Origin of the sequence: Dyella sp. GSA-30, assembly GCF_027924605.1 — a bacterium.
Lineage (GTDB): Bacteria > Pseudomonadota > Gammaproteobacteria > Xanthomonadales > Rhodanobacteraceae > GSA-30.
Map to the genome: position 1 here is coordinate 3,611,975 of NZ_AP027042.1, position 56,660 is coordinate 3,668,634.

At 57.6% G+C, this 56,660-nt stretch carries 53 protein-coding genes and 1 tRNA gene (2 of these 54 running past the window's edge); 34 read left to right on the forward strand and 20 right to left on the reverse strand.

The annotated features are described in order from the left end of the window. Positions 1-675 carry the beginning of a hypothetical protein gene (locus QMG46_RS15485; protein ID WP_281848729.1) on the reverse strand. 1,446 nt of this gene lie to the left of the window's left edge, so 675 of the gene's 2,121 nt are visible here — the first part of the coding sequence; it begins with the start codon at positions 673-675; its stop codon lies beyond the left edge, outside the window. Between the two features lie 860 nt (positions 676-1,535). Between QMG46_RS15485 and QMG46_RS15490 the strand changes: the two genes are divergently transcribed. The 3 genes from QMG46_RS15490 (at position 1,536) to QMG46_RS15500 (ending at position 3,420) form a co-directional block, all read left to right on the forward strand. Continuing rightward, positions 1,536-1,700, forward strand: coding sequence for a hypothetical protein (locus QMG46_RS15490; RefSeq protein ID WP_281848730.1), 165 nt, complete (start codon positions 1,536-1,538; stop codon positions 1,698-1,700). A gap of 25 nt (positions 1,701-1,725) precedes the next feature. Beyond that, positions 1,726-2,163: a hypothetical protein gene (locus QMG46_RS15495; protein WP_281848731.1), complete on the forward strand. Its 438-nt coding sequence runs from the start codon at positions 1,726-1,728 to the stop codon at positions 2,161-2,163. Between the two features lie 282 nt (positions 2,164-2,445). Further along, on the forward strand, positions 2,446-3,420 hold the full coding sequence (locus tag QMG46_RS15500) for a hypothetical protein (RefSeq protein ID WP_281848732.1): 975 nt from the start codon (positions 2,446-2,448) through the stop codon (positions 3,418-3,420). A gap of 408 nt (positions 3,421-3,828) precedes the next feature. Here QMG46_RS15500 and QMG46_RS15505 read toward each other — a convergent pair whose 3' ends face one another. The 3 genes from QMG46_RS15505 to QMG46_RS15515 form a co-directional block, all read right to left on the reverse strand. After that, positions 3,829-4,089, reverse strand: coding sequence for a hypothetical protein (locus QMG46_RS15505; RefSeq protein WP_281848733.1), 261 nt, complete (start codon positions 4,087-4,089; stop codon positions 3,829-3,831). Positions 4,090-4,237: 148 nt separating this feature from the next. After that, positions 4,238-4,336 (reverse strand) — tRNA-Ile (locus QMG46_RS15510). Positions 4,337-4,593: 257 nt separating this feature from the next. Continuing rightward, on the reverse strand, positions 4,594-4,875 hold the full coding sequence (locus tag QMG46_RS15515; RefSeq protein WP_281848734.1) for a type II toxin-antitoxin system RelB family anti-toxin: 282 nt from the start codon (positions 4,873-4,875) through the stop codon (positions 4,594-4,596). 93 nt (positions 4,876-4,968) lie between these two features. Between QMG46_RS15515 and QMG46_RS15520 the strand changes: the two genes are divergently transcribed. The 5 genes from QMG46_RS15520 (at position 4,969) to QMG46_RS15540 (ending at position 11,217) form a co-directional block, all read left to right on the forward strand. Further along, positions 4,969-5,289: a hypothetical protein gene (locus tag QMG46_RS15520; protein WP_281848735.1), complete on the forward strand. Its 321-nt coding sequence runs from the start codon at positions 4,969-4,971 to the stop codon at positions 5,287-5,289. A 1,011-nt stretch (positions 5,290-6,300) separates the two neighbouring features. Next, entirely contained in the window at positions 6,301-6,978 is a 678-nt protein-coding gene (locus tag QMG46_RS15525; RefSeq protein WP_281848736.1) for a hypothetical protein, read from the forward strand. Continuing rightward, positions 6,975-8,870 (forward strand): hypothetical protein, encoded by a 1,896-nt coding sequence (locus QMG46_RS15530; RefSeq protein WP_281848737.1) that lies wholly within the window; start codon positions 6,975-6,977, stop codon positions 8,868-8,870. Before QMG46_RS15525 ends, QMG46_RS15530 begins: the two co-directional genes overlap by 4 nt. Beyond that, the gene (locus QMG46_RS15535; protein WP_281848738.1) at positions 8,867-9,823 is read left to right on the forward strand and encodes an AAA family ATPase; all 957 of its coding nucleotides are present in this window, start codon (positions 8,867-8,869) and stop codon (positions 9,821-9,823) included. Before QMG46_RS15530 ends, QMG46_RS15535 begins: the two co-directional genes overlap by 4 nt. Continuing rightward, positions 9,820-11,217: a hypothetical protein gene (locus QMG46_RS15540; protein WP_281848739.1), complete on the forward strand. Its 1,398-nt coding sequence runs from the start codon at positions 9,820-9,822 to the stop codon at positions 11,215-11,217. The genes QMG46_RS15535 and QMG46_RS15540 overlap by 4 nt, the downstream gene beginning before the upstream one ends. Positions 11,218-11,664: 447 nt before the next feature. Here QMG46_RS15540 and QMG46_RS15545 read toward each other — a convergent pair whose 3' ends face one another. Then, complete coding sequence (locus QMG46_RS15545; RefSeq protein WP_281848741.1) at positions 11,665-12,351, reverse strand: hypothetical protein; 687 nt, start codon at positions 12,349-12,351, stop codon at positions 11,665-11,667. A 374-nt stretch (positions 12,352-12,725) separates the two neighbouring features. Here QMG46_RS15545 and QMG46_RS15550 point away from each other — a divergent pair, with 374 nt between their 5' ends. The 3 genes from QMG46_RS15550 (at position 12,726) to QMG46_RS15560 (ending at position 16,748) form a co-directional block, all read left to right on the forward strand. Next, on the forward strand, positions 12,726-13,757 hold the full coding sequence (locus QMG46_RS15550) for a hypothetical protein (RefSeq protein ID WP_281848742.1): 1,032 nt from the start codon (positions 12,726-12,728) through the stop codon (positions 13,755-13,757). 70 nt (positions 13,758-13,827) lie between these two features. After that, positions 13,828-14,970 (forward strand): SIR2 family protein, encoded by a 1,143-nt coding sequence (locus QMG46_RS15555; protein ID WP_281848743.1) that lies wholly within the window; start codon positions 13,828-13,830, stop codon positions 14,968-14,970. After that, positions 14,967-16,748, forward strand: a complete 1,782-nt coding sequence (locus QMG46_RS15560; RefSeq protein WP_281848744.1) for an ATP-binding protein — start codon at positions 14,967-14,969, stop codon at positions 16,746-16,748. Before QMG46_RS15555 ends, QMG46_RS15560 begins: the two co-directional genes overlap by 4 nt. Positions 16,749-17,077: 329 nt before the next feature. Here QMG46_RS15560 and QMG46_RS15565 read toward each other — a convergent pair whose 3' ends face one another. The 4 genes from QMG46_RS15565 to QMG46_RS15580 all read right to left on the reverse strand — a co-directional run bounded on the left by QMG46_RS15565 (position 17,078) and on the right by QMG46_RS15580 (position 24,427). Beyond that, positions 17,078-18,298, reverse strand: coding sequence for a phosphorylase family protein (locus QMG46_RS15565; RefSeq protein ID WP_281848745.1), 1,221 nt, complete (start codon positions 18,296-18,298; stop codon positions 17,078-17,080). Beyond that, positions 18,295-18,756 carry a hypothetical protein gene (locus QMG46_RS15570; RefSeq protein WP_281848746.1) on the reverse strand — a complete coding sequence of 154 codons (462 nt, stop codon included), beginning with the start codon at positions 18,754-18,756 and terminating at the stop codon, positions 18,295-18,297. The genes QMG46_RS15565 and QMG46_RS15570 overlap by 4 nt, the downstream gene beginning before the upstream one ends. Beyond that, positions 18,737-22,222 carry a hypothetical protein gene (locus QMG46_RS15575; RefSeq protein WP_281848747.1) on the reverse strand — a complete coding sequence of 1,162 codons (3,486 nt, stop codon included), beginning with the start codon at positions 22,220-22,222 and terminating at the stop codon, positions 18,737-18,739. Before QMG46_RS15575 ends, QMG46_RS15570 begins: the two co-directional genes overlap by 20 nt. Positions 22,223-23,005: 783 nt before the next feature. Next, positions 23,006-24,427 carry an alpha/beta hydrolase family protein gene (locus QMG46_RS15580; protein WP_281848748.1) on the reverse strand — a complete coding sequence of 474 codons (1,422 nt, stop codon included), beginning with the start codon at positions 24,425-24,427 and terminating at the stop codon, positions 23,006-23,008. Positions 24,428-24,582: 155 nt separating this feature from the next. Between QMG46_RS15580 and QMG46_RS15585 the strand changes: the two genes are divergently transcribed. From QMG46_RS15585 to QMG46_RS15600, 4 genes are all read left to right on the forward strand, one after another. After that, positions 24,583-25,068 carry an RNA polymerase sigma factor gene (locus tag QMG46_RS15585; protein WP_281848749.1) on the forward strand — a complete coding sequence of 162 codons (486 nt, stop codon included), beginning with the start codon at positions 24,583-24,585 and terminating at the stop codon, positions 25,066-25,068. Continuing rightward, on the forward strand, positions 25,065-25,655 hold the full coding sequence (locus QMG46_RS15590) for a hypothetical protein (RefSeq protein WP_281848750.1): 591 nt from the start codon (positions 25,065-25,067) through the stop codon (positions 25,653-25,655). The genes QMG46_RS15585 and QMG46_RS15590 overlap by 4 nt, the downstream gene beginning before the upstream one ends. Before the next feature lie 82 nt (positions 25,656-25,737). Beyond that, positions 25,738-25,962, forward strand: coding sequence for a hypothetical protein (locus QMG46_RS15595; protein ID WP_281848751.1), 225 nt, complete (start codon positions 25,738-25,740; stop codon positions 25,960-25,962). Between the two features lie 386 nt (positions 25,963-26,348). After that, the gene (locus QMG46_RS15600) at positions 26,349-28,145 is read left to right on the forward strand and encodes a DUF4832 domain-containing protein (RefSeq protein WP_281848752.1); all 1,797 of its coding nucleotides are present in this window, start codon (positions 26,349-26,351) and stop codon (positions 28,143-28,145) included. A 220-nt stretch (positions 28,146-28,365) separates the two neighbouring features. On the opposite strand, the gene QMG46_RS15605 is transcribed toward QMG46_RS15600, so the two are convergent. The 3 genes from QMG46_RS15605 to QMG46_RS15615 all read right to left on the reverse strand — a co-directional run bounded on the left by QMG46_RS15605 (position 28,366) and on the right by QMG46_RS15615 (position 31,439). Beyond that, positions 28,366-29,214, reverse strand: coding sequence for a CPBP family intramembrane glutamic endopeptidase (locus QMG46_RS15605; protein WP_281848753.1), 849 nt, complete (start codon positions 29,212-29,214; stop codon positions 28,366-28,368). Between the two features lie 354 nt (positions 29,215-29,568). Further along, entirely contained in the window at positions 29,569-30,288 is a 720-nt protein-coding gene (locus QMG46_RS15610) for a hypothetical protein (RefSeq protein ID WP_281848754.1), read from the reverse strand. Between the two features lie 263 nt (positions 30,289-30,551). After that, entirely contained in the window at positions 30,552-31,439 is an 888-nt protein-coding gene (locus QMG46_RS15615) for an AraC family transcriptional regulator (RefSeq protein ID WP_281848755.1), read from the reverse strand. Positions 31,440-31,576: 137 nt separating this feature from the next. On the opposite strand from QMG46_RS15615, the gene QMG46_RS15620 reads away from it, so the two are divergent. Genes QMG46_RS15620 through QMG46_RS15635 form a run of 4 tightly spaced genes read left to right on the forward strand, consistent with a single transcriptional unit; the run spans position 31,577 to position 34,064 of the window. After that, positions 31,577-32,320: an SDR family NAD(P)-dependent oxidoreductase gene (locus tag QMG46_RS15620; RefSeq protein WP_281848757.1), complete on the forward strand. Its 744-nt coding sequence runs from the start codon at positions 31,577-31,579 to the stop codon at positions 32,318-32,320. Between the two features lie 20 nt (positions 32,321-32,340). Then, positions 32,341-32,736 carry a VOC family protein gene (locus QMG46_RS15625; RefSeq protein ID WP_281848758.1) on the forward strand — a complete coding sequence of 132 codons (396 nt, stop codon included), beginning with the start codon at positions 32,341-32,343 and terminating at the stop codon, positions 32,734-32,736. A 1-nt stretch (position 32,737) separates the two neighbouring features. After that, complete coding sequence (locus QMG46_RS15630) at positions 32,738-33,727, forward strand: saccharopine dehydrogenase family protein (protein WP_281848759.1); 990 nt, start codon at positions 32,738-32,740, stop codon at positions 33,725-33,727. A 10-nt stretch (positions 33,728-33,737) separates the two neighbouring features. Next, on the forward strand, positions 33,738-34,064 hold the full coding sequence (locus QMG46_RS15635; protein ID WP_281848760.1) for a nuclear transport factor 2 family protein: 327 nt from the start codon (positions 33,738-33,740) through the stop codon (positions 34,062-34,064). A 104-nt stretch (positions 34,065-34,168) separates the two neighbouring features. On the opposite strand, the gene QMG46_RS15640 is transcribed toward QMG46_RS15635, so the two are convergent. Together QMG46_RS15640 and QMG46_RS15645 are read right to left on the reverse strand one after the other, a co-directional pair. Then, complete coding sequence (locus QMG46_RS15640; protein ID WP_281848761.1) at positions 34,169-35,035, reverse strand: NAD(P)H-binding protein; 867 nt, start codon at positions 35,033-35,035, stop codon at positions 34,169-34,171. 59 nt (positions 35,036-35,094) lie between these two features. Continuing rightward, entirely contained in the window at positions 35,095-35,466 is a 372-nt protein-coding gene (locus QMG46_RS15645) for an antibiotic biosynthesis monooxygenase family protein (protein WP_281848762.1), read from the reverse strand. Positions 35,467-35,629: 163 nt separating this feature from the next. Between QMG46_RS15645 and QMG46_RS15650 the strand changes: the two genes are divergently transcribed. After that, positions 35,630-36,160: a TetR/AcrR family transcriptional regulator gene (locus QMG46_RS15650; protein ID WP_281848763.1), complete on the forward strand. Its 531-nt coding sequence runs from the start codon at positions 35,630-35,632 to the stop codon at positions 36,158-36,160. 123 nt (positions 36,161-36,283) lie between these two features. On the opposite strand, the gene QMG46_RS15655 is transcribed toward QMG46_RS15650, so the two are convergent. Beyond that, positions 36,284-37,174, reverse strand: a complete 891-nt coding sequence (locus tag QMG46_RS15655; protein ID WP_281848764.1) for a LysR family transcriptional regulator — start codon at positions 37,172-37,174, stop codon at positions 36,284-36,286. A gap of 103 nt (positions 37,175-37,277) precedes the next feature. On the opposite strand from QMG46_RS15655, the gene QMG46_RS15660 reads away from it, so the two are divergent. The 11 genes from QMG46_RS15660 (at position 37,278) to QMG46_RS15710 (ending at position 47,024) form a co-directional block, all read left to right on the forward strand. Next, complete coding sequence (locus tag QMG46_RS15660; protein ID WP_281848766.1) at positions 37,278-38,072, forward strand: SDR family NAD(P)-dependent oxidoreductase; 795 nt, start codon at positions 37,278-37,280, stop codon at positions 38,070-38,072. A gap of 170 nt (positions 38,073-38,242) precedes the next feature. Continuing rightward, positions 38,243-38,803 carry a sigma-70 family RNA polymerase sigma factor gene (locus QMG46_RS15665; RefSeq protein WP_281848767.1) on the forward strand — a complete coding sequence of 187 codons (561 nt, stop codon included), beginning with the start codon at positions 38,243-38,245 and terminating at the stop codon, positions 38,801-38,803. Beyond that, positions 38,800-39,579 carry an anti-sigma factor gene (locus QMG46_RS15670; protein ID WP_281848768.1) on the forward strand — a complete coding sequence of 260 codons (780 nt, stop codon included), beginning with the start codon at positions 38,800-38,802 and terminating at the stop codon, positions 39,577-39,579. Before QMG46_RS15665 ends, QMG46_RS15670 begins: the two co-directional genes overlap by 4 nt. Positions 39,580-39,657: 78 nt before the next feature. Then, on the forward strand, positions 39,658-40,641 hold the full coding sequence (locus QMG46_RS15675) for an acyl-CoA desaturase (protein ID WP_281848769.1): 984 nt from the start codon (positions 39,658-39,660) through the stop codon (positions 40,639-40,641). Between the two features lie 3 nt (positions 40,642-40,644). Further along, on the forward strand, positions 40,645-41,943 hold the full coding sequence (locus QMG46_RS15680) for an NAD(P)/FAD-dependent oxidoreductase (RefSeq protein ID WP_281848770.1): 1,299 nt from the start codon (positions 40,645-40,647) through the stop codon (positions 41,941-41,943). Then, the gene (locus QMG46_RS15685; protein WP_281848771.1) at positions 41,940-42,716 is read left to right on the forward strand and encodes a DUF1365 domain-containing protein; all 777 of its coding nucleotides are present in this window, start codon (positions 41,940-41,942) and stop codon (positions 42,714-42,716) included. Before QMG46_RS15680 ends, QMG46_RS15685 begins: the two co-directional genes overlap by 4 nt. 16 nt (positions 42,717-42,732) lie before the next feature. Next, complete coding sequence (locus QMG46_RS15690; protein WP_281848772.1) at positions 42,733-44,019, forward strand: SAM-dependent methyltransferase; 1,287 nt, start codon at positions 42,733-42,735, stop codon at positions 44,017-44,019. Further along, on the forward strand, positions 44,016-44,570 hold the full coding sequence (locus QMG46_RS15695) for a DUF2878 domain-containing protein (RefSeq protein ID WP_281848773.1): 555 nt from the start codon (positions 44,016-44,018) through the stop codon (positions 44,568-44,570). The genes QMG46_RS15690 and QMG46_RS15695 overlap by 4 nt, the downstream gene beginning before the upstream one ends. Beyond that, entirely contained in the window at positions 44,567-45,349 is a 783-nt protein-coding gene (locus tag QMG46_RS15700) for a DUF1295 domain-containing protein (RefSeq protein ID WP_281848774.1), read from the forward strand. Before QMG46_RS15695 ends, QMG46_RS15700 begins: the two co-directional genes overlap by 4 nt. Then, positions 45,346-46,428: an SAM-dependent methyltransferase gene (locus QMG46_RS15705; protein ID WP_281848775.1), complete on the forward strand. Its 1,083-nt coding sequence runs from the start codon at positions 45,346-45,348 to the stop codon at positions 46,426-46,428. Before QMG46_RS15700 ends, QMG46_RS15705 begins: the two co-directional genes overlap by 4 nt. Positions 46,429-46,466: 38 nt before the next feature. Then, positions 46,467-47,024 carry a lipocalin family protein gene (locus tag QMG46_RS15710; RefSeq protein ID WP_281848776.1) on the forward strand — a complete coding sequence of 186 codons (558 nt, stop codon included), beginning with the start codon at positions 46,467-46,469 and terminating at the stop codon, positions 47,022-47,024. 158 nt (positions 47,025-47,182) lie between these two features. On the opposite strand, the gene QMG46_RS15715 is transcribed toward QMG46_RS15710, so the two are convergent. Continuing rightward, on the reverse strand, positions 47,183-48,133 hold the full coding sequence (locus QMG46_RS15715) for a GlxA family transcriptional regulator (RefSeq protein ID WP_281848777.1): 951 nt from the start codon (positions 48,131-48,133) through the stop codon (positions 47,183-47,185). A 111-nt stretch (positions 48,134-48,244) separates the two neighbouring features. Here QMG46_RS15715 and QMG46_RS15720 point away from each other — a divergent pair, with 111 nt between their 5' ends. Together QMG46_RS15720 and QMG46_RS15725 are read left to right on the forward strand one after the other, a co-directional pair. Further along, positions 48,245-49,045: an SDR family NAD(P)-dependent oxidoreductase gene (locus tag QMG46_RS15720; RefSeq protein ID WP_281848778.1), complete on the forward strand. Its 801-nt coding sequence runs from the start codon at positions 48,245-48,247 to the stop codon at positions 49,043-49,045. Positions 49,046-49,228: 183 nt separating this feature from the next. Then, entirely contained in the window at positions 49,229-50,191 is a 963-nt protein-coding gene (locus QMG46_RS15725; RefSeq protein WP_281848779.1) for an alpha/beta fold hydrolase, read from the forward strand. A 201-nt stretch (positions 50,192-50,392) separates the two neighbouring features. Here QMG46_RS15725 and QMG46_RS15730 read toward each other — a convergent pair whose 3' ends face one another. The 3 genes from QMG46_RS15730 to QMG46_RS15740 form a co-directional block, all read right to left on the reverse strand. After that, a complete protein-coding gene (locus tag QMG46_RS15730; RefSeq protein WP_281848780.1) occupies positions 50,393-51,061 on the reverse strand; it encodes a hypothetical protein in 669 nt (222 codons plus the stop codon). Between the two features lie 143 nt (positions 51,062-51,204). Then, entirely contained in the window at positions 51,205-52,710 is a 1,506-nt protein-coding gene (locus QMG46_RS15735; RefSeq protein ID WP_281848781.1) for a ricin-type beta-trefoil lectin domain protein, read from the reverse strand. Positions 52,711-53,319: 609 nt separating this feature from the next. Next, positions 53,320-54,171: a pentapeptide repeat-containing protein gene (locus QMG46_RS15740; RefSeq protein ID WP_281848782.1), complete on the reverse strand. Its 852-nt coding sequence runs from the start codon at positions 54,169-54,171 to the stop codon at positions 53,320-53,322. Positions 54,172-54,450: 279 nt separating this feature from the next. Between QMG46_RS15740 and QMG46_RS15745 the strand changes: the two genes are divergently transcribed. Next, positions 54,451-55,671: a PQQ-dependent sugar dehydrogenase gene (locus QMG46_RS15745; RefSeq protein ID WP_281848783.1), complete on the forward strand. Its 1,221-nt coding sequence runs from the start codon at positions 54,451-54,453 to the stop codon at positions 55,669-55,671. Between the two features lie 144 nt (positions 55,672-55,815). Here QMG46_RS15745 and QMG46_RS15750 read toward each other — a convergent pair whose 3' ends face one another. Next, positions 55,816-56,660, reverse strand: partial view of an alpha/beta fold hydrolase gene (locus QMG46_RS15750; RefSeq protein WP_281848784.1) — the 3' portion only. It continues 40 nt past the right edge of the window; the window shows 845 of its 885 coding nt (coding positions 41-885); its start codon lies beyond the right edge, outside the window; it ends in the stop codon at positions 55,816-55,818.

Consider the following 56,660-nt stretch of genomic DNA (forward strand, 5'->3'; position numbering starts at 1 on the left):
GATGCAATACCGAATATTGGGCTCGCGATCCAACAGATAGTGACCCTCAATTTTTTTCAACAATTCATCGAAGTTGTTCTTAGTTAAAATGACTGGGATGACCAAAAGCGTCATCGCGCGCGCGGGAATTCCCTCCGAGAAATCGATGCGAAACGGGGCGGCGTAGGAAAATGCGTTCTGGACGATCGTGTCCACGAAAGAGACCGAGGTTTCAAAGAATGCCACCGCGCATAAGCTAAGGAGCAGTCCGTCATTCCAGAGGGTAAGCGGGAATAAGCGCCATCGATCGCACATATAAATGAATGATGCTGCGAACAACGTGCAGACAACGGTCAGCAACAGAAAATAAAATGAGCTCGGAGAATGGCGCACAGTAAGCGCAAGCCACTCCCGAAATGGCATGCGCACGCCCAAGGTTTTGAAGAGGTTCTTCAGTCCGCTGCGGAAAAGATAAAACCCGACGTGGCACTGTGCGTTGCAGTCTACATGTTGCTCAGCATGTGCGGCCTTGGACAGTTCGACAGCGGCATTGGCTACATCGATCGCCGAAACACCGGTGACGTCGGAAATTGCCAGAACACGTCGCGCGTAGCAGGCCTTGCTGTCGTGATCCATCGTCGAATACACGCCCGATTGGTCCCGCGACAGTCGCTCGTGCAACAAGTCCAATGCCATATGTTTTTGCCGCTTGTGGTGGCTATTAAGAGACGCCTACGTCGGTTTCTTGCATCGTCGCAAATCGCTTTGGAATATGCAACGCGCGCAAGGAGCCTGTGCGGCTATCGCGATTTTCCGCGTGTTGTATCAGTGCCGACGTTGTGCGACGTCTTCAGTTGCCATGTCAATTTGGCACTCTGAGCGCCCGCACTAAGATCAGGTTCTCGTTTCGCGATGTCGCTATGGTGTAAGGCTGGCGCGTCTGCCTTGAATGTAGACAGGCGAACGCGGCGCCAGTCCGCTAGCCTTTCTCATGCCTGCGCACCTTGCCCGACGGCGATCCGCCGCGAAGTTTCTTACGAGCCGTGGTACGTCCAGTTCGGCACATGCTACTGGAAGCGGCCAAGGCCACGGTGCACGTAGGTACGCAACCGGAGCCATTCGTGCTGCAGACGGCGTTATTGGATTACCTAGGCGCTCTCTTGGACGGTTGGCGTTGGCGTGACTCGCGCACTCGTCGTCGCCTGCCGCCCTTATCGATACGGCCGCTCGGGACTGGCGTGGAGACGCGGCGCTTGGCGCCTAGAGATTGTGACCGCATTGCGCCTGATATGAATCCCTCTGGATGGAATAGCTACCCAGACGTGTCGCCTTGGACGACTACTTTCTCGTGGTTGTTCTAGAACCCTCCCATTCCAATGGGTAACCCGCTGCAAACAAAAGCGCTTGTAAGGTCACTCTGAGGGTGGCTAGTCTCTTCCAATCGATCAGTGGGAAGAACCAACATGGCTCGCCGAGGAATGATCACTTACAGCGCGACAACGGGCTCCAATCGCCCTCCTACTGCCATTTACTATTTGGCAAAGCCCTCAGATGTCATGGCGTTCTACCTCTTCGACGAGCCTGAAGAAGGTCAGGACAACCCTTGGACGCTTATCGACCAGTTGGATCGGACCAAGCTTCTGAGCGCCGGAAATAAAGGCACCGCGAAGCTCTTGGCTAAGCGGCTTGCCTTCACCCACTTCGTCTACGTACGCGTCTAAGTCGAGCGAAAGGGCCGCATTCTGCATGAGCCGACGCAACCAGCGCAATTCCCCAATCGTGCCTGACCAAGCCAAAAAGAATCAAGAAGAACATGCTGAGCAGCGCTGGATAGGCTTCCTCAATTCCAACTTCGGCTTGCTTGGGTTTCCGCTCGGCCTTGCTTGCCTAACGACCAAGACGCCCTGGATCAATGCATTGCTGGCCCTGCTCTTTATCGTAGTGCTTCGGTTTAATGGGCGACGCCTCCTTCCGGAGCACTTCCGGTCTGGGCACCATCGAAAGACTCATTCGACGTGGAAACACAGCCTGAAGTTTTGGGCGGGCACATTGCCTGCAGTCTTCGGCTATGTCTATCTCTGCTTCATTGGTTTTGGGCAACTGTTGGTCACCTCCTTCAAGGCGAATCATGTCGCGCCGTGGTTCGTCTGGCTCGTGGAGCACTATATCGGCGCGCCGCCGTAAGAAGCCACTTTCATTTTAGAGGCCCATCGAACGCCTCTGGCGTTACCTTTAGTTTGAACTTGGACGGCGATAGAATGGCTGAAGACAGAGTCCATCGATCCCTGCCCGATGTGAAGGCTCGTCTGGGAGAAAGCGAGCCATAAATGCTGTTGTCGGCGCGCTGGCTTGCGCCGCTATTTCCATGAGTATTGAGGCCAACGGTGGATCCGCAGATTCCTCGATCCCCAACACGGCTTGGGGTGGCTGGGATATCCTTTTCAATCATGTCTAATATTTCTCTTAATGCAGCACGACCTTTCCATCACCCGGCAGTCCGTCCACTTCCCTGCCGGATATCGATCCGGCGAGAGCACCGAGGATTATCAGGCGCGGCTAGCGCAGCAACTGTTTCAGTTCTCCGATCCCTTGCTGGCTGCGCTGTTCCAGCATCAGTCGGAGGTCGAGGGCATGCAGATCATCGGAACCACTCAGACCAAGCACTCCGGCAGCCATATGCTGTTGACCCTGCTGGTGCGCCGCGCGTTGAACCTCTATCGTTTACCCTTCCGTGAGGACCGTTGTTATGCCGAGTCGATGCGCGGCGTGGCCCACCGCCAGTTTCTGGAAATCAACCAAGTCCTCACGCCCCGTCGCATCGAGGACATGACCCGAGAGGTCGCCGACCTGTTTGCGCATACTCAATGTGCGTTGGCCGCCGCTGGACTGAGCCAGGTACGCCTGCGGCGGAGCCTTAATGAGCCAGAACCCTCCGACATCGCATATGGCCAGCGTGAACCGCAGCTTCTTTATGGCCTGGTGCTGGCCTCTCGCCGTCTGGGTCGACCGCATATCGAATTGGAAATGGACACACTCAATAGCTTCAGCGATGACGGCGGCTACGAGGCGCGCCCAATCACCTTGACACTCGACATTCCGGCCTGTGATGTCTTGTATTGCGCCAACCTTTTGGGCACTGCGAGCGATCTATCCGTGCGACGAGCCGATGTGGAGAGCGGTGAGTGGGTGGTCATTAACCGCGCGATCGACGGAGTGGTGACGATTCCGTTGACCGCCGTGCGCGTCAGGGATCGCGATCTGGAACCTTACGAAAATTACGATGACAACGCGTATTGCGAAGACGTGCTGCGTCGCTATAGTCGCACCTATCTTCGCTCTTCGGCGGTAGCGGACACCCGTACCTTCCGAGGTACCAGCTTCAGGCGAAAGAAGTCGGCCGGGCCATGGCGTTCGTTGATGGCGCGGCTGCTGAGACGGTAGCTGGAAGTCATGGCGATTGGTCATGCCCCAGTGTATGCAGCCCAAGGCATTCGTCTGGACCTTCACAAAGAGCCCGGCAAATTGGCCGTCACCGCGCATTGATAGCGTCTAATGACACCGGCATCCTGAAGGCCGCGTGCGTAGTTCGCAGGCGGCAGGAGCGTAAAGACCGCGCACAAGGCGAGACGCCACTTCTCCGGGGTCGACGACTGTCGCCCTAAGCTGGACGCCTAACCTTTCGGCCACGGGGCGAACGACGTAAGAGCTCTGCTCATTTGCGGGTTCGCGATATTCGTTCGTGATGGAATAACGATCGCTAATCGCGCCTGGATTCGCCTGGACAACGACCAAGGAAAGGACTCTTCTGCCCTCATTGCGACAGAATCGCTGCCCACAATGCACATTGTGTCAGCACTTATGCCTGCAGGACTCGCAGCGTGTTGAACACCACCCCTTCATGACGAGTGCTCCGGGCGCGCCACACACCTCACAAATCGTTGCAGACTCCTGTTCCGCTGCATCGATGAGCAAGAAAACTTCCTCGTCCCCGCCATCGACATAGAACCGTAGCGTGCCGAACTTCTCCTTGACCTGCGTAGCAACGATATCCAGCCCCATGGACTTGGCATGCATGGAGACCGCCTGACTAAGACGATAGATCAAGTCCATCCAGCCATCGCCACACTCCAAGCCCCACGGATCGATTAGCGTAGGACTGTGCTGGCAAAGGAGATCAATCCTTTGCGATCGGTATAACTGAGGGAAGTCAAACTGTAGTAGTCGGGAATTTTCAGTATTCATACGGGCACCTAAGAATTGGTGCCCCCGGCAGGACTCGAACCTGCATGCATGGCTTATCTGGCCACTACCTTCATCCGGGTATAAGCCGGACGCCTAACCTCTCGGCCACGGGGGCGAACAACGCAAGAGCTTTACTCAATTGCGAGTTCGCGATATTCGTACGTGATGGAACGGAGGGCGGGCCATGGCGGGATCTTATCAGTCAAATCGGTCGCTTGGGTGAATGTTTATGGGATCTGATGACCGAACTGCTCGAACCGTGCGGACGTCGATCTGCGCGACTTCATCATAAGCATTCATCAACTGCGGTGCCGCTTTTGCGAAACCAGCTGGTATCACTGAGCAACTCGAACAACAGCATCAGTGGCCGCGTTAGTGACGACTGGAGAGCTTCCGCCCCCTTCCCTTCGGCGCTACGCGGCGACGAAGAAACTCCTGGAAAACCGCGACAGGGGAATGACCCAGAGCCTCACATAGCTCGACGAACTCGACCGCGTCAATGCGACGCTCGCCCCGTTCGACCTTCGATACGAAAGTTTGGGTATTTTCGAGATTCTCGGCCAGCGAAGTTTGGGTGATGCCGGCCTTCTCCCGCAACTCGCGAAGCAGGGTCAGCAGGAGCTGGTAGTCATGATGGTGTGTCGAGCGGGCCATAAGCTTGCCGGTAGTCCGCTTGGCAAGCTAAAGTCCTGTTTTGAATAGTCCAAAATCGGCTTTTCAATAACTTCAGATGCGGCAAGGTTCCCAATGAAGCCAAACAAGACCGATGCGCGCGCGCCAGAAGAAGATGGTATTGCGCCGATCTCCTGGGATGCCGCCGAAGCGCTGACCTGGGTGAGCTACGGCGTCTTTCGGCATGTCAAAGTTCACACCCAACCCGACGAATCGGAACTCATGGATTGGTGGAGCCACATCTTGGCCGCTCAGGTGGCCATAGGCGCCTTGGTCACAGAGTGCGAAAGCATTCTTCGTGACGGCCTAACCGAGGCCGCGGAACTGCGCCTAGGATTAGCGCTTTCCAGAATGGATCCATCGGGCCTGGTTGTGCCGCGCGATATAGCTGGATAGGTCAAGCCGAACTACGCGATTGGACGGCCAGTTGACAGGCCGGTAATGATGAGCACCTTTTCTCGCTCCGCTTGGCGGAGACGGCCAGCTCTCGCCGCGATTGAGCAGCGACAGGACGCCGCATAGGGGGGCGAGTACTTACTCACGCGCGCCACTTTCGCGTGCTCGCTCGGCTTCGCGTGGCATGAAATGGTATGACATGACGTCATGTCACATGATGTCATACCACTTTGATCCTAAACGATTTTATCCTTGACTTGACGTCACGCGACCACTAGGTTACGGACGTATCTGCGATCTGTGCGCGGACAGCCCTTCGTGCAGTCCACTTTCCACCGATCAGCATCGCCAGCGATCATTAACTTGATCGGTCGGCATGGCACTGCTTGCGCGGCAAACAACGCCCGACAAGTTCGGCGCCTTGAGCGCCGGAATACCTGCAACCCTGACACGGAAAGCGCCGACCAAGAAATCCAGCCAATCAACGCAACTTATGCAAACCCCAAAGACGCAAAACCCCCGAATCCAGAGGAATCAGGGGTAACGTTTAGACAGCTACTTGGCGGTAGTGTCGATACGTTACGCGTCTCCCCCTTCGCTCGTCAAGTGGTCAGCAATCAAAGCTGACCCAGCGGACGCACTTGCCTGCAGACAGGCGGCCCGTTTGCCACAGCCGGAGACGTTATATGACTCTTTCGACCTAGCTTTCACGCTGACTCCCGCGTTCAGCGCACTTGATCTACGGCATCGTCGCTAGCAGTCGCGTTTCAGCAATCAGGCATCACTTGAACGCGTGAGCGTTGAAGTGTGATCGGCGCGGCCAACAGGTCACGCCGATCAATTCGACCGCGAAACCCGGCTCTGGACTTCCTTTGGGCACTTCCGGCATGGCCGGACGTCTGCCCGCGCGCTTCTGTGCCACTGAACGCCTCACATCACGACACACATTGCATCTCGCTCCGTCTAGGGCGGGCGAACGTGTGTCGTCATCTCACAACTAAGGAATCGTCAATGAACATCACGCATCGCCCTTTCCATCCACGCCCGCTGACCAAGTCGGAACTCGATCGCAGCGACGTATTCATGACAACACACCCTCGCTCCGGCGATCTGGTAACACTCGTGGATCCCATACGACTCGCACAATGGCTATTGCTGATCTTTAATCGCCAATACCGTGATTGTGTTGAACGTCCGCGCCAACTGTCACTCCATCACGACAAGACCGTCGAACTCGATTTTTGGACACTTCACAACGATGGTTCTGAGATGTTCTGGGTACTGGTGCCTGAGAAGGACTGTCAGCGCGGACCCTCTGGACGCGCTCATAGGGACGCAACGCTATGGTCGCAAGCCGCCTTAGGTGCAGGTATACCAATCACCTTCATCTACGAGAGCGAGATTCTTCACCAGGGGCCAAAGATCGCGAACTATTTTCGTCTCCTTCCTCACGCTCAGGCAGCGCGTCACCTTCCCGACATCACCCTCTTAAGGGGGCGCATATCGGAGGTGTTTTCGCACCTGCCGATACCACTCACATTCGAGCAGGTCGAGAATAGTCTTCAGGATCTCGATAATGCAGCCGTTCGTGCCACGTTGTCTGGCCTCATCTGTGAGGGTCAGCTGACCTTTGAAGAAGACCTGCCCTTGAGCGATCGCACGCTGCTGACGTGGGGGGCGCAGGCATGAGCAATTCATTGACCTACGCAGACGTGCTCGCGGCCAGCCATTGGATCAGGCCGGATGCACGACTCGTTCCTGAAGAGCATCGTCACAACTTCATTCGACGTTGCGCTGCCTTGGCCACCTACATTCAAGGCGCAAGCGTTCGCAGCTCCTGCAGAGCTCACAACGTCAACCGCGAAACGCTCCGCTCCATCGTCGATAAGGCGTTTCGCCTTGGATCAGATGGCCGTCAGGCGGGGTATCGCGCTTGCCTGCCCTATAGCGTACGCACCGTGCGCAACAAAGAGCCTGACACTCCAGTGGCGGGCAATTCTCATTCGCTGGATCAGCTGTTCGGGGCCCATCCTGACATTCAAAAAAAGCTGGATAACTACAAGGGCGCCTTACCGGAAGGCCGACTTCCGCCGGACTTTGTCCGTTTAATTGGCTCCATCCGTCAAGTCCTTATTGAACGAAAGTGTCAGTCGCGCTGGCCATTAAACACCCGAGATCGGGGTCGGCGCGTGTTCTCGAGATATCTCAAACGCAAGCGGCGTCAGGCAATCGTCGACGGTGCGCCAAGTGCGCCATCGCCGGAGATTCGGCCGGTTTCTCGTCTTGATGAGCTCTTTTCACTGCGCCCGTTTGATCGCGTGGAATTTGATGCCCACCGGATGGATGTCAACTGGCGACTTCTCATACCCAACGCTCGCGGCGACATGGTCGCCATGCCGATCAGTGCCATCTGGATCCTAGCCATCATCGAAGTAGTTTCTACGGCAGTTGTTGGTTGGAAGATCGTCATTGGGCGGTCCTATAGCGCACTAGATGTCGCTCAGTGCTTCGCTACCGCCATGCGCCCCTGGGAGCCCCGCCTTCTCACTGTGCCAGGCCTTCAATACGTGCCAGCCGCCTCGATGCCATCGAACTTGGACATGACGACTCCACCTCCCATGGGACGACTTACAGCTATGGATAACGCCAAGGCCCACAAGGCCAAGATGCCGCTCGATGCGTGGCTCAATGCGCACTACGGTGTCCTGAATTTCGGCCTCCCGCACGTTCCCGAAGCACGCCCCCACATCGAGCAGTTCTTCCATCGACTCGAACTGGGGGCATTGCGCCTACTTCCGGGTGGCTTCAAGCCGCATCGCATCAATCAACCTGCGATCTCGACATCTGCCTGGTCGAGCAACGATCACCCGGTACACATTCAGGCGCTGGAAGACCTGTTGGATGTCGTGATCACCGGGCACAACGTGTCACCGTTACCGGCACGACAGAACCGTACGCCGATCGAGATTCTGTCCAATTACCAGGAGAGTGCCGACTATTGGATCGCACCTCTCTATAACGAAGGCAATGCCAAGGCGCTTACCACCACCTGCCATCGGGTCACGATGAAGGGGAGTAAGAGCAGCAATAAGCCTGTTCGCGTCCAATTCCTGCAAGTGGACTATCGGCATCCAGATTTGGACAAGGCCTGGGAGATGGTTGGCCAAAGCTACCAGGCGATGATCGATTATGAAGATCTCAGGACTATCACTCTTATTGACGACTCTCTCCGTCCCGTGAGAACGCTCTATGCGGCAGACCCTTGGCGCAGGCATCGACATGACATCACTACACGCCGTCGAATTCTCGCCCTCAGCCGCAGCGGAGAGTTGGAAATCCGAGGCGCCGATAGCGCAGTAGCCGCCTACGCGGCATTCACATTGGCCCAAGCTGGACAGAGCACCGCTGCCGCGGACCAAGCTGCGCGCTTGATGCAGCTCGCCTATGGAGACGATGACGCCGGCATCGATGTCGAGGATGACACGCAGCTGCCCGAGTCTGCGGTCGTTGTGCCCACAAGCACACGTGCCTTCCCAGTCAAGGGTTCGGTCTCCTTCACTGAGGTGGAGGAAATCCCATGATCGCTCACCCTATGTTGAGAGACGCGCGCCCACTGATTGCAACCCGATGCATCGAAGGTCTCGCCGAAGCCATCAAAATTGCCATCGAAGATGGTCATCAGGGCATACAGGTCCAAGGGCGTTCCCGCGACGGAAAGACCAAGGCGGCGATCTATCTCCAAACGCACCCATCGTGGCTCGACGATTCCGCCTACATTTTTCGCATCACAATGCCACGGAGAAGCAATCACTCTGATACTGCCTTTTACAAGACCATCCAGTCTGAGCTCGGACTGAGCCAACATTCTCACTCTGGCTCAGTTAACCGCATCCGCCAAATCTCCGATCGCATCATTGCCGGCTGTTTGGGTCAAGAAAGCACACAAGCAGTCCTCTTTGTCGACGAGGCGCAGCAGCTGTCCGACGATGACTTTGAGTATCTCACCAACATCGACAATGCCGTCACTGACGGCGGCTTTCGTCTCTTCTGCGTATTCATTCATCAATCGGACGACACCAAGGCCGAGAAGAGAAAAAAGCGGTCATCTCTAGTAAACAACCTGCCGCCGCACGTGATTGGCCGCTTCTTTATGGCTTCTCACACTTTCTCTGGATTGCGCGGCGCCGCCGATATTTCTCATGCGCTTGATCAATACGACAGCCGTCTGCGTTTTGAAGGCAAGACATTTACGGAGTTCTTTGCCGGTCAGGCCTTCGCTAGCGGCTGGCGTCTCGCCTCACATGCCAATGACTTCGTAAGCGCGATTTCCGCCATTCGAAAGCGGAGCAACTTGAAGGGCTCAGGAGATCTTGCAATGAAAATTTTTGACGTTGTCTGCTATCGGCTCCTTGTGCGCGTCGCTGCGGAGACTCCTAATTTTGCAGGTCTGAGTAAGGAGTTGATCGAAAAGGTAATACTTGACTCCGGATATCTCCTTCTTGAAGTAGCACGCCAAAGGCAGGCTGCCGCATGAGCGACCTGAATCCTTCTTCGCTGATCGGTGGTGACCTCAAAGGCATGGCCGGATTGTCCGCTTTTGGGCGAATCTATCGCCTGTCACGGCTGAACAGCCTGTTGCCATGGCAGGCCATCGATGTTCTTGGCGTACCTGAAACCGTTCTTTACCACCTCAAGCACCATAAGTTGTTCGTCTGGCCGAATGGCCCTGCATGGGACGACCTTCCCATAGATGAGAGCACACTCATCTGTCCGACTGCCGAAGACTTTATGCTGTGCATGTCGAGCGAAGGCTTCGAGGTTGATCCGCGTATCCGCGGATGCGCCACCTGCCTGAAATCAGGGTTTCACTCGCTACTGCATCAACTACCTTGGATCGAAGTCTGTCCTTGGCATCACGAAACCCTCTCGTTCAATTGTCGTTGTGGGCGCCGCCTATTCTGGGGAAGCGGCTTTCGAAGTCGCCCGCTATTGCTATGCGAGTGTGGGCATGACCATTACGATCGATTTGCAGCCCTTGGTAGCCTAACAACTTGGCCGGAGCAAGAAGTCATTAGTGCCATACGGCGTCACAGCCTGTCAGAACGAGCAGCCTCCTCCAAGGCTCTACTAATCACGGATGGTGAGCTATCGACAGATCAAGCAATGGCTGCCGCGCGAGGTCTAGCCTTTCCCAAGCATTTCCTATGGGAAACTGAGGTCATCGCCACAGAAACATATGAAGACCATGATGCTCTGTGCGAACTGGTGAGAGGCTGGGACGCTCTGGTTGACCCTTCCCCCTACACTTCGGTTCGTCTCCACCCCGACGATACGGAGCGCCTAGGAATCTTCTCCATCCAGCTTTTCGAGTGCGTCCAGTTGGCCACTAATGGTGCATCGTCTGAACCATTTGAACGGTTTGGTGAAAAGCTCCGTTACAAGCACAAGGAGACCAACAAGATCGATCGGGTGAACACCGCCGAGATGTCCTATCGCGACATTGCGTTGGGCCACGAGCTCATTGGGCGGTTTCTGGACGCGCATGCACCGGCTCAGGAGAGAGACGCGGCTGACTGGACGACCTGGACTAGCCGGTCAAGTCGAATGGAAACAGCCATCATCCAAGCTGAAGGGGCAGCGCTGCCGCTACTGGCCCGCACCTTATCGGCCATATCAGCGCATGCCTTGATGGAGCAATGGATATACCACGCCTGGCGAGCGTACTCGGAGGAAGAGGGATGGTTGATATTGAAGTGCTTCGGGCACCCGATCGTCCTGATGGAGGGAAGCAATCCTTCCGTCACCAAGGTAGTTCGGTTACTTGCATTACCAGAGTTTAAAGACCCTAAGCCCGAGCAGGCATGGAACTATAGGCGGCCAACATTCCGTGTTGGAGGAGTGCAGTCACGGTATGTTTGGTCCGAATAGGGACTGCGCAGCATTGCTACCAGCGGAGAAGTATTTTTCTCCGCTGGCGTAACTGCACTTTGGCAAGCTGAAATCGCGCGGGAGGCGGCAGTTGCTCCGCGCCCTCATTGGCGTTGCAACTGAGCCTCCCCTTCTTCCCCGAACCTTTCTCCTTTGTGCGAGCTCCCGCCGATTGTTCACACCCATCACCTCTTTAGCTTAGGCGTTGCCGGCCGGAGCAATCGGTTACCCTCTCCTTCCATGGGGCGTCTGTGGGCCACAGAGATAGGCGCCCTCGATAACTCAACCCGATCGATGGGGATCTCCAACGGTTTGCCCCAGGGCTGGCGTCACACCACTCATGCTCAGCCGACGGCATAAAGGTTGAGGCAGTTTCGCGTCAATGGCACGATTCTAGGTGCCGAATTCCCATCCGGCACAATTCTTCAGGCACTTTGAAAAAATAGCTCAATCCTTGAAGTCGTTTCCGCGCAAGCTAGTGCACGCATTCCAGCCGCCAGTTGACGAAAAAACAATAAGTTGCGCTGGCTCAAACTTAGATGTCAAAGTCATCGCTCTGCTCAGGATGACGCCACTCCCAAGGCCTGGCTGCCAGATCGTTGCGCCTATGCGTGGATACTTATGCGGATCAAAACTTTCGGTTTCCGACAATGGCCGCAGCTCTTCTGGACGGAACGTCGCTGGTGCTGGTGTGCCTGCCAGAATGCGTTTCTTTGCGGTTTGTCCCGTGTAGATGCCCAGAATCCCATTCTCAGCGGATTCCTCAGCAGCTAACGCTTTCACCCGGTCACGCGCCAACTTCCAGGCGCTTTCCGCGGCCGGATTCGAAATCCATATCCGATTGGTCTCTGAGAACAGAACTTGGTTCTTGAAGCTTTCCGAGTCATATAACGTGTCTCTAGCAATATTGAAGAGATCGATTTCGATCATCCGATATCCGCCTCGGCGAACTGCAGCCGCCTTGGTGTCGTTCACGGCATGAGTCACTCGAATTTCGATCAGAAGCTCGCCCTGCTCGTCTCTCGCAATAATATCCGGGCGAAATTGCCCGAGGCTCGATTCGAGTCGGATGTCACATAGATCGACCGTTCCGGCTGGCCAAACGATCTTTTCTCCCGTGATCAGCCGGCCCATAGCGGTTTGAGCGACAGGTGGATTCGGAAAACCTGTCAGCCCGTCCCAAGCTGGAAGAAGTATCCTGGAATTCTCATTTATCAATTGCTTAGCGTATATATGTATATATGATTCTAGGCTTGAAATACAGCCGTTGCTTGCTCTATGAGAAAAGTGTGGCCGCCTCTTCCCATGCCCGTGCTTTGCCACAACGGGCGCCTTGCAGTTGGGGCAGATGCAACCACATGCGTCGCCATTTTCGACTTCGAGCGGCGCCCATAGCCGCTCGTTCCGGAGCCCAAAGGGTATGCGCCGGTCATTCCGGCTTCTTTCTGATTGGCACATCGTCGTCTCTCCCACACACTTGAGGTGGAAAACACGATCGGGGGAAGGTCATGGACGAAAACAGGGATAAACCGGCCGAAACCGGCCATTCGCACCTTTGGGCAGCCAGGTTGCTTGTCGATTGGCTTGAGCGAGAAGGCGGAAATAATAAGTCCAGACGGGCACTTGCCGTTCTGGCAAGCATGACAGTGGCCGAACTCGGTGCCTCCCGCAGCCCTCCGATAAGCGAAGTGGAACAGCTCTCGAATAACTACTTCGATAGGTATGGCGGCAGCCGTGGCGACACGGCCGCCGGCAGATGGTTGCGCCGGAGCGAAATTGAGCGCTGGTGGCAGTCGAGAGAATCGTCCATCGAACAATGGTTCCGGGCGGCTGGATCGCCTTGGATTCCAGCTATCACCGTGGCCGATGGTGGCGGTCGAGGCAATTCAACCGAATATAGTTTTCGGTTTGATGATATGCCTGAGTTTCGCGATGAATTCGCAGACCAATCCTTGCAGTCGCCTGATGCTGGCTCCGCAGATATAAATGCCATTGTCTATACCCGCGAACCGGCTGAACCCGCCTTCTGGTTGGGTTGGTTGCTGAAACACCCCTTCCCCACACTGTCGTGGCGGGGATTCGTGCTTATCGTGACTCTCGGGATCGTTATGGTGACGACCCTCTTTTTATGGTTCGCGCTCGCTTTCGTATTACTCACTAAGCAACCAGCGTTGGTCCGAATTAGTGCATTGATTGCCTTCTATGCAGTCATCGCATCGGCGGGTTGGTGGAGTATGCGACCATTTTGGGAGCTGCCCTTAGAACGCATAACTGCAGCGTCTGATCTAATACTCAGCATGAGACAAATATACGCGCAGTTACGCCTTACGCGTGAAAAGGGTGGCAAAGATGTGCGTGGCTGGCTCAGCCTTGAGCGCCATTGGTCCACCTGCCCTGTTTGCTCGGGAACGATTGAAATACGCTCGGGTAAGGCAGCCTACCCTGGCCGCCTGGTTGGCCGAGGTTCGGAGAATCCGCGCGAACACGTATACAGCTTCGATGCGGTGACATTGACTGGGCGGTTGCTTGTTCCAAGGTGAGGTTGGTCGATGGCCCAATAATGTTTCTGACCCCTTATTTCACGACACCACCTATCGACAAGGACTGTACATGAGTATCGACGTGGGCGCGATTTACGACAAGCACCTCAATCTGCTGATTGGCTCAGGCGCGTCCTTTGGGCTGCTCCCCACCTTGGCGCTAAAGGTCACCCGGGCTGATAACAGCTCGCATACAATTGAGACTTTGGCCACGCAGTATGAGCAAGCCAAAGATAAGCAACGCCTCACGGCCTTGTTTATGCACTACTACCAGACCTGCATTCTGCCAGCACAGACGATGCCGTTTGACGCCCTCCGTAAGGACGCCGACCGTGCACCAATCCTTGCCCAGTACGAGCAGTTAGTCAGAACGCTTCTGTCGATGGTTCAGCGTCGACATGGGATCGACAAACGCTGCAACATCTTCACAACCAATTACGACGGCTGCTTGCCACATGCCGCGAATCACGTCATGTCATCTGGCGGCCAGGACTTTGTAGTCAACGATGGCAGCCGCGGCTTTTTTCAACGGGTGGTCGAAGCACGTAACTACAACACCTACTTCTTCCGTACCGGCATCTTCGAGCGCCGCCAACAGGCAGTGCCACAGCTAAATCTGATCAACTTGCATGGCTCGGTGTATTGGTCCCGGAGCGACGAGCGGGTCATGGTCTCCTACGAAAGCCGTACCGCGGACGGCAGTTTTCTAGATGAGGCTATGTGCAAGGCGGTAGCACCGTTTTTGCAAGCCCTGGCTGAGGGTGGCAAGGATGATGAACTACCGAAAGTCGACCTGACCGACGCGCAGATTTCGACATTTTGGGATAAATACGGGACGCTGCCCATCGTCAACCCGACCAAATGGAAGTTCCATGAGACGGTGTTCGAAGAGCACTACTATCAGATGCTTCGCCTGCTGAGCTTCGAACTGGAGCGGGAGAACGCCGTTTTAATCACGTTTGGCTTTTCCTTCGCAGACGAGCACATCCTCAATCTGGTCAAACGGTCCTTGTCCAATCCCAAACTGATGGTGTTCATCGCCTGCTTCAACGAGCCGGAGCGGGTGCGCTTGGTCAAGGTGTTTGCCGGCTATGACAATGTCGCCTGCGTAACGGCCGCGGAGGGCAACCTCGACTTTGCGGCCTTCAACGCCATGCTCACCACGGGTGGCACGCTCTTACCTGCTGGGCCGGTGGTCGGAGCCAACGCATGATCCGTGTGGGCGAGGTCATTGCGGTGGCCGGCACGAAAGTCACCTTGCGGATTGACGAGGCTTCGAGCAAGGACGTTCTGTTTTACAAGGGGCAACGTCTTAAGGGAATTTCCATCCGCGAATATCTCTCCATCACGCGTGGCTTTCGAGACATCATCTGCGTTGTCGAAGGCGAGTTCCTAGACGAGCGCCGAATAGAAACCGATGGGGTACGCACCGAGTATGTGCGTCGGGTGGAGGCGCGGCCAATCGGCTACTTCGAGAATTATCGATTTCATCACGGGATAAAATTCCTGCCAATGATCCTGGACGAAGCTCACCTATTGTCGGACGATCGCATCGCGCAGATCTTCGACCGCTCTGGGCACGTTCCTGGCGTGAGGATCGGCACCCTGCAAAAGGAAGGCCTTCCGGTTGCTCTGCCTTTCACGCGGATATTCAATAGTCACATTGGTATTTTCGGCAATACTGGAAGTGGCAAGTCCAATACCCTGGCGAAGCTCTTCACCGCTCTCTTCGAGCGCAATCCGCCAGGGTTGGCGGAGCGCAGTCGGTTCGTACTCATCGACTTCAACGGCGAATACACTCAGGGGCAGCTGGTAGATGCGGAACGTAAGCGCGTCCTGGATCTGTCGACGGGTCGCGCGGACGGCGACAAAATCACTCTGTCAGACGACGAATTCTGGGACGTGGAGACGCTCGCATTGCTCTTCCAGGCGACCCAACACACTCAGCGACCGTTTCTTGGGCGTGTCGTAGACGGACGGAATCGCTTCGCGAACCACCCGGAATCATTGACACGTTATTTCCGATCGGTAATCACGAAGGCTTTCACCATGGCCAGGCCGCGACCCGAACTCCTTGACCGCGCGCGCTTTCTATCGCGGCAGTTAGGCTTCGATGAGCTTACGGGCGCCCTCGACGATGTCCATTGGCACGGCAACGCCAATCATTTCTATATTCCCGGCTCTAATACCTGGTTCGCTGATGAAGGGGCCTACGCCCGCACTCTCGGACATGTCGTGGAAAGACAAGACCTCGAAGGCTTGAGTAGCTTTGATGAACTCTCGGTCCGCTGTCAATTGGGCCTTATGCGCGATGTAGGCTCTGGACAGGTGCAGCTTGATCACATTCTCCCCTTGATGAAGCGCATGGAAAGTGCTATCGGAATGCTCCGAAAGGTTATTAATGTCGGCGTGGAGGACGTGGATCGTCAGCGCATGGTCACCGTTATTTCGCTCAAACGCTGCAATACAGACGCGAAGAAGATCATTCCAATCCTGGTAGCGCGGCACTGCTATCAGCAGCATCGAAGCATGGTAGCCTCGCCACCCGACAGAACCCTTCATCTCATTGTAGATGAGGCTCACAATATCCTCTCCGAGATGTCGGCGCGTGAAGCCGAGGCTTGGAAGGACTACCGACTGGAATTGTTTGAGGAGATCATCAAGGAAGGGCGCAAGTTTGGCGTCTTCCTGACGGTCGCCAGCCAGCGCCCGGCTGATATCTCGCCCACAATCGTCTCCCAGATCCACAATTTTCTCATTCATCGCCTCATCAATGATCGTGACCTCTTCCTGATCGACAACACGATTTCGACACTGGATCCAATTTCACGTGCGCTTATTCCTAATCTGACGCAAGGATGTTGCGTCGTGACCGGCACTGCTTTCGATTTACCTATGGTGATCCAAGTAGATATTTTGGAATTGCAAAAGCAGCCAGATAGCGGTGACATCGATCTGGAGGCGTTGTGGCGCGCCCGCCCTAATGAGTGACCAACGAGCTTAAAGGGGACTGGGGTAATTAAGAAGATTTAATTACCCCCATCCCAGATTTCGATGAAGAAGGTTTAATTATCCCGTCCTAGATTTCGATGGTGTTTTCGTTGCCGACTTCGCTTTTCGCGCCCTGGGGGCATGCGGGTCGCTGGTCGCTGGGCCAGTGAGCGGATGCCGGTCCGCTATGCTGAGCGCGTGCCTGCGCGAGACGCTAGTGAAGATCAGTTTGCCAAGTTGGCGGCCATGGAGCGCCATCGTAGTGGCGCCCTGTGCTCCGCCGGCCGTCGTCCAAATTGATGGCAGTGCCCCCAGGTCAGTGTCCGGGGTCAGCAAATCTCCGCTTCTGCGAGCTTCGGTAAAAGGTGTGCTAAATAGGCTGCGCTGGTATACGAAGCATATGCCTGCCAGTTATCGGATTTTTCTGAGTCGGCAAAATCGCACACGGATTTGATGACTAACGGAGTGGTGCCGCACAGATCCGCCGCCGCCATCACCGCATATGCCTCCATTTCTACGGCGACAACCTCACGATGTCCTTCCACGATCGGGCCCACCGAACGATCATCTGCGAGAACGGACGCGCCCGATGCCATTGGCCCCAAATGAACAGCAAGCTGTCCCTCCGGAACTTTGCCTGCCCACCCGCCCCGTACTCCGGCGCATAGCGCTGGATCTCTACCGGCCGCCTGGATGAGTGCCGCTATATTCTGCTTCAGCCCGCTCTGGTAAGGGGCTGCTCGAAATACAGAGAGCTCATCGGCGCTGAGGGCTTGCTTGCCACTTCCCCAATCCCAGGTTGGATCAGCAACTATGATGTCGCCTAGAGCCACTTTCCCGCGGATGCCGGCACAGATCCCGACCATGACAAGCAATTTTGGCTTAAAGATATGCGCCATCTTCGCGGCGAGAGCAGCGGACAGTGGCATCCCCTTCCTAGGAGCGCATGCGGCCACAACGCTGATATCGCGCCCGTTCGCCTTAAGCGTGCCCATGTAATACGGTGTGGGGTCACCGCCAAGCGAGTAATTGGACCAGCCGAACGCCAATTTGAGCACGGCATCCAACTCTGGGCTGCTAAGTGCGGTTATGATCGCTACGTCCACGCGCGGGGCTTGGTGCCGTTTTTTGCGTGCGATGATATATCCAACGCGGCCTGCAAGAACATCAATCCAAGCATTTGCCGACTCCCTGTAGAAACTTACTGTCGCGCCGCGCTGCGACGCTTCTACGACGGCCTCTTCCTCCAGCTCTTCACGCGCCGTAACGAAGACGACCTCGTCGGGGAGATTGACTTTCGGATCAACCTTCAGCATATCGAAGAGGTCGAATCCGGCTTTGGCGCTTGGCGCGCTGCTGACGCTAGCCGGCAGGTTCACATCAATCAATGCTATATCAAAGCGCGTTTCCCTCATACGTAGCCGAGCATCCTGCGCATTGGTTACGTGAGCAACATCAAAGTCATCGCTGAAACGCTGAGCAAGCAATCGAGCAATGTCCCTTACCTTCTCGATCTCGTCGTCAACGATAATTAACCGGACCTTGCTCAACGGCTTATTCCTTTCAGAAGTTGTTCTAGACCCGTCTTCCATGCATCTTCTGCCTGACTGTAATAGACGTGTCCCACATAAAAGTCGGAGAAGCTCTCCATCATCTCGGCATGTAGATTGTCTATCGAGACACGCCCTGCTCCCTCGCCGAAACCATCAAACATAGTTACAACAATCGTTGGCACCTTACGTTGCCGCATCTTCATCTGCGTGAGCAGGTCGCGGCCGGCAAAATTCTCCTGCGCTCCCCCTGAGGGCTCCCTCTCACTTACGTCAAAATTGGGCATACTCATGTCGAGAAGTACCACGTCGTACTCCACTGTACGGTGGCACAAAGCCTTAAGCGCTGAATTGAAGGAGCGTGCCTCATCGACCTGAACGTTAGGGATCGACCTAATCACGAAATCTCGAATCTCTCCTGCTTTATCGATATCGTCTTCAACGAGCAGGATCTTCATCACGGCCTCCAATATCGTACGACATGTGAATGAAAAACTTACGGTCTGGCGAGAATCCGAAATCTAGAGCAGGAGATTCGTAGAACGGCGAATTGATTGAGCGCCACAGTTTATGTAGACCACTCCCGCCTTCTATTTGAGCCAGACGGCGGGAGTCGGTTCGATTGAGGCCGTCACGTATTGCCTCGACCTTCATGTTCTGCGCTTCAGACGGAACAAATGGTCCCAGTGAACTTTCTACACGCACTGAGTAGCGGCGGGGAGCGAGGTCAAAAGTGATAGTGATCTCTAGATCGGCACCATTCAAACCGGAATGTTCCATTGCGTTCGAAAGGATCACGTAAAACGCATCTACCATGCCGTCCAAAGTACGTCCAGGCATCAGGATTTCGCGGTCATACGGCGCGATGACGAGCTGAGGAACGATAGAGGACGCCGACGCCGTTTTTGTAATCATGTTCAGCGCGATATCGACAGGGAGACCTGCCTGGTAATCTTGCCTGTCGTAAACTTGGCTGCGCTTGAACCAGGAAGATATCTCATCAAGGCGGAGCCTTAGCTGTGTCTTTGCCCTCGCAATGCTGTTGCGCAGGTCGCTTACTGGAGTGCAGTAGGTCAGCCCATATATGTCGTCAGTTAACCTATCGAAGAGCGCCATAAAGCGCGGCCGTATGCTCTGATCCAAGAACTGCCTTACACCGAGCAGATTCTCGTCGGTCTTTTCCCAGAGATTGTCGATGCAGACATCGATGAATTCATCGATAGTGCGCGACCGAACTGCATAGCGCTGCATGAAACGACGTTCCAGGTTCGACGAACGGTATATAAATGCTGCTTTCGCATCCTGCTTGACATCCTTGACACCATGAGAGATCACAATCTGGAGATAGTCGTCCCGCAACTCGTGAACGATCGAATCAAAATCCGCGGCGAACGCGGCAAGCGAACCCGCCACAAGTTCGACCACGGCGGCATCCTGACCTTCAAGGCGATCATCCCAGTACTGATTTCTCTTGTAAGCCAGACCGGTGTCATCTTTGCTGGTAATCAGTCGTTCGTCTGCGAGGGGTTTGCGCAGCGTGTTCTTGAGCACCCCGTGTCGGACGCGCGTGCTGAGATAGGCGTTTAGACCATGATCGCCCCGCAAGAATTCTTGCGTTACTTCCGTAAAAATCGGATCAAACTGGGTATCGGTTTCGGTTTCGATCTCATCTAAGAGGTGCAAGTTCGACAACGCTTTACTCAGGGAAACATTCTCCGTCACCGTTAGGTCGTAGAGAACGTCTGCAATCTGCTCCACCACCGCTTGCGAAGGGTCATTGCGCCCGACCGAGTTCGCTTTGTAACGAGAGTATTGGCCGCCGATCTTCGCCTTCAGTCCGCGCTTTATAGCGGCAATATCGACGTAGACCTTGCTCTGCTCGAGGAGCGAGGTTCCTTTAGCGATCTCCCGCTGTTTCACCCGATCGCGAATCTCTTCCAGGTAGCGGCTCGCATTGTTGGCGTCAACGGAGGCAAGCTGCCTACAGACGTCGATACGCGCCTCTTCAATCTCCTGGGTACCGTCATAGAGCAAGGTTTGGCGCATGACCTCGGGCGTCCAAACTCGGTCCAGATATAAGATCGCTCTTCCGGTATCAGCTTCGCCAAGTTTGTCGGTAAGGTCAGCGGGGGCACGAATAGAGTACAGATCTTGGTAGCGCTCGAAGGCGAAGCGAAGCTCGGCCAATCGACCATCAGAGGAAAAGGCGTTGTACAGCTCCAGTGCAATTGGTACGTCAATCGTGTCAGGCCACGCTTCTGCGTCTGATAGACCAGCCACGACCAGATCAAGTGGCAACGAGGTGGGTGCTTCCGGATTGTCGAGGTAAGCATCAGTCAACAACGAGAGTGCGGACTTAGTGCTTCCGCGCTTGGCCTCAACCATCGCAAGGGCAGCTAATACACGGTAACGCCCGCCGGGTGGGGATATAGAAAGCAGCTCGTCGAGCACGGCCCATGCTGCAGCCGTGTTTCCCGCGCTGAGGTGGTAACGGCCAAGGTAAGAAAGCCGGCGTTTTCCGTTGATTAGAGGGGGACTATTTATCGTCTCTGTCCCGAAATAAAGCAATTCGATTGCAGGAGCCGTGTGTACGTAGCCGCTCTCGGTGAGGAGCTGCTGCCGGACCATGTTTCTAACGGCTGGTTTCGCGCACGCGAGCGTCAGTGGCGAGATGTACGGATCAAAAACTGCTAGTTGGCGCATCTGACTGGCCAGCGGAGATGCAGTTTCCTGTTGCAAACAAAGCATTACCGCTGCGCGGAGATATAGCGCCCAGGACTGGCCATAGTGGCTATCTACGCTAGAAAAAACAGACGTCGCCTCGCCATAGGCAGACTCGCTCAGCCTAAGGACATCAATGAGACTCTTGCACAATGTCTCGAGTCCTTGCGGCAGAACAGGAACGGCGGCATGCGAGCGGATGACTGCGCGCGCAAGTAAAGTCAATACAGCGGCGTCGGTCGGATCGACGCTGGAAAGATGCGAGGCCGCAAGGCTAACGGCTGCGTGATAATTTCCCTGGAAATATGCCTCGAACGGCCCCGAGCGGCCTTTTAGGCTCGCGTATATGTCGCGGCCAACATTGCATCCAAACGCGAGGGCCATCGGCCTCAGGCGACGGTCCTCCACCCGTTTTATAAGTACAGACACGGGCTTCTGCAAGGTAGCGGACACCCGCTCCGGAAGTCCTTCAGCGCTAGCCATATTCTGGAGGCTGACAATCAATGCCTCGTAGTGATCGATAAGGCTTCCCTGCGCTTCGTAATTAAGCACGGCGGCGAGTTCGGTGGGACCAGCGGCATAGACATCGAAAAGCCTGGAAATAGCGTAGATTCGGAAACTTTCCGTGGACTTGTCGAGGCTGGCGTTGATTTCCTCTTTGAGGAAGGTCTTCGGCCCACGACTCTCTGCTCGTCGAGCTAAATAGTGCAGTAGAAAAGCAGTTATTGAGTTGGGCTCGGCGTCTTTCAAGGCGTCTTGAGCTACTTGCTTCTGCTCCGCGGGCGCGTTATCTCCAAGGATCATCCAAGATTGAACTAGCCAGAGGGAAACGCCCATTTGACTTTGATGCGCGACAAGAAGGGACGCGGCATCGTCAAATGCACCAAATAAGAGCTTTGCTTCGAAAGCTTCCCTGACTCTCAGATAGGAGCTCAGTTCGTTTCCATACTGGCAACACCGACATATTGCCCAGATGATCTCTTTCAGTGCGCTAAGAGGGGCGCCAATAGGCAGTTCTCGGAACATTTCGCTATACCGTTTCGGAAATGGAACGCCGTGCAATATCTCCAATTGTCGCGGTACAGTGATCATCTTTGTGAAGTTCGCAAACAGCTCCAATGGCGTGCTGTTTGCCCGGAGCAGATATAGCGAGTTCAGTGCCAATTTTCCACCGAAGCGGATTGCTCCAACCGCGCGGTGCATCGAGTGTTTGCGCTTGCCTACTCGTCCCATACTCGCCCCTGTAACAAGTTTTTCTTAAAAAACGATGCCAGCGAATGGCAAGCTGTGCACTTGGCATCCTTGCGGGCCTCACCAACCCTTCCAAATCTTTTCTGAGGCGGCACCAGTATATAACCCCGGAACCCGACATAGTCCGCCAACGATGGTGTAGCTATCCGGTTAAAGATGCCGCCGTCCGCTTAAATCGGCCATGACCGCTTCAGTGTGTTGTAGGACGGCCGGAGTGCCAGGCAGGTCATATACTTACACGGTTCTCGTTGTTCCACGGATTCGACACTAAAAGCCGTCAGGTATTTCAACCTGGAGTGAAAGAGACAGGGCCCCGCCTGGCTCAATTGTCCACCGACAAGGTCGCTATCTTTTTCGCTTACAGGAGCAGAGATGCCACCGTCGTTGCGCCATGTCCCTGAAAGCGTGGGCGCGGCGAAGGTCCGGCTTCGGCCGGCCAAGTTTGGGACACCCACTATTCGGCAGCGTTGTTGGCCTGCCCTGCTCCCAGGGACTGGAGCTGAGGCGGGATACTCATTATTCAATGGAATACATGAGTCCTGTTCGTCCTCCCTCCCCCAGTCCGATGGCGCTGAATCGCTCGCCGGTTCGTGCGGCTGGCAGCGCTTAGTGATCGAGATTGTGGGTGTCCAGAACTCATGCCGATTCAGCCAGTCCGACATTCGTGCGGCGAGCTAATCAACCGATTGCGAGGGCGTCCAGTGAGAGTTGATCTCACTGAAAGCCCTCCTATCGTCAAGAACCGTGCATCGCCACCCAGTCAGTAATCATTTTCAGGGCAATCGGCGACATGGTTTCCTCAATGCTGGCCGATTCCGCTGGCGTCCCGATGTTGGCCGTCTGAAACATGTGGTTGATGTTCGGGAGTTCGACAATCGTCGCACCTGGATTGTCCTTCAGAGCCGCCTTGATGGCAGGCAGATTGTCTTCGGGTGGTACGAAGAGATCGCGGCTGCCATCGAGGACAAGGACCGGCACCCGGAGGGCGCGAAGGGTCGGAATGGGATCGTAGTTGAAGGCCTGCCGCGCCCAGGGGCCGGTGACCTGATGGGCAAGCGTGTCCGCATTTTCGGGTCGGATGAGCTTATCGATAACTCCTTGCGCAATGTCCGCCTTGGCCACTGACAACGCTGCGGCGCTGCCGGTCGCGGTCGCAAGGTCGGCATAGAGCTTGTTGAAAAAAGCGCTTCGCTTTGCAATCTGCTCTTCGGGAACACCGGATGCCCTGGCAATCCGGGCGTCCTGTACATTCAAAAGTCGGCCGATGCGCATGCCCGGACCGGCCATAAGTACAGCGAATCGCGCTGCCGGATTGCGAACGGCGATCATGGGGGCGATGGCACCGCCCTCCGAGTGGCCGATAAGGCCGATATGCTTCGCCTCGATCTCAGGGCGCGACATAAGAAAGGTCATGGCCGCTTCGGCATCGGAGGCAAAGTCGGGGATCGTCGCCGTGACAAAGTCACCACCCGAACCACCAACACCTCGTTTGTCATAGCGCAACACGGCTATGCCGCGACGATTGAGAGCATCGGCGAGGACAACGAACAGTTTGTGGCCGAAACTGTTTTCGTCACGCGTTCCCGGCCCAGTCCCGCCGATCAGCACGACGGCCGGAAAGGGACCGGTACCGTCGGGCACGCTGAGCGTGCCGGCCAGCCTTATCCCCGCCGATGCGTTGTCGAAGGTGACCTCCTGTTGCCGGTAAGAGCGGGTGCCGGCGGCAATGGCTTCTTCCTGTGGACGCTTTGGAGGTGCGGCATCCGACGTCTGGCCAGTCATCCGGGTCAGGGATAGCGACATGATGACGCCCTGTGTCCACGTCCCGATCCAGCCCTTTTTGCCGGCGTCCCAGTGTCCCGTATAGGTGGCACTGATCTTTGGGATGGTGAAGCTCAAATGGTCGGCATCGGTTACGACATCATCGGCGGGCAGAACAACGCTTCCCTGATCGAGACTTTCAAGCGCCGCCTTGTAGTGGCCTGCCCCCTCTTTGGTTACGTGCACCACGATGTGGTACTGACCAGCCAGGAGGCCACCCCAATCACCTGCTGCGTCTTCGGCCGAAACCGCGCCGACCGTTAGAGCCAACAGCCCCCCGACGGCAAGCAGGTGTTTTGCCACCGATCGTTTCGTCCCATGCGTGTTCAAGGTCATACCCCTCTGCAAGAACGCCGGGTTGGCGTCAGAATGGTAGTCGAGGGCCAGACACGGGTCTTACAGCACGGGCTGCGATTTTTTTTATTGCCTGCCTTGTAAGAAGATTCCCGTTCAAGCGACTAAGGCCCCCAAAGGGATGGGATACCAACGCCGTGTTGAGCCTCGAAGAAATCGTCGATAAGCACGCCGGCATGGTCCGCCGCATTGCGACGGTCTATGAGCGCCATCCCGACCGGATCGACGATCTCGTGCAGGAAGTCTGGCTGGCGGTCTGGCAGGCGCTACCTCGCCTGGACAATCCGTCGATGCTCAAACCCTATATCGCCCGTATCACCCAGAACATTTGTGTCACCCATGTGCGTCGCGCACTCGTACGCAAGGACGAACCCCTGGGTGACGGCATTGCGGATATGTCCATGCCTGTCGACGAGGCCACCGATCACGCCAGGCAACTGGCGCGCCTGACCGAGGTGATACGTCAATTGCCAGAGCCTTTAAAGGCCGTCGCCGGCCTCTATCTCGAGGAGATACCGATCAAGGAGATCGCAACGATCCTCGGCATCAGTGAAAGCAACACGTCGGTGCGACTGCATCGCGCCAAAACTTTCATCCGGCTGAACTTCGGAGCCTGGACATGAGCGAACCATCGCAAACCGATCCTTTCGCCACGCTTTGGCAATCCGCGCCCAAACCGGACACCGGGCAGCTCCTGCGAGACCTGCAGCGGCTGCAGAAAGCGCAGCGGTGGCACAGCCGAATCCTCACTATCATTCTCTGTGGCATTGCATTGTTTTTTATTTTCGAGGAGGCCACCGGACGATCCGGTACCCACGGGCTCATCAGCGCGTTGTGGATCGCCTTCGTTGCCGGTGCGATCGGATATCAGCGCGTGCGCTGCCGCTCCGTGGATCCGCTCGATCTCGATACGGTCAGCCTTCTCAAGCGCATGGTCACCCGGGCAAAGCGGGGACTCTTCCAGGCGCGCTGTCTTTACCTGGGAACTCCCCTGGGTGCAGTGACGGGTGCAGCTCTGACGAGGGTTCTGGCACCAGGGGCGGCGCCGAGTGAGCATATGGCCCAATCCAATCTGACGCTGATGCAAACGATCGTCGGTCTGATAGCCCTGGTCGCCATGATCATCTCGGGACTCGTGCTGGCGCGCACCAGACAGCGCCAACTGCTGGAGCTCACCGGAAAACTGAAGTCACTGGAAGAAAGTCTGTAAGAAATCCCACGTAGCCGCGACTTTGGTTCCGACGGATCAAGATCAACACAGGTCGATCCGGCATCCACACTTGGAGGAACCCATGTCGAACGCACGCATCGCATCCATTCTTTTCGGTCTTGTCGCCGCCTGTGCTCTGATCGCCCTGGCCTGGTATCAGGCACATGGTGACCGCATGATTCTGTCGATATCCGGCGCTATCGCCATCGTAGTGATGGTGCTTGCGCTGATACGTTTCATACCTGCACTGATTCGCTGTATGTCCACCAAGGGGAGCTGCGCTGTACGCCACGACAGGATCAGGTGATGGGAATCCTGCAGCGTGCGAACGCCGATACCCAGCCCTTTATGTCCGCATTGGGTTGCGGCCGCCGTCGGAAGCGGACCTTTGTTTACGGCGGAAGATAGCTCCTTCTCTACCCCTGACAACTAGCCCTAATCACCCTACCCTGCTCTGCGCATCGCGTTTAGGACGCCTAGGAGAAACCAACCTCCGCAGAGTCCAGAAAGATGCGATCAAATTGGCGAGAAAATCGGCGCCGTAAATGTTAGAGAGAAATCACTCGTTGCGACATGTGCAGCTAGCACCCTTGCGCCCCACTCACGGGTGCGGGAGGATTATGTATTGTCACAAGCAGCACGTTCCAAGAAATTGCGACTGCATGTGAACTTACGCAACTATCGAGGTCGGATATGCACCGTCTCAATCGCTGGTTAATCGCGATATGCGCGTTCACACTGATTACGTTTGCATTTGAAACCGAAGCCTCAGCGAAAGGACGTGGCGATAAAACGGAAGGCAATACCCAAGTGATCGTTCCTGTAGAACTACCTGCGCAGGCGACGCCGAGCGTTGGTACCGACCAGTGGAACGTAACGGGTGAACTGTTCAATCCTTCGAGCGGCTTCTATGTGAACGTGGCGCAGAGACAGATCGGATCGAACAATCCTCCGTGCCCACATTGCGAACCCAACCTTGAGTTTCAGTACACGAAATCCGACGCCGCTCCATTGCCTGGTTCGCCAGTTAACCTCTATGGACGTGTCTCCTGGCATACGCTCGAGCCGCTGCAAGGTCGCTACGATTTCTCGACGATCGACCACGTGCTTGAACCGTGCGCATCTTCAACGCAAACGACACCATGCCTCAAGCGAGGCATGACATTCGGCTTTCGCGTGATGGCGTTCAATCCGCAACATAATCTCGATACGAACATCAGCACGGGCGCGGACGGTTACCCGATTTACAGCGATTCGCCGGCCTACCTGATGAAGGATGGCGCTGGCAAAGCCCACGGCTGGCTACTACCGCTCGACCCCAATGATCTCACGCAAGGTCACTATTTCATTCCTGATTGGAACGATCCGTTCGTTATCCAGCGTGTCACCGAGCTGATGAAGGCACTTGGGCATCGTTATGATGATGATCCTCGAATCGGCACTATCGATATCGGCCTCTATGGAAGCTGGGGGGAATGGCATACCGCGGGGTTGCCCGATACGTCCGACTACAAGTTTGGCAAGATTCCCTACGCCCCGACTGATGCCGGCTTCGACCTCAATCAGGCCGCTTATCTGACCAATAACGGTGTGATGGGTGCCTATGCGGTCGGTAGCGAAGCATCGAAAACGGCCATCATTTGGGCGCACGTTCATGCGTTCTCAAAGAAGCAACTGGTAATGTTGACCGACGACGCCGATAGTCTTTGCACCGCGATGCGCATACACGGCGACAATCTGCCCATCGGCCTGCGTCGCGACAGCCTGGGTTCCTATTCGGGTTGGAGCGCAGGGTTTCCGCTGCATTCGATCTGCACGGCGGCGGACGGACAAGACCTCGTCGCGGAACGCTGGAAGCTCGCGCCGTTTATTGCGGAGCCGTTCGGCAACGGCAGCTCACCCACCTTCCCATGCCAGACATTCGAGAGCGACCCCACAACGGGCCAGCTTGCGATTGTTGAACAAGTGTCGCAATACCATATCGCAGCCATTAAAAACGCGAGCTATTGCGCCGGGACCTGGTCGGCGCTGACGCAGGCGGAACAAGGGGCGGTGTGGACAGCCGGCCTCACGGCAGGGTCCCGTTATCTACCCGCAAAGATCACGTTATCCGCTGGTCAAATGGAACCGGGGCGTCGCGTGCTCTCCATGCAGACCGAGTGGAGCAACGCAGGCGCGACACCAACTTATGCGCATTGGCGGGTCGAGTTCCGGTTGCGCGCGGCGAGCACCGCACAGGCCACGCTTTGGAATCGACCATCGGTTTCCTTGGATTCCGAAGTTGATCTGCGCAAGGTGTTGCCGGGCAGCAACTACACGTTCGACGATTCGTTTAAGCTTCCCCCAGATACGCAGGCTGGAACGTATGAGCTCGACGTCCGGGTCGTTGATGAAAATCACTACCTGGAACCCATGCAGCTCGCGCTCGCTAGCCAAGCAGAAGACGGTTTTTATCAGCTAGGGACGGTGGAGATTCCTCCATCGAGATGAGTCGCTTGCCATGGAAATTCATTCTCGGCGGATTGCTCAGCTGGAGGGTAGTTGCCTGGAGTACCGTCCTATTTTCAACATATCCGAGCTTAGAGCTTAAGGGGACGGGGGTAATTAAGAAGATTTAATTACCCCCGTTCCAGATTTCTGGCCCAGATTTCTGGCCCGCCCTGAATAGTTCACAGGCCGCCAGCGGCTCCGGCGGCGCGACAATACTGGACTAGATCACCCGCTGGCGTCGGGCTAAAACGGCCCCTGCACCCAGAACAAGCAATATAGTGAGCGCCATTCCGCAACCAAATTCCGTCGTGATGTAAGGGGCGGTGCCCGTGCGTGCGGTCATGGCGTCGAGCACGCCCTGGACGAGGGTGTTGTGGGTGGCATGCAACAACACGCAGGGCCAGATGCTGCCCGATGCCATGCGCAGCCAGGTCATCAGGAACGCCATTCCGATGACCATCACAGTGAAACACGCCACGGCATACGCTGGTTGTGTGCCCGCGTTGTAGTCAGCGCCTAGCAAGACCGGGTAATGCCAAACCGCCCAGATTAGTCCGCTGATCAGGCTGGTCTTGACCAGGCCAAGGCGCTCATAGAGGCGAGGAACCAAGAAGCCTCGCCAGCCCAATTCCTCTCCCAGTGCCCAGGCCATGGTCCCGATCACGATGAAGATCATGGTGGATGGGATGCCAAAGAGTGCTGCGAAAGCGTTGGTGTGTTGGCTGATGTGAAAGGTGCTGGCGAAAGGAGCCGCGAACTGTCCCCATTGAAACGCATTTGGAACCATCATCCAGGTCAGCAGATAGACAGGGATGGCATACAGCCAGGCGAAGCCATAGCCCCATGCGGTGAAGACACGTTTGGGCCAGGCCCAACCTAGCGAGCGCACGTTGACCCCGCACATCAGGCACGTGACCAACGCAGCAGCGGCCGGACACCACATGACGATGCGGGACATCATCGGCGGTTCGGCCTTCAAATAGATCTCGAAGAGAGACACCGGTGTGGTGAACACCACGAGCCAAAACAAGAACCAGTAAATCTCACGCAGTCGATACGATGTATTCAAAGAAAGACGGCCTCAGACGCCTGGAATCGACGCCACATCGATTAGAAACAGTAACTCCGCCGAAGCCTGCGATCTCTGTAGCGAATGACCGCAGTTGGACCGATATGGTGACATGCCTCGGACGCCTCACGGCCATCCCGATGGGCTGAAGTCCGACGAGGTGATGGCGGCAACGCAAGGTCACCGCTTTGCCGTGCATCGAGCCAATTTGCTAAAGCGCCCCACTCTTGGATAGCGCACAAACAGCATGCCTGTGAGTGGCGATCTGATTCGACGCTGCCAATCTACTAGTAGGTAGCTAAATTGTCAACGCAAGGCGCGACGACCGCCTGGACTGTCGCGGCTTGCGATGCATCAGTGTTTGGGCACCAGTTCACCGATAACTTTGCCGGACCCATCGAGCATCTGAAGCGATGGCGTGCCGTCCGGCGCCACTTTCATCTCGATACGCGGGTGTCCTTGTGCGTCGCTGAGCGCCAGTGCCACGCTGTTGTCACCATTGCGTCCGAGTTTCATTCGCGTCGTCGGGCCGCCGTGTGCATCGAAGAAGGCCTTCATCTTGGCTTGTTGTTCCGCTTTCGGGAGGCTCTTGATGCTGTCCATCAATTGGACTTCCTCGAGAATCGAGTAGTCCGGATAGTCGTTGAATCGAATGGACGCGTTGCGGCTATTGCCGTCTTGTTCGGAACCCATGGCCAATGTTTGATCCTGCTCGTATGCATCGAAGGAGAGGTGGCCATACGAACGCTTGGTGCCTTCCTTGCTCTTTTCGCCACCGAATATCAGACCGCCGTTTTCCGAGCCCTCATCGTTGTAGAAGAGCATCCCGGCGACTTTTCGGTTCGGATGCGGGTATTCTCTGCCTTTGATGATAATGCCCGGCTCCTTGTCGGCATTGGAAATCACCAGCCGCAGCGTACCGTCGGGCTCGCGTACGTTGATGCGCTGGACGTCCAATTGTTCTAGCGACATTGAGCGCGGCGGTATCACAAATCCGCTCAGCACCGTTACAGCGAAGACGGCGGTCAGCACGCCGGAATAGATCATTAGGAAACGTTGTCCAACGGGCTTCATCGATCTTGCTCCTCGATTAGATAGATGGTTTCCAGGGCATAACGCTCGAAGTACCGAACACGAAATATGGATGGGTGCCCGAATGTAACGCTCCGAAGCCCTTGGCGATGGGATGAATCGCACTCTTCCTTTTAGTCGATCGCTCGCCGGCCATTGGAGCAGGTGATGAACTGGGTCCGCCTTAATCAGCGGACCATAGAGAGTCCGCATGGAGTGTTCGACGCCCGAACAAAGACTGGCCAAGGCATATTTCTAGCGCGCCGTCATACAACCCGAAGCTCTTGCGTGGCTTTCGCAATGTCTTTGGAAGGCGGCAGGCCAAACAGGCGCGCGTATTCCCGGCTGAACTGATTTGGGCTTTCGTAGCCAACGCCGAAGGCAATGGATGTCGCGCTTCCCTGACCGCTGATCAATTGTGACCGCGCATGCAGGAGCCTCACTCGTTTCTGATACTGAAGCGGGCTCAGTGCCGTTACTGCCTTGAAATGACGATGGAAGGCGGACACGCTCAAGGCTGCCATCTCGGCCAATGCTTCCACCTTGATCTGTTGCGCAAAGTTCCGACGGATCCAGTCGATTGCAACGCTGATGCGAGAGAGAGCTGTATCCGGTGATGCGATGTCTCGCAGCATCCAACCTAGCGGCCCCTGAAGCACCCGGAACAAGATCTCGCGCTCATAGACGGGAGATAGAACCGCAATCTCGTCCGGTCGTTCCATTAGCCTGAGCATTCGAATCCACGCGTCGAGAAGCTCCGCGGTAACCGGTGCGACCGAGAACCCCGACCCGAACAGAGCGTTGGATATCTGCTCCGGTAAGTCGCGGATAAGTCCCGCGACAATCGTGGGGTCAAGACTCAGGCTGACTGCCAGATACGGCTCGCCCGTCGTGGATGGATGGACCGACCCGACGGCTGGAAGATCCACGGACATGACGAAGTAGGTGGCAGGGTCATAGTGGAGGGTCCTGTTCCCGACCGTCATCTTTTTAGATCCCGTCAGGATTAGGTTGATCATCGGATCGTAAACGGCGGCGAGCTGGTGCTCCGGGATCTCGCCCTGAACCATGGCGACCCGGGGAATACCCGTCTCAGTACGCCTATTCTCGGCCTTAGAGGCAAGCGCCCTCAGATCTTGCAGTTGCTGTTCCATGATCCGACGCTGACAGAGGGGGCCTCGGCATGCAAGGCAGAAAGCAGAAATAGGCAAGCTTTAAGGAGAATTGGGTGAGTGCCGGGCGGTCGATGGTCGTAGCCTCATCTCACACTAGACACACACAGCAGAGACACATGAAGATCGTCATCGTGACCGGAAGTAGCCGAGGCATTGGAGCCAGCACCGCTCTCGAATGTGCCAAGCGCGGCATGGGTGTAGTTGTCACCTACAACGAGAATCCAGCGAAGGCCGAAGATGTCGTGAAGGCCATCACCGAGATTGGTGGAGCGGCTGTCGCTCTGAAGCTCGACGTCGGCAACTTCAGCTCATTTCCTGATTTTCGCGAGGCGGTTTCCACACAGCTTAGCGCCGTCTGGGGAAGAAAGACCTTTAATTTCCTGGTCAACAACGCTGGCTACGGGCTCTACGCTCCGATATCAACGGTCACCGAAGAGCAGTTCGACGGCCTGTTCAGCGTCCACCTCAAGGGTCCGTTCTTTCTGACGCAGACGCTCCTCCCGCTGATGGAAGACGGTGGACATATCGTCAACGTCACCAGCGCGACCAGCCGCGTCGCTACGGCGGGTGTTGCTCCCTACGCCTCCTTCAAGGGCGGCCTCGAAGTTCTGACACGCTACATGGCCAAGGAATTCGGTGCGCGCCAGATCAGGGCGAACTCCATCGCTCCGGGTGCCATCCGCACAGAACTGGGTGGCGGACTGAGCAATGAATTCGAAGCCATGCTTGCAGCTCAGACAGCGCTCGGGCGAGTCGGCGAATCCGAAGAGATCGGTGGCGTCATCTCGAGCCTGCTCTCCGAGGAAAACCGCTGGATCAACGCCCAGAACATTGAAGTGGCGGGTGGCTACATCATCTGAATAACGAAGGAGCACGCATCATGCTCGACCACGTCTTCATATCGGTCAGCGACATAGATCGCTCGATTGCCTTCTACGAGAAGGCGCTTGAACCGCTCGGCATCGTCCATGCGGTCGACTACGACGGCAAGAACGGCCCTCCTGGCCATCCTGATCTCAAGGGTTTTGGCGCGAACGGTCGCGTGTTCTTCTGGCTGCGGGAAGGTGTGGTCGAAGGCCGCGCCGCTCATGTCGGCTTCGTCGCTGACGACAGAAGCGAAGTCGATGCCGCCTTCGCTGCGGCCATGGCGGCAGGCGCGTCAGAAGTTCATCCGCCGGGACCACAGCTTCACTATGACCCTCGCTATTACGCGGCGCAGGTCCGCGATCCCGACGGATACAGCCTCGAGTTCACCTACAAGAGTTGGCAGCACTGATATGACGAAACTGATGATTTATGGCGCGGGTGGTTACACCGGCCGCATGGCTTCTGCTAACGCCAAAGCGCACGGACTTGAGTTCGTCATCGCCGGCAGGGTGCAGGACGAAACCAAGCTCAAATCTCTTGCCGAAGAGCTAGGCGTGGAATACCGACTGTTCGCGGTCGATGATCGCACTACCACGGTGAATTCGCTGGTTGATATCGGCGTGTTACTCAACTGCGCCGGCCCCTTCATGCGGACCGCCGAGCCGCTGATGCGCGCGTGTCTCGCCGCAGCGGTTCATTATCTCGACATTGCGGCCGAGATAGACGGCTACCGACTCGCCGAGACCTTGGATCAGGAGGCGCAGGCTGCAGGTGTGATGCTGCTGCCTGGTAGTGGCGGCAGCGTGGCAATGCTTGGATCGCTGGCCGGGCACGCGGCGAAACGCGTTACGAGGCCCGCCAAGCTAAGCATCGCGTTGCACGTCGCTGGCGGTTTCTCACGAGGGTCGGCAGTGAGCGCGGCCGAGAATTTGGCGACAGAAACGCTCCACCGTGTCGACGGTGTGCTGGTCAGTCGCAGTGCCGAGGAGGTGCGCGCGTTCGACTTCGGCAATGGGCCGGCAACATCCTTCCCGGTGACGCTGCCAGATCTCATCACGATCTGGCGTGCCACGAACATCCCCAACATCGAGACTTTCGTGCATGTCTCGGAGGGCGCCTTTCCCGAAGGCGATCTTGCTGCAATGCCCGATGGCCCCACTCTCGAACAACGCGAAGCCAACCGCTACCGTGCGGCCGTCGAAATCACGGACAAGGATGGCGCCGTCGCTCGCTCAATTCTCGACACCGTGAACGGTTACACCTTTACGACCATCGCGGCGGTCGAAGCTGCGCGGCGTGTCGTAGGCGGCGAGGTTCGGCCAGGTTTCCAAACCCCGGCCATACTGTTCGGCGACCGCTTCGCCGAGACGATTGCCGACACCACCATCGTCGATGTGTAAGGAGCAGCCGATGCAGAAGGTCGTCGATACATTTATCCAGACTGCCAATGCTTTTGACGTTGAGGGCGCTTTAGCACTATTCACGCCTGATGCGGTCATCGACGACGTTTCGGTTGGCGACGGCTTTGTCGGCACCGAGGGTATTCGCTTTTACCTCGAGCAGTTCTTCGTTGGTTATAACACCGTCAGCAAGCTTCTGTCGCTCGATAAACGGGACAGCTTCAATGCGACTGCCCGCCTTGATTTCAGAGGCGATTTCGGCCGCGAGATCGGGATTCTCAAGATTACGGTCGATTCAGGCGGCCTGATCGAACGCATCGACGCAGATCTCGAATAGCTGCACCGTAGTCGGCGGCTCCTTCGGCGGGGTGTGCGGTGTTTTGCTGTCCCCGAAGAAGCGCCGATTTGTCGCCTCGGCCATCAACATGATGAAGGCGAGGCCTAGGCGTCAAAGGCGGAGCGGTAATCGCGCACGAACTGCGCCAGGGAGCCTGGCTTGCGCCGCAGAATCCGCGCGACCGTGGCACTCGACTGGTCGCCCGGAACCTCGGCGTCGGCCGCCGCGACGCCGAACGCCTCGACCAGCCAGCCCGGCAGCCCGAACTTCTTCAGGTTCTCGATGAAGTCCGGCGCCGACACGTCGAGGTATTTGACCGGTCGGCCGAGCACCTCGGAAAAAACTAACGCCTGGGCGTGGCCGTCCAGTAGTTCCGGGCCATTGAGGTCATAGGTCTGGCCGCTATGTCCCGGCTCGGTGAGAGCAGCGACGGCGACTGCGGCAACGTCACGGGCATCGAGCAAAGCGATTTTCTTGGCGGCAGGCCCCATTGTGAAAGCTCCCTGCTTGATCGGGTCCGCGCTGCCAAAGAGGTTCTGCATGAAGAAGTTTCCGCGCAGGATCGTATAGGGAATGCCACTGTTCTTGATCTGGCGCTCGGCTTCCGTGTTCCACACGCCGAAGCCGACAGTGTGGTGCTCTGCGATTTTGCCGGACAGTTTAACGACGCGGCCGACGCCGACCTTTCTGGCCTCGGCAAGAAGCCGCTCTTCCTGCCGGGCCGCGTAGGGCGAGCCCGGTGTGACGAGGAAGAGCGTGTCGATCCCCTTGAACGCGGCGGCGATGGTCTCCGGATTCTCAAAGTCGAGGACTACGCCCTCGATGCCGCGTGGTTGAGGCGCGGCTGCCTTGTCTTGGCTGTGGAATCCGGCGCGCGCCGCCACGCCTTTGTCAGAAAGCTGCTTGGCGACATGCTGGCCAACTTTGCCGCCCGCGGCCGTAATCAGGATGTGGGGAGTTTCGTTTGTCATGATCGTGTTCTTTTGCCTTTTGGGGGTCGTTGAAAATTGCCTTGCTTCGAATGCCGGCGTTATTTGCCGGCGGCGAGCACCGACTTGCGGAGCACGTAGGGCACCGAGTTCGAGCTGCCAGCGACCTTTACGGTCTCGGCCATGAGCGTTTTGATCTTGGCGTTTTCGCGCGCGGCCATGACCGCTTCGCGGCTTTCCCACTGGCCGTAATTGACGATCTGCGTGCGATCGAGGCTCAGATGGAAGTTAAAGGACAGGAAGCCCGGCACATGGCAAACGGTCTCCTCCGCGGAATGCACAAGATAGGTCAGCACCTCCTCGGCGCGCTCGGGGGTGACTGTGTAGGTGTTGATCGTTGTGAGGTGGCCGGAGTTGGGGTCGATAGTCGTGAGGCCTGTTTTGGGGGCTGCGGTGCTGGTGTTGTTTTTCATGTGGTACCTCCTAATTAACTTAACTATACGTTTCGTAAATATAGAAGTCAAAACTTTCCTTTACGTCCTGTTCTGATAAAGTGCAGCAATGAAAACAAATCGGCCTGCGCGAACCCGGTTGGGTCGCCCGCCTGGCGCCGCGGCGGAGTCACATGCGGCGATCATGGACGCCGTTTTTGCGCTGCTGCAGGAGGGTCCAGCCAAGGACCTGACAATGGAGGCGGTAGCTAAGAGAGCCGGTGTCGGTAAGCCCACGCTCTATAAGTGGTGGCCTTCAAAGGCTGCGCTCATCATGGCCATGTTCCATGAGCGGATTGCCGTCGCGGTGAAGGCTCCCGCGTCCGCCGCGACGGCGGAAGATGCGCTTCGGACCACGATGCGCCGCTTGATAACGGGGCTCAACGGCCTCTTTGGAAAGGTTCTGGCCGATCTGATCGCGGAGGGCCAGGGCGACCCTGCCCTTCTGCGGGATCTGTTTGAAGATCACATCAAGGCTCGGCAGGTGGCCGATATCGCCGAGATCGAGCGCGCACAAGCGACAGGCGAGTTTACGGCCGCAGTCAATCCGACTCACCTGATCGACATGCTTTTCGGCTCGCTGATTTACAGGCGTCTGCTGGGCCTGCCTCTGACTCAACAATACGGGACCGCGCTGATCGACGCGGCCCTGCGAGGCGCCTGGCCTCGCGGCTGAGCGGGTCGTCAGCTGGCGCGCAACTACTGCTTCGCGCCCAATGTGAGGAACGGTGCGTCGCGATATCAATGGGGATAGACTCGATAACGATCACTTCCAGATATCCCGTCCTAAGTTCGGAAGCTAAATGCGCTTCGGTATGGCCTCCGCGAAAAAATCGGTAACTCGTCGCACGCGTGCCGGTACAAACCGGCGTCTTGGCCAGATGAGGCTTATGTCTCGGGTGTCGCCCATAAATTCATCGAGAACGGTGATGATGTCTGGATGCCGGAGATCATCGGCAAGAGAGAGCTTGGCAAACCGGCCGATTCCCACGCCAGCAAGAACACCAGCACGGATCGTTTCGACACTGTTGGACGTGAGATTCCCGCGGACGGGCACGCTAAATTGACCTTCTGGTCCTATAAAAGACCATTGCGCCGACTCCGCCAAGCCGCGATAGAGAAGGCAATTGTGATCGACGAGCTCGGCGGGGGTCTTTGGCATTCCGTGCCGCTCGAAGTAGCGACGAGAACCGACGCATACGAGCGGCGTATTGGCCACGCGCCTGGCGATCGCGTCAGGATCGTTGATGGCCCCTACCCTGATCGCCAGATCAATTCCATCTTCCACCATGTCTCGCACGAAGTCCGAAAGAACGAGATCGACCTGAAGGCCGGGGTTGAGCGATAACAGGTCGGGGATAAGCGGCAAGATATGAAGACGGCCGAAAGTACCCGATGCAGCGATCCTGATCAGACCGGAGACATTACCCGTGCTGCTGGTCATTTCGTTGTCAGCGTCATCCATCTCGTCAAGCAACGGCTTTGCCCGGTCGTAGTATCTCTGCCCTTGATCCGTCAGGGTCACGCTGCGCGTACTTCGGTTAAATAACGCCACCCCGAGGCGTTTCTCGAGCGCGCCGATAGCCTTGCTGATGGTCGATTGTGAGTCGCCGGTTCGACGCGCGGCGGCGGTAAAACCGCCTGCTTCAACCACGGCGATGAAGGCGTTTAGTTCGTGGAATCGATCCATACTAATTCCCCCTTGGAATTAATATTATGGAAATTCAGGTCATTATCAGTGGTTCTGACATCACCCACAATCCAGTTTTCTCCACATGTGAAGGACTGGTGTCATGCATATCGATCTCACTGGCCGCAAGGCCGTCGTTACCGGATCAACGGCGGGTATTGGCCGAGCCATTGCAGAGGGGTTGGGGCGCGCCGGCGCCGCGGTGGTGATCAACGGCCGCACAGAGAAGCGCGTCTCCGCGGCGCTTCGGGAGCTTCGCGAACTCTTGCCAAAGACGGAATTTACCGGCGTCATCGCAGATCTTGCGACGCCGGAAGGCGCAGCGGAATTGTTCGCTCAGGTGCCGGATGCGGACATTCTCGTCAACAATGTGGGTACTGGCCGTCCGAAGTCCTTCTTCGATATTGAGGACAGCGAGTGGATCGATCTCTTCGAACTTAACGTCATGAGCGGCATTCGCGCCTCCCGCCACTATGTGCCGAACATGACGAAGCGCGGCTGGGGGCGCGTCGTCTTCATCAGCAGCGAGTCCGCGCTTGCCATCCCTGCGGACATGATCGACTACGCCACGACCAAGACCGCTCAGCTCGCCATTGCGAGGGGCTTGGCTGAGGTGGTCGGCGGAACGGGCGTCACCGTTAATTCGGTTCTCCCTGGTCCGACGAATTCGGAGATCATGGGTGGTTGGGCACAGGCGAACGCCGATGCGCAAGGCATTACACGTGAGGAAGCCGAGCAGCAGTTCCTGAAAACGCATCGCCCGACCACGCTCCTCAATCGCTTCGCGACAACCGAAGAAGTCGCCAATCTGGTCGTCTATGTCTGCTCGGAGCAGGCATCGGCGACAACAGGTACTTCCTTGCGTGTCGACGGCGGCGTCGTTCGGACAATTGCATAGGGCGTAAAAAGGGGTCTGCAATATGGCCAGAGCGCCCCACCAGGCATTCGCTGCGTACACTTTGGACTGAGGCACCTGGCATGTCGAAACCTGTCTTCCCTGCTATCTTCGCCAGGTGAAACCGACGGAAGCGTCCGCAAAATGGCTCACGACTACTGGATAGGTTGCCCATGAGTGTCACCAGTCCCGCTGATCGTGATGAGCTGAACAAGCTGTTGCAGCAGGTCGGCCGCAGCGATCAGAAGGCGTTTGCCGAGCTCTACAAGCGCACCTCGTCCAAACTCTTCGGTGTGTGCCTGCGCATGTTGCACGACCGTGGCGAAGCTGAAGAGGTCTTGCAGGAAACCTTCACCACGGTGTGGCGTCGTGCCGCCAGCTTCGACTCGGCGAAGGCCAGCGCGATCACCTGGCTGGTCACGCTGTCACGTAACAAGGCGATCGACCGGCTGCGCCAGTCTCGGGAGGAGTTGCTGGATGACCCGTCGAAACTGGACGAGGCTGTCGACGAGCAGCCCACGCCGGCGGCCGGCGCGGAAACCAGCCAGGAATATCAGCGGCTGCAACGGTGTCTGGATGAGCTGGAGCCGCAGCAGCAGAATTCGGTGCGTGAAGCCTTTTTCACCGGAGCTACGTATAACGAATTGGCGGCGCGCTGCAAGGTGCCGCTGGGAACCATGAAAAGCTGGATCCGCCGCAGCCTGATGCAACTCCGCACGTGCCTGGATCAATGAATACGCCCCTCGAAGACGGCAACAACCTGCGTTACGCCGAGTACGTGCTTGGCGTGCTCGACGCCGATGCGCGCGCTGACGTGGCACGTGAGGTTCTGGATTCGGGCGAGGCTGCGACCGCGGTAGCCTTGTGGCAGCGTCGCCTGATGCCTCTGGCCGACACGATCGGTGACGTTGCACCGCCCGCTTATGTGTGGGCGCGAATTCACGACGCACTGCAACTGGAGACGCCGGCGCCGATCACGCCACGCAAGGGCCTGTGGGACAATCTGCAGTGGTGGCGCTGGCTCGGCATCGGCGCCAGTGCGGTGGCCGTGGCATTGCTCGTCGTGGTCTCCTTGCCACGATTTGCGCCGCCCCCTGCCGTGGTCAACGCCGGCTATATGGCGTCAACCATCCAGCAGGACAACGGCTCCACCGGTTGGACCGCCACGATGGATCTGCAGCACGCCCGCATGGTGGTGGTGCCCGCGACGCCAGTGGCCTTCGAGCAAGGGCGTGCGCCCGAGCTTTGGCTGATCCCAGCGGGTGGCAAGCCCATCTCGGTAGGCATGATCGAGCGCGACAAGCCCACGACGCTGGCACTCGATCCGACGCTGCTGGCCCAACTGGGCCCAACGGCCATCCTTGCCGTGTCCGTTGAGCCGATCGGTGGCTCGCCAACAGGTCAACCCACCGGTGCGGTGATCGGCAAGGGTGCGATCGGAGCCGCGCCCAGCGCTGGCGGCAAGGTCGCCGCAACCGGCAACGGCCAGGCGGATCACACGCGGGTTTGATCGATCCCATTCCGGGCCGTGCATCCGCACTGCCATCAGGTCCGTATCTGTCTATGACACGCAGACAGGTACGGCCCCATGACACGTTCCAGATCGCCCCTGATATCGCCTCCCGTCGGGATAGAGCCGTCGGCTGAACGCCGCTCCTGGCTGATTCGCACGATACGTCGCTGGTTCGATACCGGCGTGACGGTCGAGGTGGACGACAGTCGCGAGGATCGCATCGACTGGCTGCGCGCCGCACCCTTCGTAGCAATGCATCTGGCCTGCCTGGGTGTGATCTGGGTGGGGGTTTCGCCCTTCGCTCTGCTCGTGGCCGGTTCGCTGTATGTCGTGCGCATGTTCGCGCTGACTGCGTTCTATCACCGCTATTTCTCGCATCGTACGTTCCAGACCTCGCGCAAGGTGCAGTTCGTGTTTGCGCTGATCGGCGCGGCCTGCGTACAGCGTGGGCCGCTGTGGTGGGCGGCGCATCATCGTCACCATCATCGCGTGACCGATACGACGGCCGATCCGCACTCGCCGAACGTTCACGGCTTTCTGTGGAGTCATGTCGGCTGGTTTCTGACGCCGCGCAACTTTCGCACCGACTTGTCGCGCGTGCCAGACCTGGCGGCATACCCGGAGCTGTGCTGGCTCGATCGCTACGACATCGCCATTCCGGTGGTGTTGGCGGTCATTCTGTATGTGCTCGGGGTGCTTTTGCATCACATCGCGCCATCGCTGGGCACCAGCGGCGGGCAGTTGCTGATCTGGGGCTTTTTTGTCTCCACCACCCTGCTCTTCCATGCCACCGTGACGATCAACTCGTTGGCGCATCGCTTCGGCAAGCGCCGCTTCGACACGAAGGACGATAGCCGCAACAACCTCTGGTTGGCGCTGCTCACATTCGGCGAAGGCTGGCACAACAACCACCACTTCTTCCCCGGCTCCAGCCGACAGGGTTTTCGCTGGTGGGAGGTGGATGTCACCTGGTACGGATTGAAGCTGATGTCGGCGCTAGGCCTGGTGCGCGGGTTGAAGCCGGTACCTGCCTGGGTACTGACCCGGGCACGGAACTGAGCCATGCGCATCGCTGTAATAGGGTCGGGTATCTCGGGGCTGGCATCGTCCTGGCTGCTGTCATCCCAGCATGACGTCACGTTATTCGAGGCCGGCAACTACCTCGGCGGCCACACGCATACTCATGACGTGGCCCAGCAAGGTCGCCGCTATCGAATCGACAGCGGTTTCATCGTGCACAACCCGAGCCATTATCCGCTGCTCACTCGCATGTTTGATCAACTCGGCGTGGCATCAAAACCCACCACCATGAGTTTTTCGGTGCATAGCGAAGCCAGCGGGCTCGAATACAACGCGACCACGCTCGATACGCTGTTCTGCCAGCGACGCAATCTGTGCTCGCCGCGTTTCATCGGCATGGTGCGCGATTTGATGCGGTTCTATCGCGAGGCTACCGCTCTGCTCGACCTGCCCGGAGAAGGCCCTACCCTGGGCGACTATCTCCTGGAACACGGCTACGGCGCCGCTTTTCGCGACGAGCACCTGGTGCCGATGGCGTCGGCGCTATGGTCGTCACCGGCCACGCAAATCCTCGGTTTTCCGGCGCGTTATCTGGTGCAGTTCATGGCCAACCACCAGATGCTGCAGATCAACGACCGTCCGCAGTGGCGCGTGGTGAGCGGTGGCTCGTCCAGCTATGTGCACGCACTGCGCGAGCGTTGGTCGGTGCGCGAACGCCTGCAGTGCGCCGTTCGCTCGATTCGCCGGCTCGCCACGGGTGTCGAGATTACCAGCCCCGCCGGCGTCGAACATTTCGACCACGTCGTACTGGCTTGCCACAGCGATCAGGCATTGGCCTTGCTCGTTGACGCCGATGAACGCGAGGCAGCCATTCTCGCCGCGATGCCGTATCAGGCCAACGACACTGTGCTGCATACCGATGCCAGCGTGCTGCCGAAGCGACGCAAGGCGTGGGCGGCATGGAACGCGTGGTTGCCGCGCGACGCCAACGAGGCATGCACGGTCAGCTACTGCATGAACCTGCTGCAGGGCATCGAGTCGCCGGAGCCTTTTGTGGTGACGCTCAATCGCAGCGCCGCGATCGATCCAGACAAGATCCTTGCCCGCATGCAGTATCACCATCCGGTCTACAACCACGCGGCCGTACTGGCCCAGGCGCGCAAACCCGAGATCCAAGGCCGTCGCCGCACATGGTTCGCTGGTGCTTACTGGGGCTGGGGTTTTCATGAGGACGGCATGCGCAGCGCCGTCGAGGTCGCGGCGACGCTGGGCGTGAGATGGTCGCCAGACGCGGCGCCTCCCCCGGTTGCCGAATCACGTGCAAAGAGGGTTCCCGCATGAATGCCCAAGCGTGCAGCCCGCTGGCAAGCGCCGTGTACGAAGGCGTGGTGCGCCATCGCCGACTGGCGCCGCGCCCTCATGCTTTTGAATACCGGATGGCCCAGCTCTACCTGGACCTGGACGAAGTCGATCAGGTGTTCACGCACCGCTGGTTGTGGTCGAACGAACGCAGCAATCTCGCGCAGTTTCGGCGCAAGGACTATCTCGGCCCGGCCGAGCTGCCATTGGCCGAGGCCGTGCGCCAACGCGTCGAGCTAGCCACCGGCCATCGTCCAGTAGGGCCGATTCGTCTATTGACGCATCTGCGTTATGGCGGACTGGTGTTCAACCCCGTCAGCTTCTACTACTGCTACGCCGACGATGGGGTGACCCTGGTCTGTATCGTGGCGGAGATCACCAACACGCCCTGGAAAGAGCGTCACGCCTATGTGCTGCCCATCGAGACCGCACAAGCGCGGGGGGCGGCGCTGCACTGGGCCTTTCCCAAGACCTTTCATGTGTCGCCATTCATGCCGATGGCGCGCCAGTACGACTGGAGCTTTACCGTGCCGAACGACCACCTGCGCGTGCACATGGACGTGCTGCGCGATGGTGAGCGCGAGTTTGACGCCACCCTCGTCCTGCAACGCAAACCCTTGAACGGCGCATCGCTCGCCCGCGTGCTTTGGCGCTACCCGCTCATGACGGCACAGGTCGTCGGCGCCATTCACTGGCAAGCGCTGCGGCTATGGCTCAAGCGCAACCCTGTCCACGATCACCCCGCCCTTTCCTGATATCTCGAGGTTTTCCATGAACGACATCGCCAGGACTGCCGACCATGAAGGCCCGGAGATCGGCAGCGTCGATCGCTTTCTGCGCCGGCAACTGCTTCACCAATTGAGCCAGCTGCGGCACGGAAGATTGCTGCTGACTGGCGATGGCGAGCAACTTCAATTCGGCGACGCCACAGCCGACCTGCAAGTTCACCTGGATGTGCTGGATCCAGCCTTCTACCGTGCTGTCGCGAGCAACGGCAGCGTCGGCGCCGGTGAAGCTTATATGGATGATCTGTGGCGTTGCGACAATCTGGTTGGTCTGGTGCAGTTGCTGGTCCGTAACCGCGACATGCTCGACGGCATGGAAAGCGGCCTGGCGCGCCTTGGCGGCATGGCGATGCGCGGTTGGCACGCGCTACGCCGCAATACGCGCGATGGCAGTCGCCGCAATATCGCCGCGCACTACGACCTGGGCAATGATTTCTTCCGGCTGTTCCTGTCGCAGGACTTGATGTACTCGTCCGCGATCTGGGCAGAGGCATCGGACACGCTCGATACCGCTTCCACGCGCAAGCTCGAACGCATCTGCCAGAAGCTGGACCTCAAACCGACCGACCGGGTGATCGAAATCGGCACCGGCTGGGGAGGCTTTGCCTTGTATGCCGCGCAGCACTACGGGTGTCATGTCACCACCACCACGATTTCGCGCGAACAGCACGCGCTGGCCAGTGAACGCGTGGCGGCGGCCGGCCTGGGCGATCGCATCAGCCTGCTGCTTGAGGATTACCGCGACCTGCAAGGCCAGTACGACAAGCTGGTCTCGATCGAGATGGTCGAGGCGATCGGCGCGGCGTATCTGGATGTCTATTTCGAGAAGGTTGGCCGCTTGCTGAAGCCCGACGGCCTGGCGTTGCTGCAGGCGATCACCATCGAGGATCACCGCTACGCACAGGCGCTGGGTTCGGTCGACTTCATCAAGCGCCATGTGTTTCCCGGCAGCTTCATTCCATCGATTCATTCGCTCATGGCGGCAAAAACCCGCAGCAGCGACTTGGCCCTGGTCCAGCTGGAAGATTTCGGCCACTCATACGCGCTGACCTTGAAAGCCTGGCGCGAACGCTTCATGGCGCGCCTGCCGCAGGTGCGTGCACAAGGTTTCGACGAACGTTTCATTCGCATGTGGGAGTTTTACCTCGCCTACTGCGAGGGCGGCTTTCGTGAGCGCTCGATCGGCGTGTCGCACTTGCTGCTGGCCAAGCCCGGATATCGCGACGCGACGTTGCTACCGACGCTCGATCCGGCCAGAAGGATGCCTGCATGAGATTCTGGGCCAGCCTCATCGGCTATCAGTTGGTCTGGTTCGCCGCCGTTATCGGCGCCGGCCATGGGCTGGCGTGGCCGGGAGTCGTCGGCATGCTGCTCTATGCCGCGTGCCAGCTGACGGCTGCGCGTCACTATAAAGCCGATTTGTCATTGATGGCGGCGGCCGTGGCGCTGGGGTTGCTGGTCGATGGCGGACTGATTCGCACGGGGTTGGCGAACTATGCCGCAGCGTGGCCGTCGGCCGCGTGGGCCCCGGCATGGATACTGGCGCTGTGGGCCACGTTCGCGTTGACCTTCACTCAATCGCTGCGCTGGCTGCAGGGACGTCTTCATGTCGCCGCCCTGCTCGGCGCCATCGGTGGTCCGTTGGCCTATCTGGGAGCGTCGCGCGGCTGGCAGGTGGTGCGCTTTGCCGATCCCCCGTGGCGCGCGCTGTTGTGGCTCGGCATCGGCTGGGCGCTGGCGACGCCGATATTGGCGTGGCTAGCCGGCCGCTGGTCGAACGATGCGACGCCGACATCGATCGCTTTGCGCGGAAAAACATCATGAACCCATGGATTCAGCTGGCGCTGCTGTGGCTGCTTGCCGCCGTGATGATGAGCCTGGGCTGGCTGTGGCAACGCGCACACGCCAATGCCGGCATCGTCGATGCGCTATGGGCCGGCGGCCTGGGTGGTAGCGCGGTGTTGTTCGCCGCGTTTGGTGACGGCGCGCCATGGCCACGCGTAGCCGTCGCCGTGCTTGGCGGCCTCTGGGGTATGCGACTCGCCATGCATCTGTGGAAGCGGGTCCGTGGCGAGCCTGAGGATGGCCGCTATCAGAATCTGCGAGCGCACTGGCAAGGAAGCCAGCTTAAGTTTTTTCTGTTCTTCCAGTTCCAGGCGCTGCTGATCGTGCTGTTCTCGTTGCCGTTCCTGGCGGTAGCACGCAACCCGCATGGGTTCGGTCCTTGGCTGCTGGCTGGGTTGGCGATCTGGCTGGTGAGCGTGATGGGCGAATCGATCGCCGATCGGCAACTGGCGCGATTCCGTGCGGATCGTACGCATCGCGGCCGGACCTGCCGGGATGGCCTATGGCGCTACTCGCGTCATCCGAATTATTTCTTCGAATGGATTCACTGGTTCGCTTATGTCTGCCTGGCCGTCGGCTCTCCGATCGCATGGCTGGCCTGGGCTGGACCGCTGACGATGTACGTCTTCCTGCGCTGGGTCAGCGGTATTCCATACACCGAGAAGCAGGCGCTGCGCAGCCGCGGCGACGACTATCGCGCCTATCAACAGAGCACCTCCATGCTGATTCCCTGGTTTCCGAAAAGGAGCGCCTCATGAATACTGCCGTCACGGCTTTCGACGAACGGTCACAGGATGGCCCTGCCGCTGGACTGCTCGGTCTGGCCGAGCGAGGCCTCCTGCCCGATGCCTTATTGCGGCAAGGCATTCGCCACCTGTGCGCACAGCGCCTGCGCGAGGAAAGCGCCGATGGCTTGGAAGCGCAAGCGGCGCGCTTTGCCGAACGCATCGACATGCTACGGCATAGCGCGGTGGCGATTCACACCGACGTCGCCAACGCCCAGCATTACGAACTGCCACCAGCTTTCTTCGAGCTTTGTCTTGGCAAACGCCTGAAGTACTCCGGTTGCTACTACCCGCGCGGCGACGAATCATTGGATCAGGCCGAAGAGGCCATGCTTGCCCTTTATGGCGAACGTGCCGAACTGGCCGATGGCCAGACCATCCTGGAGCTCGGCTGCGGATGGGGCTCGCTTACGCTGTGGATGGCCGAGCGCTATCCGAGCGCGAAGATCGTCGCCGTTTCAAATTCGAACCAGCAACGCCAGCATATCGAGGTGCAATGTCGTCAGCTTGGGCTGTCCAACGTGAGCGTGATCACCCAGGACGTCAACAGGCTCGAGCTCGACGCGGAGCGGTTCGATCGCTGCGTCTCGATCGAGATGTTCGAGCATATGCGCAACTACGACATCCTGTTGGGCCGTATCGCCCGCTGGCTGCGTCCAGGCGGCAAGCTGTTCGTGCACATCTTCGCGCACAAAGCCCTTATGTATCCGTTCGAGACCACCGGGAAGGACGACTGGATGGGACGGCACTTCTTTACCGGCGGCTTGATGCCGGCAGCCGACACCCTGTTGTGGTTCCAACGGGATTTGAAGATCGAGCATCGCTGGCTTGTCGACGGCACGCATTACCAGCGCAGCGCCAATCACTGGCTGGCCAATCAGGACCGGCACAAGGATCAGGTGATGGCCGTTCTCACCGCGGCCTACGGACACAAGGCTGCGGCGCTATGGTTCCAGCGCTGGCGCATGTTCTGGATGTCCTGTGCGGAGTTGTTCGGTTACGCCCATGGCCAGGAATGGCTGGTAGCGCACTACCTGTTTGCGCGGCCGTGACCGCTCACGACGGCACCCCATCATTTCGGAGCCATCCTATGAACTTGCCGAAAAAAATGTTGCTGGCCTGCGGCATCGTTCTCGTCTGCGCCTGCGTTCATGCCGGCAGCCTGCCGCCGATCAAGCCTGTCGAGCATGTCGACCTCCCCCGCTTCATGGGCGACTGGTATGTCATTGCGACCATCCCCACTCGTTTCGAAAAGAATGCCTATAACGCAGTCGAAACCTATAAAGCGCAACCGGATGGCAATATCTATACCGCGTTTCGCTTCAACAACGGTTCGTACGAGGGCCCGGTGAAGGCCATCCATTCCACGGCCTTCGTCAAAGCGGGCAGCGGCAATGCGGTATGGGGTGTACAGGTGTTCTGGCCGGTCAAGGCGCAATACATCGTGGCGTACTTGAAAGAGGACTACAGCCAGACCATCGTCGCTCGAGACGCCCGGGATTACACCTGGGTCATGGCGCGCACACCGACGATTTCCCAAGCTGACTACGACGCGTTGATGGTGCGCGTCGTGCAGCTGGGTTATTCGCTTCAGGACGTGCGCAAGGTTCCGCAGCAGCGGCCTGATGCTCAACACCCGGAAATGTAAGATCCCCATCCCACACGGATGCTCGGCCTCGTTGTCGCCGTTTCAGCCATGGTCTGCTTGCCAGGGAGCGATATTGCCCGAGGTTTTACATTGCGAGCGTCACGCTTGCACTCGGTAGCCAGCACTGATCGAGCACGCTAGGTATTTGGACAAAGCTCTTAAATGGAAGCCTCTGTCTGATTGCGAGTATCGCGCCGCATCGCTTGAGGTGATCTTCCGTATGCTCGCAAGAAGGCACGCCGCATTCGCTCACGATCGCCAAAGCCGGTCTGGTTGGCGATCGTCTCGATGGGATGTCGCCCTTCCTCCATCATCAGCTTCGCTGCTTCAAGGCGGAGCCGTTCAACAGCACGTGCCGGCGACTCACCCGTTTCCTCGCGGAACGCACGACTGAACTGCCGGGTGCTCAGACTTGCCACCTGGGCGAGTTGCTCGACCGACAAATCGGCTTGCAAGTTATCACGCGCCCATGTCAGTGCGGTCTGGATACGATCCGATTTTGGTTCCATCTCGAGCAACGCCGAAAACTGTGGCTGACCGCCGCCCCGGCGGTGATAGATAACTAGCTTCTTCGATACCGCCAGTGCAATGTCTGCGCCGCAGTCGCGCTCCACCATGGCTAACGCCAAATCCAGAGCCGCGGTGCCGCCAGCCGATGTCCAGATGGGGCCATCGACGATGAAGATGCGGTCTTGCTCCATTTTGGACGCCGGATAGAGATTCTGGAGCTTTAACGAGTATGTCCAATGCGTAGTCACCCGCCGCCCGTCGAGAAGCCCGGCCTGCCCAAGGACAAATGCTCCAGTGCAAGCACTTGCAACGCGTCGCGAAGCCTCCGCGGCGCGCTGCAGGAAAGTGATGAGTCCGGACGACTGGCTAGTACCACGGTTATCGCCTGGCACAAGTACCGTGTCGATTGGCTCGTCATCGAACGGCTCCGAATCCAGCGAAAATCCAGCAGACGAGAGTACCGGTCCACCGTTCTCAGAGAGCATTCGAATCCTATACCGAGGCTCGGGCAAGCACAGATTGGCGAACTCGAACACCGTCGACGGCGACAGATCGAGGAGCTGAAAACCTGGATAGAGAACGATTCCAATACATTGCATGGCACTGCTCCGGCATGGCCCAAAAGGGTGGTTCTGCGTCGTTGTCCCCTTGATGAGGGCCTCCTAACCTCTCTTCAACGCCGGCATCGGGTCGGAATGAGGAAGTTAGTTATGACTACGAAAACACATGGCGGAACAGCGCTAGTCACGGGAGCCTCGACGGGCATTGGCTCAGTCTACGCCGATCGTCTGGCTCGCCGCGGCTACGACCTGATTCTGGTCGCTCGCAACAAAACCAAGCTCGATGCCGTCGCATCGCGCATCACCAAAGAGACTGGCCGCAGCGTTGAAGTTGTCGCCGCCGATTTGAACGACTTCACCGATTTGGCTCGTGTCGAGAATATTCTTCGTGCCGACGCCAGCATTACGCTACTGGTCAACAGTGCAGGCCTCGGCGCCGTGACACCACTGCTCGACTCGCCCGTCGACAAGATGGATGCGATGGTCACGCTCAATGTGGTCAGCCTGACGCGTTTGACTCAAGCGGTGATCCCGGCGTTTGCCGCTCGCAAGAAGGGCACTATCATCAACATCGGAAGCATCGTTGGCATGTATCCAGAACTGCTGAACGGCATATATGGTGCAACAAAGGCCTACGTGCAAGCGTACACCCAATCGTTGCATCACGAACTAAAGGACAAGGGCATCACCGTTCAGGTGGTCGCCCCGGGTGCCACTGCAACTCCGTTTTGGGACCTGGCTGGCTCACCTGTCGAGAACTTCCCACCGGAGATCGTCATGACCACAGAGAATCTCGTCGACGCCGCTCTTGCCGGCCTCGACCTGGGTGAAGTGGTGACGGTGCCGTCGCTGCCGAACGTCGCAGACTGGAAAGCCTACGAGGATGCTCGTGTGGCCATGTTCCCGAATCTCTCGAAGAAATCCCCTGCCCCGCGTTACGGCATCGCTTGATCCGCCAATGCCTGAGGCGCGATTAAGGTCGACGCGCTGCAGGCACACCATCTTCCAATCACGCATGGCAGTTGAGTTGACCCAGCCGGCTGCCATGCCCCGCAACTTTTTGCCCACGCCCTTCACGCCGACCCGTTCCCCACGTACGTGATCGGCATGCGCGCACGCGCATCTGGAGCACTTATGAATTCGCATCCCATTTCTCTTAGAGCGCGGGGCGTTCTAGCCATCGCGCTGATTACTCCGGCCTGGTCTGTCATGACGGCCGCTGCTCCCGTTCCGGTCTCCGCCCCGCCTTCTACATACACGCACCAAAGTGCGCCAACGCTGTACGTCGATGTTGACGGTGCCCGAATTGCCTACCGTCGTTTCGGCCATCCGGGTGGCGAGCCCCTGGTCTTCTTCCAACATTTCGCGGGCAACCTCGACAACTGGGATCCGAAGATCATCGACGGCCTCGCCGCGCAACGCGAAGTCATCCTGTTCGATAACGCGGGAGTCGCAGGCTCGACCGGACAGGTCCGCACAACGATCGAAGACACCGCCAAGGTCGGCATCGATTTTCTCGATGCCCTTGGCGTTAAAAAGGCGGACCTTTTTGGATTGTCGATGGGCAGCTTTGTAGCCCAGGAGATCGCGGTAGAGCGGCCTGACCTTGTGCGTCGACTGATCCTGGTCGGATCCGGCCCGCGCGGCGGCATCGGTATGGCAACGCTGACTCCCGAGTTTCAGGCCAAGCTGGCCAAGAAGCGGGCGGTGCCTGACGAGCTGCTGGTCGATGTGTTCTTTACCAACAGCGAGAAGAGTCAGGTAGCTGGTCGTGCCTTCCTGGCGCGCGTTCGCGCCAGGTCGGTGAACCGCGACCGAGACGTCAGTGACAAAGTCGCGCCTGCCCAAGCAGCCGCCATCGTTGAATGGGGAGCGCCCGATGCACATCCGTTTGACTACTTGAAGGCTATTCGCCAGCCGGTACTCGTCGTTGGCGGCAGTGATGACCTGGTGTTTTACACCGTCAACTCATTCAACCTCGCCCAGCATCTGGCCAACGCGACGCTGATTGTGTTCGCAGATTCTGCGCACGGATCTTTGTATCAGTACCCTGACCTGTTTCTGCAGAACGCAACATCGTTTCTCAATAACCAGTGACACATTGAACGGCCTCGTCCAACCAGGCGAGCAGTTCAGTAGTCGCGATGTTGAGTGCCCAGCATCTCCGGTTTATCCGGACCCCTAAAGCAATTGCCCTTCAGCAAGGCTGAGGGCGCGATGGGTAGGGTTTGCGTGCCCTACTCCACCGCGATGACTGCCAACGCGTATCGCAACAATCTTCTGCATCCTTCGGTTCCACTATTTACCCTCAAGCCATGGATCGAACGAGGTCGCGTCAAGCTCGCCTGCTTCGATCTCTGCCTTGAGTCCCTGCTGTACGAGTTGATGCGCGTACGCGCCGCCTTGCACTTCTTCATCGATATACTGCGCTGGCGCCTCGAAGGTCAGGTGCTCTATCACCTGGGTCTGTCCCTGCCCGATAGCCGTAAAAACGATGTGCTGGTGCGTGATGACGCCGGGCGCGTCGTAGGTGTCCGCATCGTAGTAGAACTCGTCGCTGTGGAATCGCTGCCGCGAAATCGTTTGCCCGTTATAAATCGTGCCATCGGGCATCGGAATATTTTCGAGTGCCACAAAGTCAAACGTTTCGACATTGCCATGCTGGTGATGGTTTATAGGAATGATTCCACTCAAATAAGGATGAAGACCGGTCGCCGTGTAAACGTTGGCATAGATGGCATATACCTTATCGATGGGGCGATTGATGACGATGCGAAGGTCCACGGATTGCACGACAACACCGCGTTGCGATAAAGGAATAGCCTCTTCAGCCTCGTACGCCGCCCAGTTCGTTTTCCATAGCTGGATGTACTGGGCATAGGTCGTTTGAGCATATGCGCCGGTTACGGCAGTCATCGATGTTGCAAACACAAGGACACTCAGTGCTCGGACGAAGAACGTTTTCACAATTAACCTCCTGGCGTCATGAAAAAACCTGGAATGCCTCGATCAACTCTTCGTAACTCGCCTTTAGTCAAATCTCAGGTGATGCCTGACTGAGCCCCTGACGAAGCAAGCATCGCTTCGTCAGGGGCTCCCTGTTGTGCCTTTCAGAAGCTGGTGGGATACCAGTCGGGTACCTGCCGGAAAACGAGTTTCTGGGCAGTGTCATTCTTGTCGCATGTCCACAGCTTCATGCGGGTGCCATTGGCGGGCGAGTTTCCATACACGTCCATGCAAAATTTCCGGTCCTGGTCGCGGCTTGCCATCAGGCCATCGGGGGTGATGTACCATTTTTCCGACCTTCCCCCATCGCAGTCCCACAGATTCATCTCCTTGTTCTGCCCCGCAGTGCCGCCCTTGATGTCCAGGCAATATTTATTGTTGCCCTTTGGCCTTAGCTGCCCTTCGGCGGTATACACAAACTGCTGATTATTGGCGCCGTTGCCACAAGTCCACTGGACGATGGATTTGCCGTTCCCATACGAACCGCCCTCCACGTCGACACAGCCCCTTTGCTGGCTGGTCACGGTGGGCATCATGAAGTAGCCAGGCAGGCTGCGCCGAACACCTACAAACGGAATGCTGTTGATCCAGTCAGGCCGGTAGTAAGTCGTGCTGGACAGGCTCTCGCTTAAGTCCATGCCCAATGCGCCAACGCCATGCGCGACGCCGATATAGGCGTAGGCATAGTCCGTATTGGTGAAATCGCCGGAATGATCCCATAGATGTAACAGCTGGCGATATTCAGCCGACCGATTGAGCACCTGCTCATCGTGGTCGCCAGCCTTCACATTGGCGCAGAAAAAATAACCGGAGTCGGCGGCACTCATCCCGTCGATCTGGGCCGTAATCTCTCCAGGGTCACCGGCATCGACATCCGGACAGAAAAACGTGTTCTGGCTCTTGCCGTGATCCGAAAGCCACTTACGCCCACCGTTCATGTTCTGGTTGACGGATCCAATGTGCCCACCCGTCAGCAGTACGATGACTTTGTTGCCGAGCGCGCTGATGGCTGGAAAGCCGCGACTTTTCAGTTTCAGGCGAGGCGAAGCGCCAGGCGCGCTGTTGATGTAACTCATAAGTTCGGCATAGGTGTAGCGATTGGCCGCTGGAATCGCCTTGCCGATGTACTCATCCAGCATGCCGACCTCGTCGCTCTTCCAGGCGCTGGCTGGATCCCAGCTGGCCTTCATGTCCACAAAAACAAGCAGCGGCGTCGTATCACCAGGATGGCTTGCCTTCCATGCAAGAATTACATCCAGGCAATCCTTCAAGCGGGTTTGCTGGGCGTTCCCGCAATTGGCTTTCATGGGATTCAAGTCGTGGGCTACAAACGGGCCGGCAGCCTCGTTTTCCCAATTGCCTCGATCAATCACGTCGATTTCGACAGCGCGATAGCCCGCATTGAGCCATCCACTGAAGTCCTTGCCATGCATGTAGGTATTGTGCGGCTGCAAATAATAAAGCTGATCAACCCGCGTTGAAGGTGTGGGCTGTGCAACTTTCAAGGGTGGTACAAAAGTCGTTTGAGCTACTGCTGGCACTGCAAGCAGCACACCTAGGATCGCGGCTAATCGTGATGCGATGCGGGCAATATGAGTAATGCTTTCCATGGCCCCTCCCTGACTTAGTTATTTCATCCTCCACAGCAAGGGGTATGTATGGATATTTCCCCTGGCATGGATCTGGTGGCACTCGTGGCGGCCGCCCATGGCGCTGCCATGGCGAGAGGCGACAAGTGGAGATCACAACGAACGCAGCTTAGGCACCACGGCCATGGGTTCTGGATCAGCATCGAACAGGCCGTGATGCGGATTATTGGAACGTCATCTACCGTCCACGCGGCGTGAAGACCTCTTAAGAAGACGGGGAGCTAAGAAGATTTAATTACCTCCGTACCAAATGTCGCGTGCGAGAAAAATAGGCACCCATTTTGGGCACCCACTAACAGACACCGCTGCATTGTTCGCTCCGGCGACACCCGTCGCGCTGACTGAACACGCGCAAGTACTGCTCTGTTTTAAAGCCATAGTGCTGCGCAAGCGATATAAAGCGCCAGTTTGAAAACCCACTATCCAACGCCAGTGCATGGGTCGCTGCTGGTGCGGTTAGCAATGTTGAGTGATCGAGATAGTGGATGTCCCAGACTTCCTTCAATTAGGGCCCGCGTCGATCCTGGCCGGCATCTCTCCCATAGCCTATCTTTCGGCTTATCTTAAAGCTCATTCTGAATCATTGATTTGAACTGACCAATCGCTTGGGCACACCACAGGCTTTTTTAATGATGTAGGCCAGCCGACCGGCTGGCCATCCCCGTGCTGTTCGTTTGCCTTTCGGGGTACATAGCACACCCCCTCGACATCCGCATCAGCAAGATCAGCCCCGGTGAAATCTGCATCAGTTACTCGCGATCGCCTTAAGTTAGCGCTGATGAGAATCGCGCCCTTGAAGTTGGCGTCAGATAGATCAGACCCAGGAATTTTCGCCTTAGACAGTTTCGCCTTCGAAAAGTCTGTCCACTTTGCATAGATTCCATGCAGCTTGGCCTCTCCAAGATTTGCGCCTCGAAATGTCGCGCCGTCTAACGTGCTCCGATCCAGATCAATTTGAAAGAGCTCTGTATCATCGAGCGTGGCGAGAGTGAAGTTAGACATCCAAAAGTGACCATTGTCGATGACAGCACCTGCTGCTCGAAGACCGCCGAACTCCGAACAAGGCATCCCAATTCCATTTAACGAGGCATGTTGACTCACGAGAAACTCGACTGCGTCAATCTGTCCAGAGTTTGTATGGTACTTGGGAACCTCAGTTTCGCCCTGCCCGTCACATCGAACTTGACGAACATGTTCGTTGATAATGGACCACGCCTTCTGTCGTTGCTCGAAGCTTCGCACCTTGGACTCAATGGAATATGTCCAAGTGGTCCAAAGGAAGCCAAAGACGGTGGCGACGATGCCGATGATCTTAGTCCAGCGTTCTAATTTATCTAGGCGTCCAGGTTGATATTTACGCCTACGGTATTTCGCATGGCGATTAGTGAGATCGGTAGCACCCGCGGAATCTAGCTTTGCCATAACCCCTCCCCTTGACGATCGGTGATTGACAACAGTTTTTGACATCAACTATCTGATGAGCGGCAGTATCGGAACATCCACGATCTATGCCTTGTCCGTCCACGGGCGTCTCGGATGCCTGTCTGGATAACCTGGCGAAAGTGCACCGGCTGCGAGCCGATTCATGGGCGCCCCAAATTTCCACGAATTTCTCACCAGGATTGAGAGGAGCCATCACACCCAAATGGCGTTCAAGACATTAGGATATTCAGGGTCACTCGGACGTAAGGAAACACGCAAATGAAGAAGTTGGTCAACGGGTTCTTGCTTGGGACTCTGCTGATAAGCGCCGCCCACGCACAAACCAACGCAGGCGATCAGAAATCCGATCCCGACCTTCCTTTCAACATGACGAAAGTAGCCAGCTTCGATCTGCCTTGGCGCATCGCGTTCCTGCCCGATGGCCGCATGCTGGTAACCGAGAAGGTCGGTCGCTTGGATCTGGTGACCCCGCAGGGCGCCAAGACCGAGATCAAGGGTGTGCCGGCGAGCTACGTCGAAGGTCAGAACGGCATGCTGGGCGTCTTCCTTTCACCCCATTACGCCCGTGACCACAGTGTGTACCTCACCTATGTCGCACCCGGTGACTATGGCGGCGGCCTGGTCATGGGCCGGGGTCGACTCGTGCTGGATGGCGATCAGCCGCGATTGGACGGCTTCGAGGTGCTATGGCGCCAGATGCCCACGGGCAAAGGCGGCCAGGCCGGCGCGCAGATCGCCTTTTCGCCAGACGGCAAGTACCTCTTTCTTACCGTGGGCGATCGTCAGCGCTTCACGCCCGCGCAGGACCCCGATCAACCGGTGGGCAAGATTCTGCGGCTGACCTTGGATGGCAAACCCGCGCCGGGCAATCCGTGGGCGGGAAAAGTCGGTGCTCGTACCATTCCGTTGATCGATCCGGCGAAAGATACGGAGGCCGCGAAAACGGCGCCCGTCGTCAGCACCTATACGTTCCCCGGCCCCAACCTTACGCCGGCCGAAACCTGGTCCGTCGGTCACCGCACGCCTTACGGCCTTGCCTTTGGTCCTGACGGCCGACTGTGGGAGCTTGAGCACGGTCCTCGCGGCGGCGACGAACTGAACCTGATCGAGCGTGGCAAGAACTACGGTTGGCCGCTGGTTTCGTATGGCATGAACTACAACGGCGTTCCGATTCCCAGCCCCGATACGCGGCCCGATCTCGTCAAGCCTGTGATCTATTGGGTACCGGTGATCGCGCCGGGTAATCTCATGTTCTACAAGGGCAGCCTGTTCCCGCATTGGAAAGGCAGCGCCTTGCTCAGTGGCCTTGTCAGCGAGGGAATCATTCGTGTCACCTTTGACGGCAAGGGCGGCGCCACCGCGGCCCAGCGTTGGAGTGTCGGCAAACGTGTCCGCGATATCGAAGAAGCGCCGGATGGTTCGCTTTGGCTATTGGAAGACAATGCCCCCGGTGGCTTGTTCCACCTCACGCCGAAATAATCCGGCCCTACCCTAGGGCTCTGAAACTCAAGCGGGACACCCACGATTCTATGGAACATGGGTGTCTCGTTTTTCCTCGCCGCTTTTCCTTGGACATCGAAGGGCACGCGCAAACGCTGATAGCTCAGTGAGCGCTTCGCACCCCTAACCTGCCTTCTTCAATGCCGCTCCGAGGAAACGTTCGACGATATCCGGCAGCATCGGGTCGACGGCGAGCGTGTAGTGCGTAGTGTTCGGCAAGATGGCGAGCTCGTTTGCCGGACGCAGGGAGCCATCGATCCCGGCATCGCGCTGGCCGCCGCCCAATGCCTTCCAGAACTCGATCATGTGCTCGGGCCGGATGGCGTCAGCGTCGGCAAAGATCAGCAGTGTGCGTGCCTGAAGCTTGGCGACATCGGCGCTCCAGTCGAAGGGGCGTTTGGTCATGTCGCCGACCTTCCTGAAGAGGTTGGTCCAATCGACATCGGGATAGGCCTGCCCTAATGGCGATGCCTTGACGCCGGGGCCGATCGTGGCAGCGTTGGCCTCCAACTGTTTGAAGGCGGCCACTGCCTCTGGATAAAAGCCGTCCTGCTTCATTGCCGCAGATACGAGCACCAGCCTGTCGACCACGCCCGGATGGCGGATAGCGGTCTGCAGTGCGACGCTACCGCCAAGCGAATAGCCCATGACGTCGGCTTTCTGGAGGTTCAGATGGCCGATCAGCGCGGCTATGTCATCGCCCATCGTTTCACTGCGCAGAGGCCTGTCAGTGTCTGGCGTGCGCCCATGGGCCTGGAGATGGACGGCGATCACCTGCCGTCCCTTGGCCAGTTTGGCCAGATTGCTCCCGAAGCTGCCTGGGTCGATGCCGCCGTGGAGAAGAATGAGCGGCTTGCCGGCGCCATGCACGCTGTAAAAGAGATGCTGGCCGTTGACGTCGGCAAAATGCTCGTTGGATACGGCGAGCGTCTTCTTGGCTTGAACGGGAAGGATCGCAGTCAGCACGG

Bases quoted from the DNA above. Each gene is read 5' to 3' on its own strand.
- QMG46_RS15490 (WP_281848730.1), top strand. From the start codon at position 1,536: ATGGCGTTCTACCTCTTCGACGAGCCTGAAGAAGGTCAGGACAACCCT.
- QMG46_RS15495 (WP_281848731.1), top strand. From the start codon at position 1,726: ATGAGCCGACGCAACCAGCGCAATTCCCCAATCGTGCCTGACCAAGCC.
- QMG46_RS15500 (WP_281848732.1), top strand. From the start codon at position 2,446: ATGCAGCACGACCTTTCCATCACCCGGCAGTCCGTCCACTTCCCTGCC.
- QMG46_RS15505 (WP_281848733.1), bottom strand. From the start codon at position 4,089: ATGGACTTGATCTATCGTCTTAGTCAGGCGGTCTCCATGCATGCCAAG.
- QMG46_RS15515 (WP_281848734.1), bottom strand. From the start codon at position 4,875: ATGGCCCGCTCGACACACCATCATGACTACCAGCTCCTGCTGACCCTG.
- QMG46_RS15520 (WP_281848735.1), top strand. From the start codon at position 4,969: ATGAAGCCAAACAAGACCGATGCGCGCGCGCCAGAAGAAGATGGTATT.
- QMG46_RS15525 (WP_281848736.1), top strand. From the start codon at position 6,301: ATGAACATCACGCATCGCCCTTTCCATCCACGCCCGCTGACCAAGTCG.
- QMG46_RS15530 (WP_281848737.1), top strand. From the start codon at position 6,975: ATGAGCAATTCATTGACCTACGCAGACGTGCTCGCGGCCAGCCATTGG.
- QMG46_RS15535 (WP_281848738.1), top strand. From the start codon at position 8,867: ATGATCGCTCACCCTATGTTGAGAGACGCGCGCCCACTGATTGCAACC.
- QMG46_RS15540 (WP_281848739.1), top strand. From the start codon at position 9,820: ATGAGCGACCTGAATCCTTCTTCGCTGATCGGTGGTGACCTCAAAGGC.
- QMG46_RS15545 (WP_281848741.1), bottom strand. From the start codon at position 12,351: ATGGGCCGGCTGATCACGGGAGAAAAGATCGTTTGGCCAGCCGGAACG.
- QMG46_RS15550 (WP_281848742.1), top strand. From the start codon at position 12,726: ATGGACGAAAACAGGGATAAACCGGCCGAAACCGGCCATTCGCACCTT.
- QMG46_RS15555 (WP_281848743.1), top strand. From the start codon at position 13,828: ATGAGTATCGACGTGGGCGCGATTTACGACAAGCACCTCAATCTGCTG.
- QMG46_RS15560 (WP_281848744.1), top strand. From the start codon at position 14,967: ATGATCCGTGTGGGCGAGGTCATTGCGGTGGCCGGCACGAAAGTCACC.
- QMG46_RS15570 (WP_281848746.1), bottom strand. From the start codon at position 18,756: ATGAAGATCCTGCTCGTTGAAGACGATATCGATAAAGCAGGAGAGATT.
- QMG46_RS15575 (WP_281848747.1), bottom strand. From the start codon at position 22,222: ATGCACCGCGCGGTTGGAGCAATCCGCTTCGGTGGAAAATTGGCACTG.
- QMG46_RS15580 (WP_281848748.1), bottom strand. From the start codon at position 24,427: ATGACCTTGAACACGCATGGGACGAAACGATCGGTGGCAAAACACCTG.
- QMG46_RS15590 (WP_281848750.1), top strand. From the start codon at position 25,065: ATGAGCGAACCATCGCAAACCGATCCTTTCGCCACGCTTTGGCAATCC.
- QMG46_RS15595 (WP_281848751.1), top strand. From the start codon at position 25,738: ATGTCGAACGCACGCATCGCATCCATTCTTTTCGGTCTTGTCGCCGCC.
- QMG46_RS15600 (WP_281848752.1), top strand. From the start codon at position 26,349: ATGCACCGTCTCAATCGCTGGTTAATCGCGATATGCGCGTTCACACTG.
- QMG46_RS15610 (WP_281848754.1), bottom strand. From the start codon at position 30,288: ATGAAGCCCGTTGGACAACGTTTCCTAATGATCTATTCCGGCGTGCTG.
- QMG46_RS15615 (WP_281848755.1), bottom strand. From the start codon at position 31,439: ATGGAACAGCAACTGCAAGATCTGAGGGCGCTTGCCTCTAAGGCCGAG.
- QMG46_RS15620 (WP_281848757.1), top strand. From the start codon at position 31,577: ATGAAGATCGTCATCGTGACCGGAAGTAGCCGAGGCATTGGAGCCAGC.
- QMG46_RS15625 (WP_281848758.1), top strand. From the start codon at position 32,341: ATGCTCGACCACGTCTTCATATCGGTCAGCGACATAGATCGCTCGATT.
- QMG46_RS15630 (WP_281848759.1), top strand. From the start codon at position 32,738: ATGACGAAACTGATGATTTATGGCGCGGGTGGTTACACCGGCCGCATG.
- QMG46_RS15635 (WP_281848760.1), top strand. From the start codon at position 33,738: ATGCAGAAGGTCGTCGATACATTTATCCAGACTGCCAATGCTTTTGAC.
- QMG46_RS15640 (WP_281848761.1), bottom strand. From the start codon at position 35,035: ATGACAAACGAAACTCCCCACATCCTGATTACGGCCGCGGGCGGCAAA.
- QMG46_RS15645 (WP_281848762.1), bottom strand. From the start codon at position 35,466: ATGAAAAACAACACCAGCACCGCAGCCCCCAAAACAGGCCTCACGACT.
- QMG46_RS15650 (WP_281848763.1), top strand. From the start codon at position 35,630: ATGGACGCCGTTTTTGCGCTGCTGCAGGAGGGTCCAGCCAAGGACCTG.
- QMG46_RS15655 (WP_281848764.1), bottom strand. From the start codon at position 37,174: ATGGATCGATTCCACGAACTAAACGCCTTCATCGCCGTGGTTGAAGCA.
- QMG46_RS15660 (WP_281848766.1), top strand. From the start codon at position 37,278: ATGCATATCGATCTCACTGGCCGCAAGGCCGTCGTTACCGGATCAACG.
- QMG46_RS15665 (WP_281848767.1), top strand. From the start codon at position 38,243: ATGAGTGTCACCAGTCCCGCTGATCGTGATGAGCTGAACAAGCTGTTG.
- QMG46_RS15670 (WP_281848768.1), top strand. From the start codon at position 38,800: ATGAATACGCCCCTCGAAGACGGCAACAACCTGCGTTACGCCGAGTAC.
- QMG46_RS15675 (WP_281848769.1), top strand. From the start codon at position 39,658: ATGACACGTTCCAGATCGCCCCTGATATCGCCTCCCGTCGGGATAGAG.
- QMG46_RS15680 (WP_281848770.1), top strand. From the start codon at position 40,645: ATGCGCATCGCTGTAATAGGGTCGGGTATCTCGGGGCTGGCATCGTCC.
- QMG46_RS15685 (WP_281848771.1), top strand. From the start codon at position 41,940: ATGAATGCCCAAGCGTGCAGCCCGCTGGCAAGCGCCGTGTACGAAGGC.
- QMG46_RS15690 (WP_281848772.1), top strand. From the start codon at position 42,733: ATGAACGACATCGCCAGGACTGCCGACCATGAAGGCCCGGAGATCGGC.
- QMG46_RS15695 (WP_281848773.1), top strand. From the start codon at position 44,016: ATGAGATTCTGGGCCAGCCTCATCGGCTATCAGTTGGTCTGGTTCGCC.
- QMG46_RS15700 (WP_281848774.1), top strand. From the start codon at position 44,567: ATGAACCCATGGATTCAGCTGGCGCTGCTGTGGCTGCTTGCCGCCGTG.
- QMG46_RS15705 (WP_281848775.1), top strand. From the start codon at position 45,346: ATGAATACTGCCGTCACGGCTTTCGACGAACGGTCACAGGATGGCCCT.
- QMG46_RS15710 (WP_281848776.1), top strand. From the start codon at position 46,467: ATGAACTTGCCGAAAAAAATGTTGCTGGCCTGCGGCATCGTTCTCGTC.
- QMG46_RS15715 (WP_281848777.1), bottom strand. From the start codon at position 48,133: ATGCAATGTATTGGAATCGTTCTCTATCCAGGTTTTCAGCTCCTCGAT.
- QMG46_RS15720 (WP_281848778.1), top strand. From the start codon at position 48,245: ATGACTACGAAAACACATGGCGGAACAGCGCTAGTCACGGGAGCCTCG.
- QMG46_RS15725 (WP_281848779.1), top strand. From the start codon at position 49,229: ATGAATTCGCATCCCATTTCTCTTAGAGCGCGGGGCGTTCTAGCCATC.
- QMG46_RS15735 (WP_281848781.1), bottom strand. From the start codon at position 52,710: ATGGAAAGCATTACTCATATTGCCCGCATCGCATCACGATTAGCCGCG.
- QMG46_RS15740 (WP_281848782.1), bottom strand. From the start codon at position 54,171: ATGGCAAAGCTAGATTCCGCGGGTGCTACCGATCTCACTAATCGCCAT.
- QMG46_RS15745 (WP_281848783.1), top strand. From the start codon at position 54,451: ATGAAGAAGTTGGTCAACGGGTTCTTGCTTGGGACTCTGCTGATAAGC.